This is a genomic window from Paenibacillus sp. D51F, assembly GCF_053345695.1.
In genome coordinates this window covers 1-57114 of sequence record NZ_JBKFAO010000017.1, presented here as the reverse complement: position 1 = coordinate 57114, position 57114 = coordinate 1, and the positions used below count along the sequence as shown (strand labels likewise).

The window sequence follows — 57114 nt, the reverse complement described above, 5'->3', positions numbered from 1 at the left end:
CCGACCGAGTTCGCTCCCTTGGCGAAGATTACCCGCCAGGAGGCCGCGGCCCTGCTGACCCGGCTGGAGAGCAAGCTGGCAAGCGTTGCCGGAAAGCCGCCGGGATCCGCCGCTCCAACCGGCGCGTTCGCAGATGACGAGGCGATCGCCTCGTGGGCGAAGGCGGACGTATACCGCTCCGTCGGTCTCGGCCTGATGCAGGGCGTCGGCCAGAACCGCTTCAACCCGATGGGCAATCTGACGGTGGAGCAGTCGATTCAGATTTTCCAGAGAACGTTCGAGCGATTCGCGGGAGAGTAGGCCCGCTGCCCGGGCTTCAGGCTCCAGATTCAGCATGAAAGCGCTAAGGGACACCTCGCAGGGTGTCCTTTTCGGTCTTTCCGGTCGTAAGCACGATTGAAGCCTCGCTTCTATCCGGCTTCGGCCATCTCCCGGAGGGAACCTCGGCTCTCTACATCCCGAGGGCGCTCGGACTTAACGATGCTGTACGCGGCAGGATACGCTGTCCTCGTGGCTCTTTTCGCCGCCATCCTGACCGATAGCAGCAAGACGATCGGATTTCAGCATCATTTTATTTCGTCTTGAATCGATTCTGTATTGGCCGGCTTGGGCACTTGCTTCTCGCTCTTTTCGACCATGTACGATTATTCCATCTTCAAGCAAATAGGCGATATAGGCGCTCCCCGCATCGACAGCGGCGATCTGCCGGCCATGCTGCTCGTGCCCTCGGAATTCACTCGGCAAACAGCCGCCCCCGGCTCTCTTCGTATAAAACTCTTTAGTCTAAATTACCCCTTGATCCTACTGGGAATATATTCAACCATATTTTACGAGGGAAAGATTTAATCCGCTCCAAACCTAAACATTAAATCCCTACTACGATTGAGGAGTGATGGTGGTTGAAGACGAACGAACATACAAATGAACCTGTGAGAGGTCGCTATTTGTAACCCTTACACCTCTCATTAGGCCATGGGAGGCAACCGGAAATGATGTCGCTAAAAAACATGGTACGGGGAACGGAAAACGATTCCTCGGCCAAACAACTGATTTCATGCTGGGAGCATGATGCCAACACGCTGACGTTTTGGAGAGCAAGCAGCAATTTTGTCTACTTGTCTGAAAGAAACGGCGTTCGGCAATTTCTACGGTATATCCATGAAGAGGACAACAGTCTCGAGAATATTCGGGCAGAGCTTGATTTCATCCTGTATCTGATATCGTCCGGCTATCCGGCTGCCGCTCCTGTCCTATCCCGATACGGCAACTGGATCGAAACGATCCGGACGGCAGATGGATCGTACTTCGGCGTTGTATTTGAACAAGCCAAGGGAAACCATATTCCGCTAGATCTCATGACGGATCGGCATGCCGAAGAGTGGGGAAGGTCGCTTGCTTCGCTGCATCTTTTATCCGAGTCTTATTCGGCCGTGTCGAAATCCCGACAAAGCTGGATGGACGCCCTAAACTTCATCGCCTCCGTATTGCAGCGGCATCCCTCGGAGGAAATGGCCCGGCACGAGCTAGAACGCATCCGTGAACAGCTCTCCAAGCTTCCGACTGAAGAGAGACATATGGGCTTGATTCATTATGACTTCGAAACGGACAATATTTTTTATGACGAAGAGGAATCCCGCTTTTCCGTCATCGATTTTGACGATGCCATGATCCACTGGTACGGGATGGATGCAGCATCGGCCCTGAGCGATCTGGCGGAGCAAGAGGATGCCGGCGCCCAGCGGAAAATCGAGCATTTTCTAATCGGGTATCGGTCCATTAAACCGTTGGATGAACGCTGTGTGCAGACGTTCCCTCTTTTTCAAAGGTTTGCAGACCTGTATGCGTTCGCACGTCTCCTCCGCAGCGTGGAGAATATGGATATCCATCGCTCGCCCGAGTGGGCTCTTCAGCTTCGGATCAAGCTCTTGAAGGCGTGCGATCGGCTGCGGTACCGCTTGAGGCCGACAGTAGAACTGCGACCCATCGATCCAAATAACTGGTACGCTTGCACCCAGCTTGAAGTCACGGACGAGCAGAAGGACGTATTTCCTGTACCTGCGGTCTATTGGCTCGCTGAGTCCGCCTATTGCGGGTTCACTCCTCTCGCGATGTACACGGATGAACAACTCGCGGGATTCGCGGTGTACGCTATCGATCCCTCTGACGGAAGCTGCTGGATCATGGCTTTTATGCTGGATCGCAAGTTCCAAGGAAGAGGGCTTGGACGCTCCGGAATGAAAGAGCTCATGCGATATATCGAGGAGAAGCAATTGGGCGGCACGATCAAGCTCGGTCATCGGCCCGACAACATGCGGGCATCCGGCCTTTATGCTTCTCTCGGCTTTGCAGAGGTGAGCCGGGATGAGCGCGAAGTGGTGCGGGAATGGAGATTCCAGCCATGATCATTCCGTGCAGGGGAAGCAGCAAACTCTCTCTGGAAAACAGTAACCATTTTCAAATTCCCGACGTCTGATGGATGAGGTGATCCTAGGATGAATCGGAACGTCAACTACGCCGCAGCTTCGCTCCTGACGCTAGTGCTCGCCGCAGGCTGCGGTGCCGATCAAGAAGCGCCGCGCAGCCGCCAGCCCGCTTCGGAATCCACGGTGCAGCTTGCGGCCTCGCCGCCTGCAGGAGCAGCATCTCCCCGACCAACTGCACCAGGCCCTTCTCCAGATGCGCCTGCCGCCTCCGAGTCGCTGTTCCCGGATGGAATCATGCCTGATTATGACGGTTCGGGCCGAAGCTTCATGGTGGACGGGCAGGAAACGCAGACCAAGCTGCTCAGCGATTCCCTCACTCCGATTGCCGTGTTCGTTCCGGTTGCGCTTGAGGAGTTCGAGGAAGGAAAGGGAAAGGCGTGGGGAACCTCGGATCATCGGAACCATCTGCTCTTTCGCTCTGGTTCCATGGCCTTAAAGACCTCCGAACAGGATCCGTTATGGATTAAGTACAAGGAATATAAGGGAACGGTCCGCGACCGGGAAACGTCCGTCGATTATTTTGCCTTCACGGCGCATGGCAAGCCTTATACCGCAGAGATTCGGACGGCGATAGAATATCGGGAGCGGATGCTCCCGATATTCACGAAGATGCTTGAGAACGCTCAATTTCTGGAAAAGAAAAAGCTGCCCAAGCCCGGTGTATACGTCACACGCCCCCAGCTGAGCGGCAAGGGAACCGAGCAGATGACAGATGCCGTCATGGATTTCCTGAACGGCTGGGCAACGGGAGACCGTAAGCTTTTCAGCTCCTCCCTATATTCTCCGCAGACGGCGGAAGCCTTCGATTTTCTTTTGTACGCCGATATTCAATACCGCTTCGACTTCCTATCCTACGAAGGGCAGCCCGCGGATACAAAGAGGATCGATTACGCCTTCACTTATCAGGCCATTCACTCCAACGGTTACCTGACGATGGGCAGCGGCCTCATCTCGCTGCTCAAGAATAAACAAGGCGAGTGGAAAGTGGCGACGATTGATTAACGAGGAACCGCAGACATCAAGAACCCGCGCCGGACGCGGGTTCTTGATGCTGGAGCCGGATTCCGGAGAGACCTTCTCCGCATTTTGGAATGATCCCGATTCATGCATTCGGAAGTTCTCCATTCACCGCAAGCGTTTAGTTGCTTTTTCGATAAAATGCCTCAACCAGCCTTCACTGCAGGGACCAAGTCCGGCCTGTATTACGGATCAACGGCTGAATATGGTGGCATGGAACAGGGCTGCAAGCCTCATTTACGGGAATTACGAGAAGATGTCGGCGCGCGAACGAAATACGGTATGGCGGACGTTTACTTCGCCTTATGTAAGGCAATTGCTTCAAGACAACTGGGAAGCTCATGCCCGGCACCGTCTCGCTCATTTTCGCGCCAGCTGCGGAAAGTTCGCCGGCGATCCTTGGTGGATGGAGCTCGCCGGCACCTCTTCCGCTGCCGCGGAAATCTCCTGGATATTTCTGTTCATAAATTCACTTGATGACAGGAAAAAAAAGTGATTAAATAAAATAGACTGACCAGTCTTTTTTGTGAGGGCAACAACAATCGTTTCTAATGGGAGGCTTTTGCATGGAACTGAAATCCCTCGATCCAAACATTCGGACAGCTGTCGACCAGTATAAAGCATTGGAAGAGAAGATCGCTCATCTAGGCATGATTTCGAGTCTGGTCGGATGGGATCAGAAGGTGACCGCTCCCAAGAAAGGGAGAGACTTGTTCGCCAAAGCAATCGGGACGTTCAGAACGGAACAGTTCAAATTATCCGTATCGGAAGAGATGGGCTCTCTGCTCCGCATCCTCTCTGCTCCTGAGGTAAAGGCTGAACTGGACGAAATCACGCAGGCGCAGATTCGGGATCGCACCGAGGAATATGAGCGCTTCAAGAAAATCCCCGAAGAAATGTACCGCGATTATGTCGTCCTCACCTCCAAAGCCAACGATGCCTGGGAAGAAGCCAGAGAGACGAGCGACTTCTCCCTCTTCCAGCCTTATTTGGAGAAGATCGTTGACTATAACCGCAAGATGGCTGAAATTTTCGGCTATGATCAGCATCCTTATGACGCGCTCCTGCATGAATTCGAGCCGGGTTTAAGCGTGGCGGTACTGGATCCGTTGTTCGCCAAGCTGAGAGAGAGCAGCGTGGGCTTGCTGGAGAGGATCAACAGCTCCGGCAATAAGCCTTCGACAGCCGTCTTCGAGCAAGCATTCGAGGTTGATCAGCAGAAAAAATTCAATCACTACTTCCTTCCGATCCTCGGCTTCGATATGAACGCGGGACGGCTGGACGAGACGGTTCATCCGTTCGCCCTGTCCATAAACACCGGGGATGTCCGAATTACGACCCGATATCTCAAGAATAATGTGCGTTCTGCGGTATTCGGGACGATTCACGAGGCAGGACATGGCATTTATGAGCAGAACATCGATCCACGCTTCAAAGAAACCGCTCTGTCCAGCGGAGCATCCTTCGGCATCCACGAGTCGCAGTCCCGCTTCCTGGAAAATATGATCGGCCGCAGCGAGTCGTTCTGGACGTATTTCTATCCCAAGCTCCAGGAGCACTTCCCGAAGCAGCTGGAAGACGTCAGCCAGCATGACTTCTACCGGGCGATCAACAGCGTGCAGCCTACGATGATCCGAGTGGAAGCGGATGAGCTGACGTACAACCTTCATATCATGATCCGGTATGAGATCGAGAAGGCGCTGATCAACGGAGACATCGAGGTGGCGGAGCTGCCGGCGATCTGGAACGAGAAGATGCAGGAATACCTCGGCATTACGCCTGCCAACGATACGGAAGGCGTCCTGCAGGATGTCCACTGGTCCTTTGGCGGCTTCGGCTACTTCCCTTCCTACTCCCTCGGGAACTTGTACGCAGCCCAGCTGCTGAATACGATTCTGCGCGAGAAGCCCGACTTCTATGCCGACATCGAAGCCGGCCGCTTCGAAGGCATCCAGGAATGGCTGAAGGATAAGATTCATCGTCACGGCAAGCTCTATACGCCGGAGCAGCTTATCCGCCAGGTCACAGGCGAAGATCTGAAGGCCGACTATCTGGTGGACTACCTGGAAGAGAAGTACAGCCGCATCTACGGTCTCTAGCTCAGGCGCAGCCGCACGGCAAGCAGCGGCATATTGCTTCGACAAGGAAAGATGAAAGATGGAGGATCTTGAGGGATTCCTCCATCTTTCTTTGTTATGTCTGCATTGAAAAACAGAGCTGCGGCGATTATTCCCGCAAGGCTCTGCATGCCTTGTTCGGTTGCAAGCTGAACCCTACTGCTTTTGCATCCCAGGTCTATTTCAAGTGCCTACTCCAAATAAACCAGCCTACAATACATAGTCCTAGGAGCTGTGAAAGTACAAATAAAGGAGCTGCCCCATCATGAATGTTACGTTATGGATTGTACAAGGATTATTGGCAGCAGGATTTATTTTCTCCGGTTGGATGAAGGCATCCCCGTATGAAAAAGCATAATCGTCCTGGCCTTGGGTCAAGGACGTTTCGAGAGGATCCGTTTTCTTTATCGGTATCGCCGAACTGCTTGGAGTGCTTGGATTGATTCTGCCTCAAGCGACGAATATCGCATCCTTCCTAACGCCCCTAGCCGCCAGCGGGCTTGGCGCTATTGTTCTATTCGGGGCCATATTCCAAGCGCAAGCGCAAAGAATTCAAAGAAATTGGCGTAAACCTGGTTTTCCTCGCGCTGCTTTTATTTGTAGCCCTAGGCCGCGGAGTCTGGGGATATTAGGGGAATGAATGGATGAGCTCTGAGTGGCAGCTGAGGAAATATCTCAGGAGGAACGAAAGGCTGAGAGGAAAGGCCCCTGCAGCCGCTGGCATCCTATCCTCAGATAGGAAGGACAGGGCACGAGGTGCCGTCCCTCAGCGAAGTAATGAACTGAATGAACATACGGACGGAGTGGGAGACGTACTTGTCCCTGGGCCAGATGACATCCAAATCCCAAGGAATGACCGGATCGTCCAGCCCGATGATGCGGATGCGCGGATCGGAGATCTTGCTGCAGATCGGATCGGGCAAGATTGTGATGCCGGCTCCCGCCCCGACCATTTCCGCCATCAGGTCCCACTGGGAGCTGGAGTGGACGATGCGCGGCTCATAGCCGGCAGCCTGGCACGCGCGCAGGACATGCTGGCGGACGGCGAAGCCATAGGCGAACAAGATGAACGCCTCCTGCTCCAAGTCGCCCATCGACACAGACGAGCGGTCCGCGAGCGGATGCGATTCGTGCACGGCGAGCGCGAGCCGCTGCCGGATGAACGGGATGGCGTGGAACGCCTCCTCGTCCACCGGACCGACGACGACGCCGATGTCCAGGTCGCCCCCCATCAGCATCGCTTCGATTTTCTTCGCCCCCTCTTCAGCCATCTGGAACGAGACGTCCGGATACAGCTGCTGGAACGGCGACACGACGCGCGGAAAAAAGACCGAGCCGATCACGGGAGGCAAGCCGATCGAGATGCTGCCGACCTTGAGCCGGGCGACATCGTCGATCGCGGTGCGCACATCCTGGACGGCGCGCAGCACCGACGGCACCCGCTTGATGGCGGCGGTGCCCGCGTCGGTAAGCCGAAGCTGCTTGCTCGAGCGGTCGAACAGCGGAACGCCCAGCTCATCCTCCATCGCTTTGACGATCTTGCTCAAGGTAGGCTGGGTCAAATGAAGCGCTTCCGCGGCTTTCGTTATATTCTGCTGCTTGGCGATCTCAAGCAAGTAGTGAAGATGTCTGATTTCCATCGGAATAGCCCCGATCCATAGGAAATTGGAATGATAAGGATTCGATCTCTGAATTTTACCTTCCCTCCCGCGAGTTGTAAACTGATGTTGCCATTCATGAAAGCGTTTTATCAAACCGGAGGCGGAGGGGACACGAGTATGTTTCTTGAGGTTACAGCAATCGTTCTTGCGCTTGGCTTGCTCATGTATTTCGCTTATCGGGGCTTCCCGGTCATCGTGTTCGCGCCAATCTTCACCTTGCTCGCCGTCCTGATCTCGGGCAAGGCGCTCATGCCCAGCTACACCGAGGTGTATATGGTCAACGCGGCGAACTACATCAAGACGTATTTCCCCATTTTCCTGCTTGGCGCGATATTCGGCAAGGTGATGGAGCTCAGCGGAGCCGCCTCGTCGATCGCCCAAGTAATCGTGAGGTCGCTCGGAGCCAAGCGGGCCATCCTGGCGGTTGTCCTCGCCTGCGCCGTACTGACGTACGGCGGCGTCTCGCTGTTTGTCGTCGCGTTCGCGGTCTATCCGTTCGCAGCCGCCATCTTCCGGGAAGGCAATATCCCCAAGCGGCTCATACCCGGAACGATCGCTCTTGGCGCCTTCACTTTCACGATGGACGCTCTTCCCGGCACCCCTCAGATCCAGAACATTATTCCCACTGCTTATTTCGGCACCGATTCCTACGCCGCTCCGATCACGGGAATTGTCGGCGGAGCCATTATCTTCGTTGCCGGCCTCTACTGGCTGGAGCGGCGGCGCCGGCAAGCGGAGCTCGCGGGCGAAGGCTACGGCGAGAACCACAAGAACGAGCCGGAGAGTGCCGGAGAAGCGAGCTATCCCAACATCTGGCTGTCCGTCCTGCCGCTCGCGCTCGTGCTCGTGTTCAACTTCCTGCTCAGCCGAGGCGCTCTGACCGTCAACACCTGGTACGGAGAAGAGCTCCTCAAATCGTTCAACATCGCGAACGTCAAGACCGTTTCGTCGATCTGGGCGCTGATCATCGCCCTGTCGATCGGCATCATCGCGGCGCTCTGCATCAACGTCCGCCAGGTCCAGGGCAAGCTTGCCGCCGGCCTGACCGCCGGAGCGATGGGCGCGCTGCTCGCCATCTTCAATACCGCCTCCGAGGTCGGCTTCGGCAATGTCGTGAAGACGCTTCCAGGATTCAAGGCGATCCAAGATTGGATCCACAGCATGAACGGCGCGCCGCTGCTGTCCGAGACCGTCTCCGTCAACCTGCTCGCAGGCATAACCGGCTCCGCATCCGGGGGGCTGTCCATCGCGCTCGAGGTCATGAGCAAAACGTACCTCTCCGCCGCCCAAGCCGCGGGCATCAGCCCGGAGCTCCTCCACCGGATCGCATCCATGGCGTCCGGCGGCATGGATACGCTCCCGCACAATGGCGCCGTCATCACGCTGCTGGCGATCACGGGCCTGACCCATCGCCAATCGTACAAGGACATTTTCGCCATTACGATCATCAAGACGCTGACGGTATTCGCTATCGCGGCCGTGCTGTCTATTTTCCTGTAATCCAAATAGGAGGGCAACCACGATGAAGTCATCGACATTGGAAGGAAGGGTCGCGCTCGTCACGGGCGCGGCCAGCGGGATCGGGTTGGAGATCGCCCGGACTCTGACCCGCGAAGGAGCTACCGTCGTCTTGACCGATGTCCGGGGAGACGCGGCGGCAGCGGCGGCCGCATCGCTTCGGCATGAAGAGGGGGGCGAGCCTGTCGGCATGGCCTGCGACGTGACGGATGAGAGCCAGTATGCGGCGGCCATCGGACGCGCGGAGTCTGATTACGGCCGGCTGGACATTCTCGTCAACAACGCCGGCCTGCAGCATGTCGCCCCCATCGAGGAGTTCCCTGTCGAGAAATTCGAGTTCATGCTCAAGGTCATGCTGACAGGAGCCTTCATCGGCATCAAGCACGCCTTCCCGATCATGAAGCGCCAGCAGTACGGCCGGATCATCAACATGGCCTCCATCAACGGCGTCATCGGTTTCGCGGGCAAGGCCGCCTACAACAGCGCCAAGCACGGCCTGATCGGCTTGACCAAGGTCTCGGCGCTGGAAGGCGCCGCCCACAACATCACCGTCAACGCCCTATGCCCAGGCTATGTGGATACGCCGCTCGTGCGGGGACAGATGGAGGACTTGGCTCGGACTCGGGGGGTGCCGCTGGAGAGCGTGCTGGAGGAGATCCTCTATCCGCTTATCCCGCAAAAGCGTCTGCTGTCCGTCGGTGAGATCGCGGAGTTCGCGGCGCTCATCGCCGGGGATAAAATGCGCGGCGTCACCGGCGCCTCGCTGCTGATCGACGGAGGCTACACCGCCCAGTAACAATCCCTTGACAGAGAGATGCTTGCAAGAAGGAGAGAAACCAGATGAGCAAGGTAGTGAATTCAATGGCGGAGGCCGTTCGCGACATCCGCGACGGCTCGACGCTGATCGTCGGCGGCTTCGGATTATGCGGCATTCCGGAAAATCTGATCGGGGCCCTCGTCTTGCAGGGAACGCGCGACCTCACCGTCGTCAGCAACAACTGCGGCGTGGATGACTGGGGCCTCGGGCTGCTGCTCGCCGCCAAGCAGATCAAGAAAATGATTTCTTCCTATGTCGGAGAAAACAAGACGTTCGAGCGCCAATACCTGAGCGGCGAGCTGGAGGTCGAGCTCGTCCCCCAAGGCACGCTGGCGGAGCGCATCCGCGCCGGAGGGGCGGGCATTCCCGGCTTCTACACCCGCACCGGCGTGGGCACCGTCGTCGCAGAGGGCAAGGAGCTCAAGGATTTCGACGGCAAGACTTATCTGCTTGAAAAAGCCATTCAGGGCGATTTCGCCCTCGTCAAAGCCTGGAAGGCGGATACGCTGGGCAACCTCGTGTTCCGCAAAACGTCCCGCAACTTCAATCCGATCGCGGCGACCGCGGGCCGGGTCGCCATTGCAGAAGCAGAAGAGATCGTCCCCGCCGGCTCGCTGGATCCGGACGAGATCCATACGCCCGGCATCTACGTGCAGCGGGTCGTCCAGGGGGCCGGCTATCAGAAACGGATCGAGCGGCTGACCGTTCGAAGCATCTAAGGAGGAGATCCGAATGAAAGACAATCGCAGCGTTATCGTCATGCGCGCGGTGCAAGAAATCCAAGCTGGAATGGTCGTCAACCTGGGCATCGGCTTGCCGACGATGGTTGCTAACTATATACCGGACACCATGAACGTGCTGCTGCATTCGGAGAACGGACTGCTGGGCATCGGCCCCTACCCGGAGGCGGGCAAGGAGGATCCGGATCTCATCAATGCAGGCAAGGAGACGATCACCGCGGCCGCGGGAGCATCGTACTTCGACAGCGCCGAGTCGTTCGCGATGATCCGCGGCGGACATGTCGGACTGGCCATCCTGGGCGGCATGGAGGTGTCGGAGAACGGAGACCTCGCGAACTGGATGATCCCGGACAAGATGGTCAAGGGCATGGGCGGCGCTATGGATCTGGTCAGCGGCGCGCAGCGGGTCGTCGTCATTATGGAGCATACGAACAAGCACGGCGAATCCAAGGTCAAAAGCGCCTGCACGCTGCCACTGACCGGCCAGCGGGTCGTTGACCGCCTCATCACGGAGCTGGCTGTATTCGACTTCACTCCGGACGGCATGGTGCTGCGCGAGCTGCAGCCGGGCGTGACGATCGAGGATGTGCGCGCGAGCACGGAGGCGGACTTCAAGTCCGCAATAGAGTTCGGACAGGGAGCGGCTTGCTGAATGAGCAGGACAAACGAAGCGGTGATCGTAAGCGCCGTACGCACGGCAATCGGCAGCTTCCAAGGCTCGCTGTCCGGCATGCCGGCTCCCGAGCTGGGCTCCATCGTCATCCGGGAGGCGCTCGGCCGCGCAGGCATCGACCCTCATCATGTCGACGAGGTGATCATGGGCAACGTCCTGCAGGCTGGACTGGGCCAGAATCCGGCGCGGCAAGCCTGGCTGAAAGCAGGCTTCACTTCTGCGACACCTGCCGTTACGGTCAACAAGGTCTGCGGCTCCGGCCTGAAGGCCGTCGTCATGGCTGCCCAGTCGGTGATGCTGGGCGATGCGGATATCGTCGTGGCGGGCGGCATGGAGAACATGAGCCTGGCTCCGTACGTGCTGCCCGGCGCCCGTGCCGGCCTGCGGTTCGGAGACGCTCCGCTGGTCGACTCCATGATCCGCGACGGCCTGTGGTGCGCCATGTGCGACGTGCACATGGGAGAGACGGCGGAAAACATCGCCGAACGCTATGGAATCAGCCGCGCCGAGCAGGATGAGTTCGCCGCATGGAGCCAGCAGAAGGCAGAGCAGGCTCTCTCGTCCGGCCGCTTTGCGGACGAGATCGTCCCGGTGCCAGCGGCACGCAGCAAAGGCGAGCCGCTGCCGTTCTCGACTGACGAGCATCCGCGCGCAGGCACGACCGCCGATTCGCTCGGCCGGCTGTGCCCGGCATTCCGCCGGGACGGTACCGTTACAGCCGGCAACGCCTCCGGCCTCAACGATGGCGCAGCGGCGCTCGTCGTCATGTCGGGCACCAGGGCAGATGAGCTCGGCCTGAAACCCCTCGCCCGCATCCGCGGCTACGCGAGCGCCGCTCTCGATCCTGCGTTCATGGGGCTGGGCCCGATTGACTCGACGCGCCGGCTGCTGGCCCCGACCGGGCTCACCATCGCGGACATCGACCTTTTCGAGCTCAACGAGGCGTTCGCCGTGCAGGCGCTCGCCGTCAGCCGCGAGCTCGGCGTGCCGCAGGAGCGGCTCAACGTCAACGGCGGCGCGGTCGCTCTCGGGCATCCGATCGGCGCCAGCGGCTCCCGCATTCTCGTGACGCTCCTGCACGAGCTCTCCCGCCGCGGCGGCGGGCTCGGTCTGGCGGCGCTTTGCATCGGCGGCGGACAAGGCCTCTCGATGATCGTGGAAACGGTGTGAACGTCTGGATCTCCGGAAGTGCCGGGGTTCGGCGCTTCCGTTCCTGGCTTTCCTGGCCTAGCCGACCAAGCATTGTCCCCAAGTTCCTAAATAAGGGGTTTGACGGGAGAAATCGTTCTGCCTGACGATCCCGAGTACAATGGCATGATTATCCAAAGCGTTTATTTTCTGTCCCTTGAACAAGTTACCTAGTCGTTGATAGCGAGCTATTTTCCCTAGACATGCAGGAGGACGCCACGGGTCTTTCGGTTGAGAGATATAGGAACGAGTGGCCGAGGGGAAGATACGTACTATCTTTTCTGTGTCGGAGGAGCTGGCGAAACCGAAGTGGAATCAATTCGGCCATAAACCAAGATATATCGATAATCCCTGGAATAAAGAAAAGCCGCTGCTCCTCCGCTCATCGTGCCGCATGTACGATAAGAGAGAACATGGAGAGATGTGCTGCAGTTGTCGAAACGGACGGAAAAGCAGCGGTTTGAAATTCGGGAATCCATCAAACAAGTCTAACCTGCGGGAACTTTCATGTGAAGGCTTTCTGGCTTTCTTAAATAATGTCGAGCTGAACCTTTCTAGTCGGCTTGGGGAACGCCTCATCCAACATCCCCAAGTCTTCCTCGGTAAGCTTAATACGTTCCGCCTCAGCATTCTCTTCGACATGCGCTGCTGTCGACGCCTTAGGAATGGCAATCACGTCACCGCTTCTAATACACCAAGCCAAGAGAATCTGAAGCGGCTTCACGCCATGTCGATCGGCAATCTCCTTAACCGCTGGATGCTCAACCAACCCTCTTCGCAAAGTGCCCGCCTGGGCGAGCGGACTGTAGGCCATCATCGGGATTTTTCGCTCTCTCAGCCAAGGAAGCAGGTCGTATTCTACGCCGCGGGAACCGAGATGATACAGCACCTGATCGACCATGCAATGCGTCCCTCGCGCCGCGTCGAACAGTTCCTTCATATCTTCCGTGTCCAGGTTCGAGACGCCCCATCGCAAAATTTTCCCCGCTTCGACCAACTGCTCCATCGCTTCTACCGTTTCGCTTAGAGGAATGCTTCCTCTCCAGTGAAGAAGATAAAGGTCGAGGCGGTCCGTCTTTAACCGCTTCAAGCTTTGTTCGCAGCTGCCGGCGATGCGATTCAGTCCCGCGTTGTGCGGATACACTTTGGATACCAGAAACACTTGATCTCGTATCCCTTCGATCGCTTCTCCAACCAAGGACTCCGATCTGCCGTCTCCATACATTTCAGCCGAATCGATCAGGTTCAATCCAAGCTCCACACCGCGTCTTAACGTGCGAAGCTCTTCATTTTTTTTGGACGGATCATCCCCCATATACCACGTACCTTGACCGATTCTGGGCAAAGACGTCCCATCAGGAAGGGTTGCCATGCGCCCACCCCCTTATTTTTTACAATATTTTTCCCGCTGCGTCCCGTCCTATTCTCCATAGAGAATATGTTGGGCGATGTTTTTGCATTGGTCTCTCACACGTTCTAAGTTGCCTGACGAAGGCGCAGGCGCCGATGGCGGCCCCGGGCTCCCCGTTCGCCGACCGGCCGGAGCGCTACAAGGACGCCTACCGGGTGATGCCGAAGCTGACGGCCAAGGTGCAGTACAGCGAGTGGAGATGGCGGGAAGGCCGCGCGCTGCGTCAGCCCTCCATTCAGGCGTTCGTGAACGCGTCGCCCGAACAATGCCTATTGCCTTGGGCATAAGCCGCCGGTCAGGCGTATTTCTTTTTCAGCTTATAGTATTGATAATAGCTGTAGAGGCACATGAGGCAGCAGATCGCAAAGATCCAGGCCGGCAGGAAGCGAAGCATCGCGAATGGGGTCTCGAATAGAAAGGCGCGCCAGAAGGAAGCTCCCTCCATCTCCCATAAGCCGTCCGTCAGATAGCTTGCTTTGATATTGAACATAGCGTTAAAAATGTGGCCGTTGAACACGGCACAGATGTAAATGAAGAAGAGACATGCCGTCGTCAGCGCATAATGGGTCAGGCGCTTATAAAAGGCAACCAGCGAGCCGGCATCGGAAAAGATCTCGTCGCGCCCGTCCGCAGGCTTTTGCCAATATTGCACGCTCCCCCATCGGCTGCCCTTGAGAAGGGTCCATCCGAAATCCGCGTAGGTCATCTTATAATCCTCGTACTTCCCCGCGCTCATACGATCCTGATAATCGAGACGGATAACCATCCTGCGGCCGGAAGGCTCAAAGGTGTACCCGCCGAGCGGGCCGATCCGCCGGCAGGCGTATCCTTCGGCCAGCCGATCGTTCAGCCACTTCTCCTCTTTCAGCAGGTTGATGAACCATCTACGTTTTTTCATGGCGATCCCTCGTTTCATAAAGTGATAGCAGATGCTCTACCCTTCTTCGCTCGATTTCCAGGATGCGTTCTCCGTCCTGCGTGATCCTGTATACTTTCCGGCGGCCCGTCTCGCCCGGCACCGGCTCGATCCAGCCGTGCTTGCTCAAGTTCTCCACGGCCCCGTACAGCGTTCCGGCCGCCAGAATGACAGTCCCTGCGCTCATCTGCTCGACCGTTTGCATGATCGCGTATCCATGAAGCGGCTCCTTGAGCGAAAGCAAGATATAATGCATCGTTTCCGACAGCGGCAGCAGCGGATGCTTCATGCAGCGCTCCCCCTTCCCATATACAGTCTAACTGTACAGTTGAACTTTATATTATTATATACAGTCGAACTATACATTTCAACTGTATAACAAAAAAGAGCAGGGCGAGTTGCGTCCCCCTGCTCTGTCGTCTATTTTGCGAGACACGTTTCGCGTAACGCGCTCCCGGCTATGGAGATTCCACTCCGCCCCTTTGTCATTTGCCCATATCGTTCTACCCCTATGGCTCTTCTTCCGATCATCTATGGGAGCGACTGGCCCGGTAGGCTGGTGACTCGATTTAATGTTGATTTCGCATGATGCTTTTATATTGTTGTTACTGCTAATACATAATGACCACCGGTTGACGGTGTAAGTTGTCCTGCTGATGACAGCCAAGCCGTCCAGACTAGGGTATGAAGAAAGGGAGAATCAAGATAAGTGCAAAAGATAGTTATATTCCAAAATTAAATGTGACCCTATACCGACGGGAGCGGTCTAACTTGTATATAAGAAAAAAGGAGTGTGGAATGTGGAGTTAACTCAACTTGCGGTTCAAGCGACAGCGGGCGACCGCAATGCTTTTATCAGCCTTGTCAAGCATTTGGAGAACTCTTTACACCATATGGCCAAATCCATCGTGGGTAAAGACGAAGATGTCGCAGATGCCCTACAGGAAACCATCCTGAAGGCTTATAAATCGATACATTCCCTTCGTGAGCCCAAATTCTTTAAGACCTGGATCCTCCGAATTCTGATCAATGAATGCAATACGATTCTGTCAGGCCGCTCCCGCACCGCAGTTTGCTCAGAGCTTCTGGCGTCTTCTTCAAACTCCGACGACTACGATAAAGTTGATTTGAGAGAAGCCGTGGACCGACTGGATGAGAAGCAGCGTATCGTTGTCATTCTTCATTATTTTGAAGACTTGCCGCTGCGGCAGGTGGCCAGTGTCCTCGACATCTCGGAGAGTGCCGTCAAGATGCGCCTTTCCAGAGCACGCGGTACACTTTTGAAAAATTTTAAAATCTTTCGCGAAGGGAAGATGAACTATGGATCCGTTTAAACTACAGATGGAATTGAAAAAACAGAAAGAGGTGAACAACACAGATATGGAGATGTCACCGCTTGTCCGCACACGTCTGGATGAGACTTACGCTTCGCTCACGGAGCTGCCTGCCCAGCGTACTAACAGACCCACACGTTCGTGGCTGCGCGCATCAACCTATGTCACTGCAGCAGCTGTCTTCCTCGGAGCAGCACTTTTCACTTCCGGCTTCGTGTCTCCGGTCATGGCGGGCTCGATCAAGAATATTCCTTTAATAGGAAGCATCTTCAGCTCTATTGAAGGCGACACCGGACTCCGCAATGCCGGTGACCTTGGGCTTGCCTCAACCGTGAACAGCAATGTTTCCTATAAAGACATTAAGCTTGAGGTGAAAGAGACGGTCTTTGACGGAAGCCGGGCCGCTTTTCTGGTCAGTGTGACGGCTCCAAATCTGAAGAATGGCCGCTATGATAACGGAAAAAAGGTAATGAAACTCAGCAATGCAATTGAGAATGTATATTTCAGTGTTGACGGAAAATCGCAAGGCGATCCGGGTTCGTTCCTGAAGGGCGGATCCTACATGGGTGCCGGGGAAGAACATCCGAACATGCTAATCTTTGAAGAAGTTCTCGATATATCCAGCACCAGCTCCATTTCCGACTCATTCATTGCCGATGTAACGGTCATCTTGGACGGAATTGACCATGAATTTAAACTGAATGTTCCCTTCCATAAAACCACGGAAGATATAGTAACTGTACATCCGAATGCTGTTGTCCCCAATGAAGAGCTTACTTTCTCCGTCATCGACCTGCAGTTGACCCCATTGACGACTCGTGTGAATTATTCAATTGCATTGAACAACATGATTACGTTGGAAATGAAAGATGAACTCAGATTACGTCATATCGGTGTAGCCGTATTCAACGATCAAGGCCGCCAATTGGCCACCCTGGGCGGGGATGGCGAGTATGAAGCGAACAGCCTGAACTTTGACAGCCGATATGCCTCAACACCCGGGGAGACCAAATATTTGATTCTGAAGCCTTTTGTAATCAAGGATGATTTTTCAGAGAGCGTACATGAGGATCAATATATCAAGGGATTGGAAACAAGAATTGAGCTGCCTGCTGCCAAATAAATAAGAAGACAGACTGCCCAGGTTATTCTTCGTAGTCTGTCTTTGTTTCTAATATCAATAATCTATGCCTAGTGAAGGGAGATTCCAAGCATATGTCTATCCAATTCACCATTGAATCCTGGTATGTCCTGCTGCCGATGTTTCTTGTATTTCTGATCGTTCTGTTGGCACTGGCTATAGTTAAGAAACGGAAGTTTACACCTCTGCAATACACCTTGCTGTTCACGTTCAGCATCTATCTAATCGTTGTTATCCATTTGGTATTCTTTCCGATTGATGTAAATATCGGATTATATGCGAACCAGACGCCTTGGTACAAAACGATTAATTACATCCCTATATTAACAGTCGATTTAAAGACCTTTATCCTGAATATCATTATGCTGATCCCACTGGGTATCTATCTGCCTTTGTTGAACCCTAAATACGGCAGCATAACAAAAATGGCGAAACTCGCTCTACTCCTCAGCCTCTCGTTTGAAATTCTGCAGTTGATCATCCGGATTACTCTTGGCAACGGCAGAAGTACGGATATTAACGACATTCTAGCCAATACTCTTGGGGGTACACTTGGTTTCCTTATCATTAACAAACTGATCAAGACGGATGCTATTCAACGTCTGGCGGCCAGGTTCAGTCTGTAGTGGTCTCCACTTCTGTCCATCCCCTCTCCCCACACTGAATTCGCCCTATTGTGATTCGGTTCCCCGCGCTATCTGCAACGGTCTTAATTTTTCATATTCAAGGCTTTTATCGTTGAGGCGATCCCTTCCTGGAAGGGCGTTGCCACGATTGGACCGATGAACCGTTCGTACTTGTCTCTGCTTAGCGTCAGCGGCTCTTCGGTTAAGTAAAGCATCTCCACCACTTCCTTCATAACGGGCAAGACGATTCCGAGCAGAGACAAACCCAGCTTCTTCAACGGAATGACCGGTTTGATGCTGCCGCTTGCCGTATGCGCGATCTTCACGATGTCTCGCCCGGCGATTAAGCCGGCACCCGGGATATGCCAATTCTGTTCGTAGGCGAAGTCTCTGCCGGCCAGCTCGACAATCATGGCCGCCGCATCCGGCAAATAGACATATTCGCGAGGAATATGCATATTGCCGATGAAAAACGACATCTTGCCGGCCGCAATCGCCTCCAGAGTCGAGCCCAAATAAGAGGCTTCGTTGGCTGTTGGTCCATAATAATCCGGCAATCGGGCGATCAAAACCTTGGCCTTGTTCCACCGCTTGCTGAACAACATCCGTTCATAGTCCAAGCGGACTTTTCCTTTTCGAGTATGCGGCTCTTTGGGATGCTCCTCGGTTACAGAGTCGGATTGTCTCCTGCCGTATGGGTATATACCGTCAATCGCGACGACCCGGACAGCCATGCGGTCCGCCGCCTCCATCACCGACTCGCCCAGCGGAATCAGCTTATTCGTCATCTCGTGGTACGGAACATTCGCGCAATGGAACCATACGTCTGTTCCGCCTGCCTGAGAAGCGATATCGTCGGGCCGCATAGCGTCCCCTACGGCAAGCGTCAGATGATCGGGGCTGCCTAGCCGACTCGCGAATTGCTCTAATTTCTGACGCGAACGCCCGAACGCAATCGTGTCGATCCCGCGCTTCACCAGTTCCTCCGTAATCGCGGCTCCCGTTCCGCCGGTTGCTCCAATGACCATTGCCTTCGTTATCGTCATCACATCTCGACCTCTTTCGTTTTTTGTGATTGATTGATCAATTACAACTCATCAAAAAAATTTCCGGTCTCTTTCCAATTCGCTTTGATTATTGCGTACTTATGCCGCTGTCGTTCAAATTGCCACAAGTGGAGCGTCTGAATTTCACTTCACGGCTTTGTGATTGATCAATCACTAACTTTATATCCACTATAACAAATGGTTAGTGATTGGTCAATAACACTTTTGGGAAAAACTTCCCCCTTCATCCCTTCATCAATTCGGGCATATGCAGCGCGACGGCCACATTGCACAGCACTCCCCGGGCGAGAAACAGCATCGTCCGCTCTTCGGGCTTCTCGAGACCGGCTTCACGGAACGCCGTCAGCACCATATCGCGGACTTCCTTAAAGCCGCCCCGCATCGTCTCCTGGATCGCTTCCTCCCGAATGGTCTGCGCCTGCATCTGCAAGAACATCTCGTTCCGGTGCATCGCCTGAATATTCTCGTATTCCTGAATAAGCGTAGCCTCCAGCAATTCCGGCGATGTCGTCTCCACCACCTCACGGAACGACTCGATCACCCTGGACCAGGAGACCTCCAACGCGCCCAGCAACAGCTTTTCCTTCGTCGAGAAAAATCGAAATACGTAGGGCTGCGAAATACTCGCCCGTTCTGCCACCTGTGCCGTCGTAGCTCGGTAATAGCCGACTTCCGCGAATACTTCGATCGCCGCAGAAATAATCTCCGTTTTACGATTAACGGACGTTGCATCGGATTTAGCCATCCCTCGATCCCCCTTTCGATAGTGATTGATCAATAATGAAGCCAGTATACATCGGCCGTCAGATCAATGCAACGACTTAAGGCCGTCCCTGTCATCTTGGGACGGCCTATTTCACTGTCTGCCTTAGAAGCACGTGAACGAGCGAACCTGATTCAAATCGAGGCCGAAGTACGCCCAGAAGAAACCGAACCATCTGAACCCGCAACAGAATTTACGCCCGACGAATACTTTTAAGGCGGGCCGGGTTTGCACACCGTGATTGATGCGGGCTTCCCGGCCTTCTTTGAGCATATACAGAGGATACGAGCGCATGCTCGGTTTGCTGTATATACGAAATCCAGTCGCTCCAGCTTCTTATCCCCCCACGATCCCCTGTGTTCGCAGGATTCCGGAACAAAAAAAGGGTGGGGGTCGGCAAAGGGTGGTATCCAAAAGAGGCATGGAAACAGCAAAAAGCAACGTCCCTGCAGTCGGAACGTTGCTTTCTCCATTATTGCTGGCTGGCCAAGTATTGGTCCAACTGTTCGAACGTACCGGCGAACCCTTGCTTGACCATTGGCTTCATAGCATCGAATGCTGCCATTTCCTCTTCCGATGCATTCACTGGACCGCCACTGAATGTTACTGTTGTCCTTCCATCCACTTCATCGAAGGTCAGGATGTTAATAATCTCAAGCGGCCAGTTCGGGTTAAATGGAGCCCGCACTGTATTCCCTTGTTCATCACTGAAAGATTGAATGAAAACAAGTTTTTCCGGCTCACTCACTTCTTGATACACGAATTTCCCCCACATGCTCATTCCATCGGGCGATTTCTGGCACCCGAGGAAAATTCCGCCCGGACGGGCATCCATCTTGCTGATTTCGAGAGTGAATCCCTTTGGACCCCACCATTTGCTAAAATGCTCCGCCTCCGTCCACACCTTAAACACGAGTTCGCGTGGAGCGTTAAATTCACGAGTCAACAACACTTCATGGTTTACCATTTCTATTCCTCCCTGCTACTTTGGTTCTGGAGTTTAGTTAGATACTCATCCAACTGATCAAATTGATTTTCCCACAAGCTGCGAAACGTGCTAAGCCAGGTATCCATCTCCTGAAGGGGCTGGGATCTAAGCTTGTAAAACCGACGATTGGCAACTGGATGCACATCAACGATCTTCGCTTCATTAAGTACTTTTAAGTGTTTTGATGCTTGTGGCTGCCGGATTTGCAGCTTATTCGTAATTTCCCCTACGGTAAGTGGGCCGTTGCGCAGTAGTTCCACAATCCGCATTCGTGTGGGCTCTGCTAAAGCACCGAGCGTCTCCGTTTCCATATTATCTTTCTCCGACCCAATGCTGTCTCTTCATTAGAGCGCTTGAGTGGCTTGAGCGAGTAACGAGGAAAGCACGGTGTAGTCTGGGGAAACTCCTTCTTTAATTTTGATCCATTTGCGTTCCGGCGGTCCTTCGAAGCCCTTCGGAAAGTCCATCCCAGCTGTGTTCATGATCATAAAGGCTATCGCATCCTTCGAAGGTGAAATCACTGCGGCATAGTGGCCGTTTTTCAGAAAATGGGGCTTTTTGTATTGAATTCGTTCTTCAACCGATGGAATGGTTTGGTGAACCATATCTCTCAGCCGCCTAGAAAGCTCAATTTGCCATGTTTCTCCCAAGTTCTCGATAAAGGCGGTAACCTCTTCGTTCATCACTCCCTGATCAACTCCTTTCGTTAAATTTTTCCATAAACGAAATATACCATATGAGGAATATTCCCGTAAAGGGATTTTATAATTTTTCCCGCAACAGTGTAGCAAACTTTCTGTAGATCATACTTACATACATTGTCCGCTTGGATTGCTCAGCTGCTGGCGTTGCTGGACTTCGGGAGGACTCTTGCTCCGAACGGCTCCCGGTCGTGACGGTTTGCGCGGTGGAATGGCTTTGGTTCTGCCACGTCCACTCCCTCGAACCTTCCCGTTCTTGATGCCGATGCCGCCAAACAGGAGGATACTGGGAACACCGAGGAAAGCCACGCGAATTGCTCCCATAGGCGGTCGTCCACTTGCTCCGCACGAAAGGACAAGCCGGGACTGTTTGTGGATGGACGCACGCGAAACCGACAAGCGTTCAACAACCACCTGACCCGACCACCTTGCTGTGGCTGGCTCCGAGGTCCCTGCAACTGCTTTCGTCGGGTTCTTGTTTGCAAGCTGTTGACAGAAAAGCCCAAAGAGGGCTGCGACAGGTCACTTGCTCACCACCTGTCACAGCCCCCAAACCCGCGTTCGACGCGGTCTCTCGGTTCTTACTCTTCCCCTGTCGCAATCGGATTCCCCTCATAGCTAATCCAATCGCTCCAGCTTCCCGCATACAGCTTCACATTGGTGAAGCCTGCCGCTTCCAGTGCGAGCACGTTCGGTGTAGCCGTCACGCCGGAGCCGCAATAAACAATCAGCTCGCGATCCTTCGGTATGCCGGCGAAAGCCTCGTCCAGAGCGGCGCCGGACTTCCAGCGGCCCTGCTCGTCCTGAACGCCCTTCCAGAACCGGTTGACGGCGCCGGGAATATGCCCGGCCTTGGCGTCAAGCGGCTCCTCGATGCCCGCGTACCGGATCGGGTCGCGGGAGTCGATCAGCAGCGGGGCGGCGGCTTCGCCCGCCCCTTCCGCTGCCTCGTTCGGCTCCTCTACCGAGCCGAACGCCGCTTCGAGGCCGTCTACGACGGAGGCCTCGACGCCGAGGCGGTCAACCGGGGCCAGATTCCCCGGTTGGACCGCCTCCACGGATGCGTGCCCGCCGGCCGCATCCGTCCCGGCAGGGCCGCCGCTGCCGCCGGCGGCCCAACACCCTGGCGCAGCCGCAGACGAGGCGGCGCGCACTTCCTCCAGGTCCGCGAGCCGATGCGGCTGCGGCCTGGCGGCAAAGCCGCCCGGGACGACGATGCGCGTCTCGGCCGTCACGGGAAAGCCTGCGGCTTGCCAGGCGCCGAAGCCTTCGTCCATGACATAGACCGCGTCATGGCCGAGCCAGCGCAGCAGCCACCACAGACGCGAGGCCATCGCCCCGCCCTGGTCGTCGTACGCGACGACGCGGGAGTCCGGGCCGATGCCCGCGCGGCGGAACACCGCCTGCAGCGCTTCCGGCTCCGGCAGCGGATGGCGCCCGCCATGCGCTCCGACCGGAGCCGACAAATCCTGCTCCAGGTCCAGATACACAGCGCCGGGAATATGGGCTTCCTCATAGGCAGAGCGCCCCGACAGCGGCTTGCCGAGCGCGAACCGGCAGTCCGCGATGACGAGATCAGGTTCATACATCCGGGCCAGCAGCCATTTCGGCGATACGATGGTTCCCATGGGAAAATCCTCCTCATAAGCGAATAGGCTTGGCTCCGATCCAAGCCTGCGCCGTGATCGGTTCCAGCGATTCTAGAAGCGTGTTGAAAAATAGGTGGCCTGCGGTCGGTATGGATCTCCAATCGCTGTTGTCGTTCTGATTTCATTTAAAAAGGGATTAGCAGTTGAAATCAGACGACAAAGGCGAACGCTGACGCTTTTCCGACTCCATTCCGACCCTCCGGTCACTTTTTCACCACGCTTCTAGAGCTTGTTCTGCAATTACCCAGGCTGTTCATCCGAGCAGGATGCCAATGTCAGCCTCTTCTATTCAGCTGCTCGGCGCTCATTCCAACCGCCGATGCAGTTTCCCCATCTATTGCGCTTACAACCCGGCCGGTTTACTCCGCAGCAGCCGAACCCTCCCGGCTCTTCCGCTCCCCGCCCCGCAGCGCCAGAAGCGCAAGCAGCAGCACGAGCAGCATGGCGGCCATCGCAGCCGTCATCTGCAGCAGAACATGCCAGTCATAGGCATCGAGAATCCAGCCCGCCAGCTTGGGGAACAGCGCCCCGCCAAGGCCGCCGCAAGCGACCATGAGGCTCGTCGTGCGATCCGTCATGCCCGGCAGCTTCTCGTTGACGTAGATCAGCGCGACCGCGAAGATCCCCGCCATGAACAGTCCGGCGAGCGCGACCAGCACCAGCATCCAGGACAAGCCCGACTCGGTTACGCCCGACATCAGAACGAGAGACACGAGCGATGCTCCGACGGATACGAGCAGATAAGTCCGGTAGCCTGCCGCCTTGGTCGCCGCTCCGATGAACAGACGTCCAGCCACCATCGTGCCCCAGAACAGGCTGAGAACGGCGGATGCTTCCGCTTCCTTCAGTCCAGCCTGCGAGGTCATGACCGAGGGCAGATAGTTCGCGAACACCATCTCCATGCCGACATAGAGGAAAAAGAACAGCATGCCTGCCGTCAACAGCGGCATCGAGCCTCGTGCATAGCGGGGACGGACAGGCCGGTCAGCCGGCTCCGGCGAGGAGCCGCCGATGCTGCCGGCCGGCTCGGCGAGAGCTTGCCTCGCCGCTGCCGCTCCATGGCCTGGATGCCCGCTCTCCGCGCTTGCATCGGCCCTAACAGCCGAGGCGCTGCCGGATCCGGCAGCAGGCTCGGCGGAAGAAGCCGGCCTTGCTCCGGCAAGCTCTCCGTCTTGAGCACCTGCAGCTCCGGCGGGCACGGCGCCCGCTTCTCCGGCGCCTTCGCCATCTGTCCTCTGCCTGACCATGACCGGTCCATCCAGGCCCGGCGCAGGCGCTTCGTCAGGCGAGCCTTCAAGGAGTGCAGGCCGGCGCGGTACATAGGCGACCGCCTCTTCCGCCTCCCCGAACGACAGCGTCATCCAGAGCAGGAGGCAGATGCCCGCCAGCGCGGTGAGCACCGGGAAGCTCATGGGCCAGATTCCGCCCTGGATGAGCATGGAAGCCACTCCGGGCATCACGAGCGCTCCGACGCCGAAGCAGACTTCGAGCCAGCCCATCGCGGAAGCTTTGCCTTTGACGAACACGTCCATGATCAACGCGCCTACGATAGCCTCCGTCACGCCGAATCCGAACCCGGCCACCGGCGCGACCAGCAGAATGATATCCCAAGGCGGCAGCGTGCTGTACACCGCTTCGGCAATTGTCAGCGCCCCCATGGCGAGCACCAGCGTGCTCCGGCGGCCGATCCGCGAGGATAGCGCCGGCGCCGCCAGAACGCCGATCAGAAACCCGATGAATTGGTTGGTGATCCATTGCCCTGCCGAGCTGTAGTCAAGCGCATACTCCTTCATGACCGGCTCCAGCAGCGCCCCGGCGACGACATGGGCTAGCCCTATGACGAAATAGGACAGGCAACCTAGCAAAATCAGTTTTCGCATCGCAGCTCCCTCAGGTGCAAGTTTTACATGATGAGTTCCTGTTGTCTCCCCATCATATCATGAGAGCAATCCGGAATGGTATAATGGCCATGACGAGTCAACCGTTATCACGGCCGAAGGAGTGAACCCTTATATGACGAATAAACCCGACGGCGGGCTGGGCTGGCAGGTCGTGCCCATGACGGAGCGGCATGCCGAGGAAGTATGCGGCTGGCGCTTCGAGCCCCCCTATGACGTCTACAATAATGATCCTTGGGAAGTGCTCAGGAAGCTGGAGATCGAGATCGGAGATCCCAAGCTCAGGCAGGAGCAGTATGCAGCCGTTGTCGATCCGGAGGACGGCGAGCTGATGGGCTACGCGCAGTTCTTTCCCATCCAGGGCGTCACCCGCCTCGGTCTGGCGATGCGGCCCGATCTGTGCGGGGACGGGCTCGGCCCGGCCTTCGTCTCGCTGCTTGTCCAAGAAGCCAAGCGGCGCAAGCCCGGGGACGAGATCGACCTCGAGGTGCTCATCTGGAATCGCCGTGCGAAGCGCGCCTACGAGAAAGCCGGATTCCGCCTGACCGACACCTACGAGCGCGGAACGCCGGAAGGACCGAAGATGTTCCACTGCATGGTGTACAAGGGCCGCTGACCGTCAGCGGCTGGGATGTAAATTAGCTCTATTCCTTCCAGCGGTTCGGGGACCTCAGCTCTATTCCTTCCAGCGTTCCGGTTGGACCTCGGCTCTATTCCTTCCTGCGGCCCGGTTGGACCTCAGCTCTATTCCTTCCTGCGGCCCGGTTGGACATCAGCTCTATTCCTTCCAGCGGTCCGGTTGGACCTCAGCTCTATTCCTTTCAGCGGCCCGGTTGGACCTCAGCTCAGCTCTACTTCCAACGGCCCGTACTCACTGCAGCCTCCATAGGCTCTCCCGTCAGCCCTGCTCGTCCTCCCGGACGTCCACAAGCAGGAACATGTTCGGTCCCGCCGGCACGGACACGGTACGCACTCGGCCGGCCCGGTGGAGATCCGTATACGGCCTTGAGATGGCGAAGCGCCGCCCGGACAGCAGCTCAACGCTGCTGTAGACGAAGTAGGGACGCCAGCTCCAGTCCGAGCCCCGATACCGCTCCTCCCGCATCCATCCGTCTACCGTGCGCTGATAGTCGGCGGAGAGCTGGATGCCGTCGGACCGGCACAGATAGGCGCGGATGCAGCCTGCATCGAGCTTTCGGAGCAGCGGTGCCAGGAAAGCCTCCTCGCCGCCTTCCCCTCCGCTGTCCTGGAGCAGACGCTCCGCCTCGCGGGCGAGCTCCTCGGCCTGCTTCCAGCGTCCGATTTCCTCTCCCGCCTGCTTCCGCTTGGTCTCCAGCAGCTCCGAATCAAGCAGATGCTTATACCGGTCCCTGCTGCCGAAGGAAGCCTCCGCTCCCGAGAACAGATAACCTTGCACGTAGCGCGCTCCGGCCGATATCGCCCGCTGCAGATCCTGCCGGGTCTCGACCCCTTCCATGAGCAGTGAGGCGCCGATTCCGTCGGCGATGGCCGAGAGCGATCTCAGCACCCCGTGGAAGCCTTCGTGATGTGCGCTCCTGGACACCATATTCATATCGACCTTGAGCATGTCCGGCTGGATATGCGCGATCCGGTCCAGATTGCTGAACCGGCTTCCGACGTCGTCGACGGCGATGCTGCAGCCCGCCCTGCGGAATTCCTGCACCGCTCCCACGAGACATTCGATTTCTCCGTCGAAATTCTCCTCCGTCACCTCGATGCAGATCAGGCCGGGATCGACTTGGCATTGCTCCAGCAGCTTCAACATATGAAGGACAGAGCTGTCCACGCTGCCGGAAGACCCGCCGGACAGCCATCCCGGCTGAAGATTGATGAACAGCTTCTCGGTCCGTCCCAGCCGGCCATGCTCCTGCACGGCCTGCTCCCGGATGCAGGCGTCGAGCTCCCTCTTGGCCTCCTCGGAAACGCCGGGATGGCTGAAATAAGCCCCCAGGCTGCGCGTGCCGGAGGCTCCGCAATCTCTTCCAAGGACTTCGTATCCAGTTACGATCCGGGTATCCAGGGCCAGGATCGGTTGATAGTAGGCTCTCGGGTTCTGCGGGCGGGACAGCTGGTCCGCCTCCGGCCGCTCGCTTGAATCCATCTTCATCGCTGGAGCCTCTCCTGTACCGGTCATTTATGTGAGATAATTTGACATTAATTGCTATTGTATCGGACTCTCCCTTGCGTGACAAGCTTTCGAAGAGCTCCCGGAGAGCCCTACAGCCAGCCCTTTTTCGCGCATCGCGATCAGCCGGCATGCGGTACGCATCCGGCTGGTCGTTTTTTTCTATCCGCAGTTTCTCCGGCGCACTCCTGCCCGCTCTCGGCTGACGCATCCTCGTTCTCGGCGGCGAGCTCAGATCAGCCGTACGATGCGGGCTTCCTTGCCGTCCACCAGCACCTCGATGACATGGAACTTCGGCTTATAGGCGACGACACCCTCGCCCACATGCAGGATCGGCTCCTCGCCGAGGCCGTAGAAGACATCGTCGGCCAGCGCCTCCATCACCTCATGCTTCTCCTGGTCGCCAAGCTCGCCCCAATCCTCCTGGCTCATATCGAAAAAGGAGTAACTATCGCGAATCGCGCTCACCGCAACCGTCAGATCTTCCAATATTTCCTTGTATTCCCTCGCATGCTTCACGCCCATGCCTTCCGCCATCCTTCCTGTAAATACGGATCTATTTTCCTATTGTACACGGATATGTGGAGCCTTAACGCCTGGTGACACAATAAAAGCCAAAATTTCTCTAATCGCAACCAGCCGAGAAGTCGATATATAGGACACAAAGGGCTCGGCTCCGCATCGCCTCGGCGCTTGGAGAGCCTGTCATCAACCATTTTTGGACGGGGTGTATTATGGAAAAATCCACATTCATCGGTATTGTACTGGGTTTTGCCGCCGTATTGGTCGGCATGGTGCTAAAGGGAGCTCCGCTCCACAATCTCGCTAACCCAGCGGCATTTATGATCATCATTGTCGGAACGGCCGCAGCGCTCTTCATCGGCTTCCCGATGTCGGAGATCGCCAAGTTCCCGACTCTCTTGAAGCTCGTCTTCTTCAGTCCCAAGCTGCTGTCCCGCCAAAATCTGATCGGCATGTTCGCGGACTGGGCTTCTGTAACCCGCCGCGAAGGACTGCTCGCTCTGGAGACGAAGGTCGAGGACATCGAGGACCCGTTCCTGAAGAACGGCATGCGCATGATCATCGACGGCAACGATCAGGACTTCGTGCGCGAGGTGCTGCTCGAGGACATCGCGGCGACGGAGGACCGGCACAAGGCCGGCGCCCTCATCTTCACCCAAGCCGGCACCTACGCCCCGACGCTCGGGGTTCTCGGAGCCGTAGTCGGCCTCATCGCGGCCCTCTCGGACATGAGCGACATGGAGAAGCTGGCCCATGCGATCGCCGGCGCGTTCATCGCGACGCTGCTCGGCATCTTCACCGGCTACGTGCTGTGGCATCCGATCGCCAACAAGCTTAAGCGGATCTCCAAGCGCGAAATCCAGCTCAAGCTGATGATGGTCGAAGGCCTTCTCTCCATCCAGTCCGGCGTCTCGACGATCGCCATCAACCAGAAGCTGTCGGTCTACCTGACGCCGAAGGAACGAATCCAAATGCAGGAATCGAAAGAAGGGAAGCTCATTGAGCAAGAAACATAAGCACGACGACCACGAAGAGCATGTGGACGAGTCTTGGCTCATCCCCTATGCCGACCTGCTCACCCTGCTGCTCGCCCTCTTCATCGTTCTCTACGCCTCCAGCTCGGTCGACGCCAAGAAGTTCGAGCAGATGAGCCGCGCCTTCAACATCGCCCTCAGCGGAGGCAACGGCGTCCTCGAGAGCTACAAGTCGATCGACGCCCAGGCGATGGTATCCGACAAGAAGGAAAAGGAGCAGGGACAGTCCTCCTCGGATTCGTCGCAGTCGACCCAGGACTCCCAGAGCCTGGACAAGGCGATGCAGGAGCTGATGCGCAAGGAGCAGGAAGATCTCGAGAAGCTCAAGCGCCAGGTGGACAAGTACATCAAGGACAACGGCCTCAGCACCCAGCTGGAGACGAAGCTCAACCAGTCCCGCCTGATGATCACGATCAGCGACCGTGCCTTGTTCCCTTCCGGCAGCGCGGCGGTGAAGCCCGAATCCCGCAAGCTCGGCACCTTCATCGGCGGCATGCTGCAGAAATATCCCAATTACGAGATCATGGTGTCGGGCCATACCGACAACCAGCCGATCAACAATTCCGAATTCAGCTCCAACTGGGATCTGAGCACGATGCGCGCCGTCCGCTTCATGGACGTCCTCCTGCTCAATCCGAGCCTCGATCCGAAGCGCTTCAGCGCCGTCGGCTACGGCGAGTACAAGCCTCTGGCCACCAACGACACCGATGTCGGCAGAGCCAAGAACCGGCGGGTCGAGGTGTCCATCATCCGCAACTACGCCGAACCTTCAGCCAAAAGCGAGGTATCGGAAGTCTTCAAGTAGGACTCATTCTCTCCGTCATGACCGCAAGCTCTTGCGTCCCATTTTGCCGCCGAGCTATCGCCGCTTCGGCACCCATCTCCACAAAAGCCCCGCTACCGCCGGTTGAACCGGCGAAAGCGGGGCTTCTTTAATAGGGCTCGCACGAGCAACGCTCGGCGGTGACGCCAGTGGCTCCTGGATATCCTCCATGGCGACATCGGCAGCTTGATCCCTGTCGCCGTTTCAGCTCCGGCTTCCTGCGGGGGAAGCCGGCTCATAGTCCAGATCGGAAAACAGCTGCTGCAGCTCCTCGCGGCTGAGATCGCGCCATTTGCCGGCCGGCAGGCTGCCGAGCTGGATGTTCATGATCCGCAGCCGCTGCAGCCGGCGGACCTTGTAGCCGAAGGCGCTGCACATGCGCCGGATCTGCCGGTTCTTGCCCTCGGTGAGGATGATCCGGAAAGTCCTCTCTCCGACCTTGGTCACCTTGCAGGGCAGCGTCATGCTGCCCAGGATGCGTACGCCCTCGCTCATTCCCTTCAGGAACATCGGCGTGACCGGCTGGTCGATGGTCACGACGTACTCCTTCTCATGGCGGCCTTCCGCGCGGAGGATCCGGTTGACGATATCTCCGTCGTTGGTGAGCAGGATCAGACCCTCGGAATCCTTGTCCAGGCGTCCGATCGGGAAGATCCGTTCCTTATGGCCGACGAAATCGACGATGTTGCCCTCGATGTGGGACTCCGTCGTGGACGTAATGCCCACCGGCTTGTTCAGAGCCAGATAAACATGGCCCCGGTGGACGGATACCAGCTCGCCCTTCACCCGGATCTCGTCGCCATCCTGGACTTGGGATCCCAGGACGGCAAGCGCGCCGTTGATCGTAACCTGTCCGCCTTCTACCAGCTTGTCCGCTTCCCTGCGGGAGCAGAACCCCGTTTCGCTGATCCATTTATTGATTCGCAATCGATCCACCTCGGCTCTTGCTGCCTGCCTAAGCGCCGCTTCGGCAGCAGCTTCAATGGTACCATTGTACCACACCCGCAGCCGCTCTCAAGAAGCCGCTCCGTCTTCACCGCTGCGCCTATCGGAAGACATGGGCAGCGTGATGGTGATGGATGTGCCTTGGCCCAGCTTGCTTTGGATTTCCATACGGCCTTTGTGGCTCTGGATGATCCGCTGGCTGACCATGATGCCGAGTCCCGTTCCGGTTTCTTTGCCCGTAAAGAAAGGATTCCCGATCTTGGGGATGATATCCTCCGCAATTCCGATCCCTTCATCCGTGATCCGGACAGAGACGGAATGCGGCTCTTCCCTGTGGATGTCGAAGTAAACGTTGCCGCCTTGCGGCATGGCTTCGATGGCGTTTTTGATGACATTGATGAACACCTGCTTGAGCTGGTTCTCCTCGCAGGAGATCAGGCAGCTATCGTTCGTGAAGCGGGTATGGAAGACGGCATTCTTGAGGTGTCCCTCGCTGTCCAGCAGCGAGATGACGTCGCCCAGCGTGTACCGGACGTCCTTGATCTCGAACTTGGCGGCCTGAGGCTTCGCCAGGATGAGGAATTCGCTCACGATCAGATTGATCCGGTCAAGCTCGGCCAGCATGATGTCGTTATGCTGCAGATTCAGCCTGCCGCTCTGCTGCTGCAGCTGCAGGAACCCTCGCAAAGTCGTCAGCGGATTGCGGATTTCATGGGCGACGCCGGCAGCGAGCTGGCCGACCGTCGTCAGCTTCTCCGACTGCCGCAGCAGCTCTTCCATCTTGGCCCTGGAGGTGACATCGCGGGCGACTGCCACCAGGCTCCACACCTCTCCCTGTGAATTGCGGACGGTGGACAACGTCACGCCCACCATCAGGTAATCCCCGTCCTTATGGCGCCACTTCTCTTCTCCGGGCGGCAGCGCCTCCCCCTGAAGCATGCGTGCGAGCTCCGGATTCTTATAGGCATGCTCGACGGGATGGACGAGATCCGTAATGCGGAGAGACGAAATGTCCGCAGGAGAATACCCGAAAGTATGGAGGAAGGATTCATTGACCCTCAGCAGATTCCCGTCCAAGCCGATGATGACGATGGGATCGGCCGTGTTGTTGAAGATCGATTCCAGCTCTTCCTTCATGAGCGCATTTTCATTGACGGCCGCCTTAAGCTTGTCCGTATACGATTTCAGGCTTCCCGACATATGGTTGATGCGGCTCGCCAGCTCCCCGATCTCATCGCTGCGCTTAACTTCGATATCCCGGTCGAACCTGCCGAACGCGACTTCGTTGACTTTGTGCAGAATCCCCTTGAGCGGCCGCAGGAGCAGTTGGATGATGACCCATGTTCCGATCAGCGTCGCGGCAAGGATGAGGAGCGAGCTGCCGATCTGATTGCGGCGGTGCATGGAGGAAAGGTTCTCGATCTTGGTACGGTCGACGACGACGGAAATGACGTAGTTGTTGTTTTGCGCTTCCTGGAAGGGATACCAGGAGCGGAGCACGGACTTGCCTCTGATGACCGCTTGTTCAGACTGCGCCTGGCCTGCTTCCGCCAGCTTCAGCAGCTCCATTCCCCGCGGATCCGAAGCGTACTGCTCGCTTCCGTACTTCAAGGCGCTGGCATCGGTTCCCTTTTGCCCGCCCATGCTCCAGATGCCGATCTCCAGCACCTCGGGCTGATAGGTCCTGACTTGATCGATCAGCGTGTCCGGAGAGTAGCCATGCGCATAGATCGTCAATGCAATGATGTAGGGATGCTCGGAATCGGTGTAATAGCCCCAGGATACAGGAACCTTGCCTCCGTCCGAGAAGGTATCCTTCATGAGATAGCGCTGCCCGCTGGCTGGAGGCCCGCCCGTCCATTCCACAGGAAGATCGTTCCTCCCGAGCGCCATTTGGCCAATCCTTCCGGCGTCGCTGGATGCGATGATCTGGTAGCCGCCAGACACCGGCTTCAGCAGCTCCAGCTTCTTGGCTCCCGTCAGCTTGGCCGCCTTCTTGAGGCTGGCCTGCGTTTCCTCTCCTCCTACCAGGGATGCCGCCTGCACGGCAACGTGGCGCAGAATCGTCGCCGCTCTCTCGCGCTTCTCCTCCCTTCCTTCAAGAAATTCTTCCACCAAAGCCGACGTATGCTTGCCCACCGTCTCCGAGAACATGGTCGTTTGCGAATTCAGTTCCCGGCGGATGAAATGATCGTTGATGAAGACATTCAAGACCAGCATCACGCTGACCAGCACGGAAATGATAAGGGAAAGCCTGGTTTTGACGGACAATGCCGGACACATCCTTATATGAGGATCAATATCCAGATGATACCACATTTATCCAAGCTGCGGCCTTTTCTGTTAAGGGCCCAATGGCATAAAAGGACTTTTGATCCACAGATCAACGCCCTCTTCTTCTCTATTCCGAATGTATTCACAGCTCTGTCCACAAAAACGATGACTTATCAACATTTTTTGCGAGTTGTGCACAGCGTTTCGGTGGATAGTTTGCGGGAAGATTCTAATAATTTATAGTTATCCACAAAATTGTGCACAACATGTTAACAAAAGAATGTTTGTTCGTAGCATAAAACGCTATTATTCGACATCCCCTCCCTGTCGAAAGTCACTTCCTAGCGAGAGGAACGAGCAGACATGCTTGCGGCGGGCTCTTATGCACAGATTCTGTGTACAAGCGGCTTGCATCCGCCCCGGGTATCAGGGACAATAAGTCCATAAACCCGCATCAGGAAGGAAAGATTGATTTGCTTCGTCAGGAAGAAGATGAGCGCTGGATGCGCGAGGCGATCGCCGAGGCCAGAAAAGCGGAAGCGATCGGAGAGGTGCCGATCGGCGCCATAATCGTGCATGAGGGAAAGATCATCGGCCGCGGCCACAACTTGAGGGAATCGCTGCCCGATTCGACTGCGCACGCGGAGATGCTGGCCATCCGTGAAGCGAGCCGGAGCCTTGCCGCATGGAGGCTGCTGGACTGCACGCTGTACGTCACGCTCGAGCCCTGCCCGATGTGCGCCGGAGCTCTGGTCCAATCCAGGGTCAAGCGGGTTGTGTACGGCACGCCCGATCCCAAGGCCGGCTGCGCCGGCACGCTGATGAATCTCTTGGACGAGCCGAGGTTCAATCACATAGCCGAGCTTACGTCCGGGGTGCTTCAAGAGGAGTGCGCTTCGCTGCTCACCGATTTTTTCAGACGGCTGCGCAAATCCCGTTCCACTCGGTGAGAACAAGTAAGGGCCTGCAGCTCCGGTTCTCAAGGGAGGCATCATCTGCTCTCTTGCTCACCGGGCCGCAGGCCCTTGTTTCCATATCCGTTCGAGCTTGAACTCCCGCTGCTGCTGCTGCAGCTCGACGATCAAGCGGTCCGCTTCCTCGCTGATGGCCAGAACTTCGGGATCCGTCAGGCTCCCCCGCTCCTCAGCTGCCTGATATAGCTTGCTGCGCAGCTCCTGCAGCCTCTCCAATCGTTCGTTCCTCATCATATTGTCGCTCAAGTTACGCTCCTCACCTGGATGCTTCTTCCGTCGGGCTGTTCTTTATTATACCCGTATGAGGAGGATTTGTTTGTAATAACTTGTCGACAAAATAACGATAAATGGTGGAAATATTCGACAAATCCGGTTTTGGATTAAGTCTTTTGCCTCATTTGAATAGGACTATCGATTCAAAAATAAGGGAATGAAGGCAAATCCGAGAATAACTGCGATTATCACCCAAGAAACAGGATGGCCCCAGTTGAGTGTAAACCCGATGCCCGTCCGCTTCTCGACGAAAATAGCGGAGTCCGACCGGTCCCAATAGAAAGCCCCCGCCTTCCACTTTGAATCCTCTCCCGGTCTCGATGCCTCCATCCTGCCCTTGCCGAGCTTCATCATGCTGATGACGAAAGCCGCCGACATGACAAGCGGCGCAATGCCCGCCGCCCCGATCAGGATTCCATCCATCCGGCTCCCGCCGTACAGCATGAAGGCCTGCAGGAACCCCATGAAAATCATCATGCCGAGGCCCAGCAGAAGCAGCAGCAAGGACATTCCCTTGCGATAGCGGCGCTGCTGCTCCTCCGAGCGCTCCGGGTCAGCCGGATCGATCTTCACCCGGGCTGCCCCCGTCGTGTAGTTGACGAAGATGAATACGGCCAGCATGAACAGCTGGACAATATTCATCTCGAATACAGTACCGTAGGATTTGTCCTGAATCCGATCCGGAATTCCTTGGGCATTATAATGAGTAATGATGCTGTCGGGTATTTTGCCGTACAGCAGCCAAGCGGCTCCAACACAGATAAGAATGACGAGCAGATGGGGAGCAAATGCATACAGCGGATAATCGAGCCGCTCCTTGCGGATCGACAGGCTTGCGGCGGTCCTTTTCTCCTCCTGCCAGCCTGCCTCGCGCTTCAGGCGCTCCGCCTTCTGGTGGAAAGCGACGAACAGTCCTCCCGAAATGCCGAGCAGCGCCAGCAGGGCGCCGACCGGCAGCGTTGCCAGCCATTGCGAAAGGCTCTCGGCAGGCATCGTCCCGCCGGCTTTCCATAGGATTCCCGCGGCAACCAGGATGCCGAATGCGAAGCCGTACACAATCACCTGACTCGTATAGGAACGGCGAAGCTTGCGGACGGCATCATCGTCGACGGCCGACTTCGGAACCGAGATTCCGAACAGGATATTCCGCGGAGCAAGAGAGGGCTGGAAAGCCGCAGCGGCCAGGATGAGCAGATAGACAGCCCCCATCGTCAAGCCGAATCCGTACATAGACATATTCATCGCTCATTTCCCCCTTCATGCGTATCTCTTGCTTGAGGCCGGATGCTCCGATAGGCGCTTCGGCATCTCTCCAGAAACTCTTCTTCCCGCATGCTTCGGCATAACGCCTCCGAGGCAAGCGATTCCAGCTGCCGCTCCATCCGCGTTCGGAAAGCATCCGTGACAGGCAAGGACCCAGCCGCCTGCACGACCGCTCCCTTTTGCCGGTGAATATGGACAAAACCCTCCTGCTTCAGCAGCTGATACGTCTTGTTGACCGTATGCAGGTTGATGCCGAGGTCGCCGGCGAGGCTGCGGACCGAGGGGAGATTCTCCCCGGACTCCAGCCGGCCTGATGCGATGCCTCGGACGATTTCGTCGTATAGCTGCGTATAGAGCGGAGTGTCGGACTCGTAATCGATGGAGACGATCATGGCGGCATCCTCCTCCTCGTTTAATGTATGTTTGTTATACATAAAGTATAACAGATAGAACTGTGTGAAGCAACCCGGCTTCCGCCCATTCTCCTGCCGGCTTCAAGTTCTGAATCTCGTCCCTTCTTCATATAGATAAAGACAGAGAACAGGTTTGGCGGGCTCGCTCGACGGGAAAGCTGATAGGAACGCAAGCGGGAGGATGGATGAAGAATGATGGAGAAGAAGCAGAAGGAGCAATTCGCCGCGGGCGCCAGGATGGTGTACTGCCTGGACACGCATCGCCTGCTGGCCGCCGATGACCGGCTCTATGTATTCACCACGGCATTCCGGACCTGGAGAGGCGTCAACTATCCGATCGCGGTCCGCAGGGAATCGCTGCGCCCGTCCTACCTGATGGCCGTGTCGGATTGACGCCCAGGTTGCAGGGATGTTCCCAACCATGGTATAGTAAATCCGATGCGCGCCCGTAGCTCAGCAGGATAGAGCGACAGTTTCCTAAACTGCAGGTCGTACGTTCGAATCGTATCGGGCGCGCCATTTCCTTCAAAACCGCGTAACATCAACATTTCCAAGCGTTGAATGGTTTCGGATGGCTTGGCGCAAGGCACACAGTCTATAACGTCAATTCGAGCGAACTTTCCGCCATATGCGGCAGGCAATATACATAATAAAGGCGATCTCCTACGAGTCATTGTAGGAGGTTTTTTTATGTCCATTGATCACCGTAAAGATTGATCATCAATACGAGGTCAACGTAATCCAGCAGCCAGTAAGCGAGATACCGGTTATTGCAAAAAGAATGCATTTCGAACTTGCGCTGCTTTCACGAATGGTTATCCTTGCATCGTCTTGATATAAAAGACTTAGAAAAAATCTCGGAAATTTTCTTTTACATGAAGATGGCGGATTGCTAATTAGACTATAATTGGGTTAGTTTTATTAAGCACGTAAAAAAGTTTCTGACTCAGTGAACATAATTTATAAACTGAACGTCAAAGAATAAGCAGGGATAAAAGAAAATTGGAGGTTCTATGAATAAAAGAGAGCGAATCAAATCAATTTTCTTATATGTCGTTTTCATTTTTTACATCGTTTTCTTAATTAAACTATTATTATTATCAAGAATTTCACTTTCGGAGATCTTTAATGATCAAAGGACTTTAAATAGGTCAATCAATCTTATTCCTTTTTATAGTATAAAGGAATATATACTTGGCGGTTCTGCGACTATAAAAAAATTCGCTTTTAGCAATGTGGTTGGTAATATTGTTATCCTTATTCCTCTTGGCACTTATTTGTCACTATTCAAAAAGGACACAAGAGTTATAACCAATCTGTTGGTTATATTCTTTGTGAGTTTATCTGTTGAAATCATTCAGTGGCTTTTAGGCATCGGAGCAGCTGACATTGATGACATCATTTTAAATTGTTTGGGTGGATGGATTGGTATTTTAGGGTATAAGTTTTTAGCGTTTATATTACGAAATGAGAAAAATGTACGTACTGCAATCACAATATTATCAGCTATAGGGTTGCCTGTAATATTATATATATTATTCATGGTGAATTTGAGGCTCTGAATTCCATTTAGCCTTTTTTTGGAACTTTACTCCTTCTCATGCGTTAGAAGTGGAAAGCTGAATGAAGGAAAGGGCGATGATCAATGGGCTTATTTGACGGGCTGATGGGGAATGCATCCGAGCTTGCTCCTGCCGAGGTGCAGAAGGAATTCCAGCACATGCTGGGCCGGAACGAACGCGTGGAGAAAGCCTACAAGCTGATACGAGACATGTTCCTGTTCACCGACCGCAGGCTGATCCTCATCGACAAGCAGGGACTGACCGGCAAGAAGACGGAGTACCATTCGTACCCGTACAAAAGTATCTCGCATTTCGCCGTCGAGACGGCCGGCCACTTCGATCTGGACGCCGAGCTCAAGTTCTGGGTATCCGGCAGTCCGACGCCCATTTCGAAGACATTCAACAAGTCTCTCAATATTTACGAGCTTCAGGCCGTTTTGACCGAATACGTGTGCAAATAAGCGCAAGCCCTTCGTCCTTAGGATGAAGGGCTTCCATCTTTACAGCTTCTTTGCATCCATGCTATTATTTTTTTGCAACGTTTTCGAGACGTGGCTCAGCTTGGTAGAGCGCTTGCTTCGGGAGCAAGAGGTCGCAGGTTCAAATCCTGTCGTCTCGACCATCACAACCTTTACAACCGGTGCCTGAGGCAGCGGTTTTTTTGTTGTTCCCTCCCCTCTTTTTACCAAGTGGTGTCGAATCGTCGCCATGCAGCGTTTATAATAGGGAAAAACCTTACTGATCGGAGGCGTCACATGGGACTGTTCGATTTTCTGAAAGGCCAATTCATCGAAGTGATCGAGTGGCTGGATGACACCGGCTCCATGGTCTACCGTTTCCCCGTCTACGACAATGCCATCAAAATGGGAGCCAAGCTCGTCGTGCGCGAGTCGCAGGCGGCCGTCTTCGTCAACGAAGGCCAGATCGCCGATGTTTTCGGCCCCGGCACCTATACGCTGAGCACGCAGAACATGCCGGTGCTGACTGCCCTCAAGTCGTGGAAATACGGCTTCAACTCGCCGTTCAAGGCCGACGTCTACTTCGTCAGCACGCGCAACTTCACGCAGCTCAAGTGGGGGACGTCCAACCCGGTCATCATGAGGGATGCGGAGTTCGGCATGGTGCGGCTGCGCGGCTTCGGCAACTACGCCCTGAAGGTCCATGATCCGGCGGTGTTTCTCCGGGAAATCTTCGGCACCCAAGCGACGTTCTCTGCGGAAAATGTCGGGGGCTACCTGAAATCCGTCATCGTGTCCGGAATCAGCGACCTGCTGGGCGAATCGCGGATTCCCGTCATCGATCTCGCCGCTTCATACGACGAGCTCGGCAGCGCCGCGGCCGCCAAGCTGCAGCCCCAATTCGCCTCCATGGGGCTGGGCCTCACCGCCCTCACGATCGAGAACCTGTCGCTGCCCGAAGATGTGGAGCGCGCAATCGACCGCAGATCGTCCATGGGTATCGTGGGCAATCTGGACACCTATATGAAATACCAATCCGCCGAAGCGATCCGGGAAGCGGCCAACAACCCGGACGGAGGCGCCGGCGCGGGCATCGGTCTCGGAGCCGGGATGGCGCTGGGCCAGGCGATGGGCCGGATGCTGTCGCAGCAAGGCGAGGAGAGCTCGGGCAGCGATTCTGCTGCGGGCGGAAGCCCGGCAGGAAATGGCGCCCCGGCAGGCGGCTCCACCGCAGGAGGCCCGCCGGCGAGCGATGCGCCGCAGGAATCCGGCACCGCTCCGGGAAGCAAGAAGTTCTGTTCCGAATGCGGCCAGCCGCTCGCACCCGGCGCTAAGTTCTGCTCCAACTGCGGAACCAAGGTGTAGATTCCGATGGCCGAAGAAGCAAAGGTTCCGGAGGTCATTGCTTTTCCTTGCGCCGGATGCGGGGGGCCCATGCTGTTCGATGCGGACAGCCAGCAGCTCAAATGCCAGTACTGCGGTCGATTGCAGGAAATCAAGGAAGACCGCACCCCGCCCAGCGAGCATGACCTCGAGGACGGCAGGGACGATGCCGATACGGATTGGGGCATCTCCCAGATCGCGGTCAAATGCGGCAATTGCGGCGGCGAAAGCCTCATTCCTGCCCAGCAGACGGCGACAGTATGCGTATTTTGCGGCTCGCCCAAGGTGCTGCCCCAGCCGGAGTCGGCCAGCATCCGCCCGGAATCGCTCATTCCGTTTCATGTCGACAGCGAGGCTGCGGAGGCTTCCTTCCGTGCCTGGAAGAAAAAGCGCTGGTTCCTGCCCAACGCCTTCAAACGGGAGCGCACGGCCGCCCGTCTGTCAGGAATCTATATTCCCTACTGGACGTATGATTCGGACACGGACTCCTCCTACTCCGCCCAGCGGGGCGATTATCATTACCGGACTGTGACCCGCACCCGGACCGTAGACGGCAAAACCGAGACGTATACCGAGCAGGAGCGCTACACGGTCTGGCATTACGTGAGCGGCAGCTACAGCCATTTTTTCGACGATGTGCTCATTCCCGCTTCCGGCCAGTACGACGCCAAGCTGCTGGACCGTCTCGGCGACTTCCGCCTGGACGGACTGCTCGGCTACAAGCCGGACTATCTCAGCGGTTATGTCGCCGAACGTTACTCGATCGGCCGCTCCCGGGGCTGGGAGCTGGCGAAGGATAGAATCGCCTCCTCGGTGGAAGGAGCTGTCCGCTCGCAGATCGGCGGCGACGAGATCAGCAATCTGAGCATTAGCACCCGGTACGCCGACCAGACCTACAAGCATCTCCTGCTGCCGGTATGGAACGCGACTTACACGTACAAATCCAAGCTGTACCGCTTCATGGTCAACGGACAGACCGGGCTAGTATCCGGCCACGCTCCGCGCAGTCCTTGGAAAATCGCCTTGTTTACGCTGGCTTGCCTGGCTGTCATCGCCGCAATCGTGCTGCTTGTCATGAGTCGCCAAGGATAGCGCGAAGCAGCCGGGACGCTTGATGGATAGACAAAGAGGCTTGGGGATGTGCATCCCCAAGCCTCTTTTTGGATTTATCTTATCGGCTCAGCAAGCGGTAGAGCGCCGCCGCGCTTTCCGCGCGGGTCAGCTGATCCGCCGGAGCGAAGGAGCCGTTGTCCCGTCCGCCGAGCAGTCCAAGCCCTGCGGCTGCAAGGACATCCTTCGCTGCCCAGCCGCTGATGGCGGACTGGTCCTTGAAGGAAGGAGCGGACGAATCCGACGGCAATGCCGGCACCATGCCTGCTTTGATTCCGTACGCATAAGCGTGCATCAGCATGACCGCCATTTCCTCGCGGGTGACGGATGCTCCCGGAGCGAAGGCATCATGGCCCCTGCCGCCGATGATTCCGGCCTCATAGGCGCTGCTGACGGAATCCGCATACCAGGCGTTCTCGCCTACATCCGCAAAAGGCTTGGCGCTGCCCGGCTTCAGCTCCAGAATCCGGGCGAGCATCGCGGCGAATTCTGCGCGGGTGACGGCCTTGTTCGGAGCGAACTGCTGCTCCGAGACGCCGTTCACGAACTCGCGGGCAGCCAGGAACTGGACGGCCGCTGCCGACCAATGTCCGGCAGGGAGATCGGCGAACGCGCGGCTGGCATTCAGCAGCGCATAAGCGAAGCTGCCGTCGGCCGGAACGGTCCAACTGCCGTCGGCGTCGTTCCACGTTCCGCGGACGTAGGCCCCGGTTCCGGTTCCGTCGATCCGGTATACGTTAGCCGTCTTCCCGTCCGCCGCGGAAGCCGCTTTGAAGCTCAGCTTCATGCCCTTCGCGGATACCGCCTGCTCGGAATCTCCGTTCTGAACGAGCAGTCTCGCCTGAATGGCAGAGCCGGTCGCCGCGAGGCTGCCGAATCGGCCTTGCTTCTTGAGTCCGGCCAGAAGAGCGTCCGCCTCGGTGCCGGAGATTTCATCCAGGCGGAGGACAAGGCTGCCCTTGCCTTCCGCAGCCGCTGCGGCCAACAGTTCCTGCGGCAGCACGATCGTGGTTGTGCCCTTATGGACCCGCAGCACGGAGCCTGCGGCCAGACCGGCGGCTTCTCTAGGAATCAGCACCGTCTGGACGGCCTCACCCAGCGTCACGTTCACTTCGCCGCCTGTATCCGGCTTGAGGTTGGCAGCCGAAATCGAGAAGGTGTGTCCGGCCGGCGATGGTGACGGAGAAGCGCTTGGAGCGGCCGTCGGGGACGGCGTCCAAGGCGCGCTGCTCGGACTTGGCGTTGCAGCCGGCGATTCGCTCGGCGTTGCGCTCGGCGACCCGCTCGGCGTCGCACTCGGCGATTCGCTCGGCGTTGCGCTAGGCGACTCGCTCGGCGTCGCACTCGGCGACCCGCTCGGCGTTGCGCTTGGCGACTCGCTCGGCTTCGCGCTCGGCGTCGGGCTTGGCGTCGCGCTTGGCGACTCGCTCGGCTTCGCGCTTGGCGTCGCTTCGTCCGAAGAGCGGTCAATGACGACATTGATCGTCCTGGTTGCTTGGCTCGCCCGTCCTTTATCCGTATAGAACGGCAGGTTCAGCGTCTCCTGTGTCGGCTCGATATGGAGCACGAACCGGTTCTCGCCCGGCACCAGAGGAATATTCTGCAGATACACATTGCCTTCGGCATCCATGGCGCTGTCGGCGATCGGCTGGTTGTTGATCGTGAAGGCCACGCCGTAAGGAACGTTGGCGCTAAGCGTCCAATGGTCCTCATCCGTGGAGTATCGGATGTCTTCCCCGTAAGAAATGCGCGGCTGGAGAACCATCAACGGCATGTCCACCCAGCGGAGGACGTAGTCGTCGATCACCATGCGGTTGCCGCCTTGATTGGAAATTTTAAGCTGCATGTTCGTATCGGTGGAGCTGTAGGCCCAGTTGCCCGGATCCTGAGTATCCCCGGCAAGGTGGTTATGGCTGGTGAGAGCTTCCTTGCCCCAATCGCCGCGGGCGTATTTGTACTGGATCGACTTGCCGGCCATCATCTTGAATGAATATTCCACCACGCTGCGATTCGTCGCGCCGCTCGGCACGTTCAGCTTGGTCGATGTCACGTTCCAACCGTTGAAATCGCCGGCAATGGTGATGTCATCCGTGCTGGGCGTATAATCCGGCAGATGGAGACGGAGCGTCACATCCACCATGACCAGCTTCGGCGTCACGCTCTGCTCTTCCGAGAAGCTGCGGTTGTACGCCATGTCGTAGGCCGCGACCTTGTAGCGGTAGGCCGTGTCGTTGCTCACCGTAAAGTCGGTATAGCTGCGCTTGCCGCCCGTGACCGAAGCGATCCGCTTGAACGAGCCGTCCGCTCCGGAAGCACGATAAATTTCGAAGCCATAGACGGAGTCGTCCCCGCTCGTCCAGTTCAGCACCGCCCGGCTGGACTCCACCGTAATGGCGTCCAGCGCCGGAGTGGCCGGCGCATCCGTGTCCTCATTCGGGAACACCGTGACATGGGTCGGCTCCGGGGATTCCGTCCAGTTCTCTCCGTTATCAGCGGAGAAGGCGGCATAATAGTGATACACGCCCGCTTGCAGCGGCTCGAAGGAAGCCGTGTACACCTTGTCCCCGCCAGCTCCGTCCGCCTTGAACTTCAGCGGCTTGGAAGCGGCCTCGGCCTTGGCCGAGCCGTCCGGGAAATACATCAGCTTGCCGATGAGACCGGCCGGCTGCTGTCCGTCTCCCCGGTCCGTCAGGCCGGGAGCCTTCACGGATACGGTCAGCTCGCCCGTCGTCCGGCCTACGCCGAGATAGACGTCCGCAGCGACGGTCGATACGGCCGACACTTCCGTGATGGGATAGGCCGGAGTCGCCGATACGGTCGGGCCCGGCAATCCTTCGGAAGCGCCTTGGAAGGCCGCGACGCTGTAATAGTACTTGGTTCCGTTGGTTACGGCCGTGTCGGTGAATGCCGCTTCCGTGCTCGTGCCGGCCAGCTCCAGCTTGCCGCCGTCGATCAGGGAACGGTAGACGCGGTAGCCCTCGGCGCCGTCAACGGCGCTCCAGGACAGCTCGACGCTGCCGTTGCCCGCATTGGCCAGCAGGCCGCCGACTTCCGCGACAGGCGACAGCGCGCCTTCGGAAATCATCATGACCCCGGAGAGAGCCGGCAGCGTGTATTCCAGCTTGCCTCCGGTTACGACGGCGCTGATGCCGCTGCCCAGGCCGTCGACAAGCTTCAGGCCGTCCGGCAGGTATCCCGTCACGTCGGCGGTGATTTTCTGCTCTGCATTGCCGCGGTTGATGGAGACGAGCGCGGCCTTCGTGTCGTTCTTGCGGGCGTAAGCGATGGCGTCGCCGGTGGCGTAGACCGCCTTCAGATCGCCTGTGCGCAGCACCGCCTCCGCTTCGCGGAGCTTGGCCGCCTTTTGATAGGAGTCCAGCAATCCGGCGTAGGAGCCGGTTGCCGAGTAGCTTTTGCCGGCAGGACCTTCGCTGCTCTCCACGACCCGCTCCCATGGGAACGTGCGGCGGGAATCCGGATCCTTCGTGCCCGTCACTCCCACCTCGTCGCCGTAATAGATCGTCGGCGCGCCGGGATAGCCCATCTGGAACAGAGCGACCAGCGCCTGCTGCTTGAGCGCCTTGTCATCCGCATCCTTGGCGATGACCAGATGCTCCTCCTCGTAGTTCGGGAACATCAGCTTCGTGATGGAACGCGTCGTGTCATGGGAATCCACCAGGTTGAGCATGGCCTGCCATGCCTGCTCCGGGTAATCCTCGCGGATGGATTCAAGCGTATCGTTGAAGGTTTTGGCGTCGCCGCCGATGAGGAACGCCTGCAGCGCTCCGCGGAAGCGGTAGTTCATGACGGAGTCGAATTGGTCTCCGAGCAGGTAATGGGTCGCTACGCCCCACTCCTCGCCCAAAATGATCGGATCCTCGATATCGTTGCCGCCGGCGTCCTTGAGGCCCGCCGTCGACTTGACGGCTTCGCGGAACTTCTGCCAGGTTCCGGTCGAGACATCGGGAGCGACGTCCAGCCGCCAGCCGCCGGAGCCCATCCAAGGCCAGCGCTGCGAGACGACGTCCTGCATGGCCGCTTCGGCATCCTCGGCGGATTTGCCGCTCAGATCATGGCCGATGACCGCTTCGCGGTAGCCGATATTGTTCCACTCATGCTGCTCCTCGGAGGAGCCGATCGCGTCCGCGTCGCCCGGCTGCGGCGTCTTGGCATCCATCGCCGGCAGGGAATCGTAGCCCCACCAGGCATCGTATTTGTAATGCGTGCTCGTGCTGTCCTTATCCGCCACCTTCACATTCTCCACCGTGAACCAGTCGATGAAGCCGAAGTCGGCCGGGTATTCGTAGTTCTTGCCCGTCGCGGAGTTCACCTTGCCCGTAAAGAAAGCACGGGCCTGCTGCTCGGCAGCCGCCTTGTCGAGGCTCTCTCCTTTATCTTTCGCCGCGTTTTGCAAGTCGTAGACCTTCGCCCAATACTCGTAAGCGCCGATCTCCGGATATTTGCTGTAGCGGTCGAAATAAATGCTGTCGTCGCCGACGTGGTTGAACACGCCGTCCGTAATGAGATGCATGCCCCTGGCCTTGACGGCCTTGGAGAAGTCGATGAACACTTTGTCCGACGCCTTGCGCGTCTCCTCGTAGTTGAGGCCGGAGGCCGGATCGCCAGGCGTGTTGTACACCGGCTCGCCGAACATCGGGTCCAGATGCTTGTAGTCGGTGGCATCGTATTTGTGGTTGGACGCCGCCCAAGCGACGGGATTGAGGTAGATCGCGGTCACTCCGAGAGACTGCAGGTAATCCAGCTTCATCCCGATGCCCTGGATATCCCCGCCGTAGAATTCGTTGGTCCAGGTGCCGTCCGAAGTCGCGTTCGGGTAATACGGCTTGTTTTCCGGCTTCACGCGGTCCGGATTTTCCGGCACGTCGCTCCACTGGCCCGCGACTTGTCCGGGAGCGGGGTCGTTCGCTAGGCCGCCGTCAAAGTATTGCAGAGGCAGCGATTTGATCGGAGCGTCCTTGACGGCCCGCTCCTCGTTCCGATCCCCGCGGTAGCCGTCCACCAGCTTGGCGCGGTTGTTGTCCGGATTCCCGTCGAAGAAGCGGTCCGGGAAGATCTGGTACACGACGGCGTTCTTCATCCAGTCCGGAGTCTTGAAGTCCGCTTTGTATACCGTCAGGTCGAACGGCACCGCGCCGTCCTCCATCGCGACGCCCGTTCCGCCGCGGCTGGCCGTGCCGTTCTTGTCGTCGCCGAGCTCCAGCTTGGCCGAGCCGTCGATGAGGATGAATTTATAGCCCCAGATTCCAATGCCGGTGAAGACGGATCTCGGAATGACGGCTTCCCAGTAGTCCTTGCCGTCCACAGTCGTCACCTTGCGCATTTCATGCGTCGATGCGAGACCTTCCGCATTCGTCAGCTCCACCCGCGCCATCTCCACGTCATCCTGGGCAGCCGCCACGCGGAGAGTGAGATCCGTACCGTTCTCGGCGATGGCGCCGAACGGCTTCTTGAAGGTGAGCGAGCGGCTGTCGAACTGGATCGCGTCCTTGTTGATCTTGCCGTTCGAGCCGCCGCCGGCAAGGAATGTGTCGGCCTTCAGCTTTTGATCTCCTTTGTAGTCGATGCTGAAGATGGCGTACAGATCGTCGCCTCCGACAATGTTCAGATTTTCGCCGTTTTTACCTGTCGCTCCGTAGTTCTCATCCCAGTTCGGGCCAAAGGCAACCTTGGCCTCATACCGGCCTTCAGGCAGCTGCACTTGGAGCTTGTATACGCTGCCGTCCAGGTTGTAGTCGAGGAACCGGTATGTCGCTCCGGCCGGATCCCAATCCGCGGGATCGCCGAGCTTCTTCTGCATGGTTCCGACCAGACGCGGCCATTTGTTCTCGCCCAGCGACGGAACGTATTGAGCCAGTCCATGCACCCCGGGCACCGAGATACGGGCTTGTCCGATCTCGTCGTTGACGAAGAAGGTGACCGATTCGGCTTGGTCCAGCTTCAGCTTGAAGTTTTCCCCGTTGTCGCCGAAGCCGTCCCAAGTACCGTTCTTGGTCAGCTTGAACTCATAATTGCCGGCATCGAGCGCCGCCGTATAGGCGTACAAGCCGCCGGTCAGATGCTTGAATTTCCAATTGGCGTCGGCATTGTTCCAGCCGTTCACGGTGCCGGCGACATACCAGCTGGACGTGCCGCCCGGCTGATCCTGATAGACGCTCGATGATGCTGTAGGAACAGGCGTCTCGGTGTTAGCGCTTACAATCGGAGCCTGTCCAATGCCGGCCAACAGCTGCATGACAAGCAGGCAGGCCATGACGGCGCCTATGCTGCGGTTGCGGATGATCCGCTGCCATTTCATCTTGTTTCCCCCCAGATTAGAATAGGGCCTATATAAGGCCAATGAAAATAAGTGCAAACGTTTGCGCATGATTCTATTATTTAGCATATCATTCCCTTTTTTCTTCTGTCAACGAAAAAGTAATCGCTTCCATTTTCATTGCAAGCCGATTGCTCTTTCGATATTTTACGCATGCAAAAAACCGCCTCGGGCCGAGGCGGTTCCATGGAAGGACAGAAGCCGATTCAAGCATGGCTTCAGACCTATTCTTATTTGCTGCCGGCTGAACCTTCCAATGCTGCTTCAAGCTGCTCGACCGGAATCGCATCGGTCGGAATGGCGCCCGTGAAGGCAGCCTTCTCGCCGACCTTGCTGTATGACGTCGTCGAATGCATGACGAGCTTGAGCGGACCGGATTCGCCTCCGGCATACTCGATGTTGGCGTCGACGCTCTCGTAGGCCATTTTGCCGTCCTTGACCGCCCCGAGCACCTTGACCTCGCTGAGCTTCAGCTGTTCCTTCAGCTTCTTGGACAGCTCCGATTGCGGATCTTGCAGCTGCTTCCTGCTGGTCTCCGCTTCCGCCTTGTCCATGCCGAGCGCCTTCAGGTACTGCTCGTTGCCGAGCAGCACGTCAAGCACGGCAGGAATCGCCTTCTGCGCCGCTGTCGCCTTGACATCCTCGGCATTCGAGGAGTCGATCAGGAATTGGGAGACGGAGTCCGGCTCCAGGCCTTCAGGAAGACCTTGCACGTCTTTCGCTTTCAAGCTTTTGAAGTAGGTCTTCTCTTCAAAAGGCTTGATGAAAGCCGCTCCGGCTTCCAGTATAAGCTTCTGCTGCACCGCAGGATCCAGCGCCGCGGCTTGCTCGCCCTGCTCCTCGGCCAGCTTGTCCGTATCGATGACGACATACTTGTCCGCCAGCTGCGCGGTCGCAGGCAGGGCCGGAATCGACGGAACCTTCACATACAGTTTGTTGCCGGTCATGATGATCGGCAGCGTCAGATTCATTTGGGGATTGCCGGGAAGCGCCAGCTGGACATTGGCGTCCGTGCGCATCGGATCCTTTTGGTAGACGCCGTCCATCGTTATGTTCATTCCCTTCAGCAGGCTGGCGGCTTCGCCGGATGTTGCGCCGGCAGCGCGGCTGGAAGGGAGCTGAAGATCGTCAAATTTAACGGTCGAGTGGAAAGCATAAGATGAAGCCGCTGCGATGCTTGCAAGGGCGGATTCTAGCTCTGCCTTCGGAGATGGGGATTTGCTGCATCCGGCGGCCGCTACAAGCGCCGCAGCGGACAGGACTGCCAGCGTTTGCTTCCAGGGCCGGTTTTTCGCTTTCAATGTATTTCCTCCTTTGAATCATGCGTGAAATCTACTCTTTGTATTCTACCATTGTCGATGGGAATTGAATAAGGGGGAGAACAAGTAATCAAAAAAATTATTCGATTCGAATAATAATCTGCATATGGAAAAAACCGCTCCCGCAGTACGGGAACGGCCTCGATCCCACCCTCTGTTCCTTCCGGCTCAACCGCCTTCGGGATTGTGATGGTCGACATGATTGCGGTTTTTGACCGTCTTGCTGCCCGACATCGGCTGCTGCGGCTGTCCATGGTCCCGGTCGCGGGATGCCTTGCGGTCTTCATCCGGATTCGGAACCGGAATGCTGTCCGGCTTGCTCATCGGCTTCTCCTCCTTTTGCTGTCTAAGGTCAGGTCAATTGATGATCCAGATCGGTCTCGTCCTCATGGTTCAGGTTGTCCTGATGCCTGCGGTCCTCCGACTGGCGCTGCAGCTGGTTGGCATTATGCGCGTTCACCGGCTCCAGTTCAAGATCCTTGGCCACATTCTGCAGGTTTTTATCCGGTCCTTTTTGCTTCGTCAAGCTCCATCACCCTTTGCATTAGACTTTGGTCAAGCGATGCAGCGCCTGGGCGCATTCATGCAGATGCCGGATATAGTCGGCTACCTGCTCCTGAACGAGCTCCTTGCGTTCGTCGATCGTCTGCTTGTCCTGGTCGACATCGATCAGCGTCACCTTCACTTCCCGGCTGTCGACATACGTGACCTTGAAATCATACGAGTACATCTGGTGCCCGGCGCCGAAGATCGTGACGCGCAGCGAGCGCGGATCCTCTTCATCGGCATGGACTTCACAGCGGTCGGTCTCATTCATCGTTGTCGGGAGCGTTTCGTTCCAGGCCTCGACCAAGCGGGACTGGTCCAGCAGAAGCATATCGGGATTGCTCATTGGCCTTCCACCTCCATCCCGTAGGTTGCATCGAAATCAGGTTTTCTATGCCTCGACGCAGCCTGATGCGGCGCATGACGAAGATGCCTCGCAAGATGCTCCCTGGCGGCTGAACGACGAGCTGCTCCGGTCGCCGCAAAAACAAAAAAAGCCCGGACATTCCTGTCCCGGCTTGAGCTTTAGTTGAAATGAAATGGCGGAGAGAGTGGGATTCGAACCCACGTGGGCTTGCACCCTAACGGTTTTCAAGACCGCCCCGTTATGACCGCTTCGGTATCTCTCCATCGTTCAATACCTGAGCATTGTACCATAGCCGTTTCCCTCTAGGCAACCGATCCAAGGGAAAAAAAGCGCCATCCCTCGAAGGAGTGGCGCTTCAAAGCATAAGAATCAACCGCGAGGACCGATAACCTCGATGCCGCCCATGTAAGGACGAAGCACCTCAGGCACGAGAATCGTTCCGTCGGCTTGCTGATAGTTCTCCAGGACTGCGGCGACCGTACGGCCTACCGCAAGACCGGAACCGTTCAGCGTATGCACGAATTCCGGCTTGCTCTTGGCGTCGCGCTTGAAGCGGATTCCGGCACGGCGGGCCTGGAAGTCCTCGCAGTTGGAGCAGGAAGAGATTTCGCGGTACGTATCGGCGCTTGGAAGCCATACCTCGAGATCATAAGTCTTCGCGGCCGAGAAGCCCATGTCGCCGGTGCAAAGCTGCAGCACGCGGTAGGGAAGGCCCAGCAGCTGCAGCACGCGCTCGGCGTTCTGCGTCATGGACTCCAGCTCGTCATAGGACTCCTCGGGCTTGGCCAGCTTCACGAGCTCCACCTTGTTGAACTGATGCTGGCGAATCAGGCCGCGCGTGTCCCGTCCTGCCGCTCCGGCTTCGGAACGGAAGCAGGCGCTGAAAGCGACGAAACGCTTCGGAAGGTCATCCGCGGCAAGAATTTCTTCCCGGTGCAGGTTCGTTACCGAAACCTCCGCCGTCGGGATCAGATAGTACTCGCTGTCCTTGATCTTGAACAGATCTTCTTCGAACTTCGGCAGCTGGCCGGTTCCGACCAGGCTGTCGCGGTTCACGATCTGCGGAGGCAGCACCTCGGAGTAGCCGTGCTGGTCGCTGTGCAGATCCATCATGAAGTTGAGGAGAGCACGCTCCAGACGTGCGCCGAGACCGGTGTAGAAGACGAACCGGGAGCCGGTTACCTTGGCCGCGCGCTCGAAGTCGAGAAGGCCGAGTCCTTCGGCCAGATCCCAATGGGCCTTCGGCTCGAACTCATAGGTGCGGGGCTCGCCATGACGACGGATCTCGACGTTGTCTTCCTCGCCGCCGCCGACCGGCACGCTTTCATTCGGCATGTTCGGAATCGCGAGCAGAAGAGCTTCAAGCTCCTCGTCAAGCACGCGCAGCTCTTCGTCGAGCTCCTTGATCCGGTCGCCGACCTCGCGCATCTCCACGATGAGGGCTTCGGCGTCGCCGCCGCTTTTCTTCAGCTTGGCTACTTCCTGAGACACCGTGTTGCGGCGGTTCTTCAGCGTTTCGCCTTCCTGCAGAATTCCGCGGCGCTTCGCGTCCAGCTCCGGGAAGGAAGAGATCAGATCCAGCGGTTTCTTGCGGTCGGTCAGCGCTTTGGCTACCCGGTCATATTCATTTCTAAGCAGTCGAACGTCAAGCACGGTCGGGGCACCCCTCTCTGATTCTTGAAAAAAACAGACATCAGGGCGGACGTTGTAACGTCCACCCTGACGGATTGATTATCGCTTCACCTGCGCCGCTTCTTGAACCATGCTCGCAAAATAGGCGTGCAGGCTGTAATCATCGGTAAGCTCCGGATGGAACGATGCCGCCAGCATCGTTCCTTCGCGTGCAGCGACAATCTCGCCGTTATGCGTCGAGAGAACCTCGACGCCGCTGCCTACCTCGCCGATCAATGGAGCGCGGATGAACACGGCACGCACCGGATTGTCGATGCCTTGGATGGCGAGCTCCGTCTCGAAGCTTTCGCGCTGGCGGCCGAATGCGTTCCGTACGACAGTCATGTCCATCAAGCCGAGATGAGGCTCCTCGCCCCCTTCGATCGTCTTGGCCAAGACGATAAGCCCCGCGCAGGTTCCGAACAGCGGCTTGCCCGCCTCATGGAACTCCCGCAGCGCTTCGATGAAGCCGTACTTGCGCATCAGCTTGCCGATGGTCGTGCTCTCGCCGCCAGGGATGACAAGCCCGTCCAGCTGCTCCAGATCCTCGACTCGCTTGACCGCGACCGCTTCCGCGCCGGCAGCCTGGAGACTGCGGATATGCTCTGCTACGGCGCCCTGCAGCGCCAGTACACCGATCTTCTGGGTCATTTCGCTAAGGCCTTCTTTCTTTCTGCCGCTGCAGCCGCTTACCAGCCGCGGTCGGACATGCGCTCATGCGGCGCCAGCTTGGAGATCTCGATGCCCTTCATCGCGCCGCCGAGGTTTTTGGATACTTCGGCGATCAGCTTGTAGTCCGTATAGTGAGTCGTCGCTTCCACGATGGCGCGGGCGAATTTCTCCGGGTTGTCGGACTTGAAGATGCCGGAGCCGACGAATACGCCGTCAGCGCCCAGATGCATCATCAGAGCTGCGTCGGATGGCGTAGCCACGCCGCCTGCAGCGAAGTTGACGACCGGCAGCTTGCCCGTCTCGTGCACGTCGAGCAGCAGCTCGTAGTTGACGCCAAGGTTTTTGGCTTCCGCATACAGCTCGTCCTTGGACAGGCCTTTGATCTTGCGGATCTGGCCCGTGATCAAGCGCATGTGGCGAACGGCTTCAACGATGTTGCCCGTTCCCGGCTCGCCCTTGGTACGCATCATCGATGCGCCTTCCTGGATGCGGCGCAGAGCCTCGCCCAGATCCTTGGCTCCGCATACGAACGGAACCGTGAATTCGCGCTTGTCGATATGGAACACTTCGTCGGCCGGCGTGAGCACTTCGCTCTCGTCGATATAGTCGGCGCCGAGCGCTTCCAGCACGCGTGCTTCCACATAGTGGCCGATGCGGGCTTTGGCCATGACCGGGATGGAAACGACCTTCATCACCTCTTCGAGGACGGTCGGGTCCGCCATGCGGGCAACGCCGCCTGCCGCGCGGATATCCGAAGGCACGCGCTCAAGAGCCATGACTGCCGTAGCGCCAGCCGCTTCGGCGATCTTGGCCTGCTCCGCGTTCATGACGTCCATGATGACGCCGCCTTTTTGCATTTCCGCCATACCTCGTTTAACTCGCGATGTTCCTGTTTCCAACATGGTCTGAAAGCCTCCTATAGTCTGTTCGCCCAAGACAGGGCGATGACAACTTTTCCGAGTTGATTATCCCAAATTCTATCATGTACGCCAAGCGGCGACAACTCATGCATGAAACTTGCTGCAGGAAAGCCATAGGAGCAAGTGCCCGCTCACGAGGCTCTTCTGGCAGACACCTGACACCTTTGAGGTTGTCCTTGCAGACAGCTCGACCAGCTTAACCGATCGCGGGCAGCCTGGTCGTTGCTGGCCTGCTGCTATTTACCCGTCCGGTTAGAACAAATCCACGATGCCCTTGAACAGCCCGGAGAAAAATCCTCCGATGCCGCGCAGCATCAGCTTGAACCAGCCGGCCTTCTCCACGCCTTCGGCTGCGATCAGATTGATTTCTTTCGTAACCGCAGTGCCGGTGTCGGCATCCGTATACTTATACGTAACCGTTCCGATCTTCTGTCCCTGTGCGACCGGAGCGACAAGCTCGCCCGCCTTGGGGATCGACGTGGCAATGATCTTCGGCTCGACTGCCGCGCCTTTCTTCACCATGAGCGTGAAGTCGGATTCCGTCACCAGGCCGACGGTTTTTTCTTTGCCTTTTGTTATTGTAGCCTCCGCGGCGGATTCTACTACGGTTTTCGGCTGAACGATCGTTTTGCGCTCCAGGTTGCTGAACGCCCAGTCGTACAGCTTGCGCGTCTCGAGGAAACGGGCGCCTTTGGTCTTGGTATGGTACACGACGCTGATCAGGCGGGTGTCGCCGCGCTTGACCGTTCCCGTGAAGCAATACCCGGCTGCGCTGAGGTAACCTGTCTTCATGCCGTCCACGCCGTCATAGACATACTGCTTGAAGTTGGTGTTGCCCTTGTTGCCTTCAAGCATCCAGTCGTTGTTGATCATCGGCTTGGCGTCCCGTTCGCGGAATTTCACGGAAGGAATCTTGGAGTAGTCGAGGAACTCCGGGGTTTCCTTCAAAATGATCATGGCGAGCTTGGCCATATCCTTGGCCGCGATGACGGTCGTGTCGAGAAGCCCTGTCGCGCTCGTGAATTGAGCCGTCTTGAGGCCGAGCTCCTGAGCCTTGGCATTCATCTCGGTGACGAAGCCGGCCTCGGATCCTCCCAGGAAGGAAGCCAGCGCGACAGTCGCATCATTGGCAGACGCGACCGACATAGCGGTGTACAGTTCCTTGACCGTATGGGTATCTCCTTCCGCCAGATAGATCTGGGATCCGTCCTTCGGCGTGCTTGCCGCTTCATTGCTGACCGATATTTCCTGATCCCACTTCAGCTTGCCGCTTTTGACGGCGCTGAGAACCATATATTCCGTCATCATCTTGGTCATGCTTGCCGGAGGCAGGGGCTTGTCTATGTTATAGGAATAGAGCACTTGACCCGTGTCGGCATCGATCAGGATGGCGGCGTCGGCAGCCAGGCCAAGCGGATTTTCCTTGCTGACTGCCGGGGCGTTGCTGCTGCTCGTATTGGGCGCCGCGGATGCCGCGGGAGTAATAGCCGGAGCGATATAAGAGCCTGTAATGAGAGTAGCCGCCACGATGGCGGAGACAACCGGCTTCACGAGAGCCGGGGCGAATCTTGCTTTCAACTTTGTTCTCTCCTTCACCATGGATTAATCAGGTTTCATTGTACCATACCGTTAACGAGGCGGGGGATGTTTTTGCTTTATCCGACATGCAAAAAGAGCAGTCCGCGCGCGGCGCGGACTGCTTCTTAGAAAAATCTAATCCTTGGTCTTAGAGCGAATAGTTCGGGGCTTCCTTCGTGATCTGCACGTCATGCGGATGGCTCTCCCGAAGTCCCGCGCCCGTGATGCGAATGAACGAGGTATCGTTCTTGAGCTCTTCTATGTTCGCCGTTCCGCAATAGCCCATTCCTGCGCGAAGACCGCCGATCAGCTGATGGACCGTATCGGCCAGCGGCCCTTTGTAAGGCAAGCGGCCTTCGATGCCTTCCGGTACGAGCTTGTTCTCGTTCTCCTGGAAGTAGCGGTCCTTGCTGCCTTCCTTCATCGCTCCTAGCGAGCCCATGCCGCGATAAACCTTGAAGCGGCGGCCCTGGTAGATCTCCGATTCGCCCGGGCTTTCTTCCGTACCGGCAAACAGGCTGCCGATCATGATCGCGCTGGCGCCGGCTGCGATCGCTTTGGTGATGTCGCCGGAGTACTTGATGCCGCCGTCGGCGATGACCGGCACGTTGTATTCGCGTGCTGCCGTCGCGCAGTCATAAATCGCCGTTACCTGCGGCACGCCGATGCCGGCGATGACGCGCGTCGTACAGATGGAACCAGGACCGATGCCGACTTTGACTACCGAGGCTCCAGCTTCGATCAGGTCTCTCGTCGCTTCAGCCGTCGCGACGTTGCCCGCGATGATCGTCAGCTCTGGATAAATGCTCCGCAAATTGCGGACGGCTTCGATAATATTAATATGATGCCCGTGCGCGGAGTCCACGACCAGGACGTCGATGCCTGCTTCTACAAGTGCCGCAGCGCGCTCTTCCGTGTCCTTGGAGATGCCGACGGCAGCTCCGCATAACAGCCTGCCTTGCTTGTCCTTGGCAGCGCTCGGGAATTGAATCGCTTTTTCGATGTCTTTGATCGTGATGAGGCCTTTAAGCGTATTCGTCTCGTCTACGAGCGGCAGCTTCTCGATCTTATGCTTCTGAAGCAGAACTTCCGCTTCTTGCAGCGTCGTTCCCACAGGAGCCGTTACCAGCTCTTCGTGAGTCATCACTTCTTTGATCTTCATGGAGTAATCATGCACGAAACGAAGGTCGCGGTTGGTCAAAATGCCGACCAGCTTGCCTTCTTCGTTGACAATCGGTACGCCGGAAATGCGGTATTTGCCCATCAACTCTTCCGCGTCGTACACATGATGCTCGGGAGTCAGGGAGAACGGGTTCGTAATGACGCCGCTCTCGGAGCGCTTGACGCGGTCGACCTCTTCCGCCTGCTGGGCGATCGTCATGTTCTTGTGAATGATGCCGATGCCGCCTTCTCTCGCCAGCGCGATCGCCAAGGCAGCCTCCGTTACGGTATCCATGCCCGCGCTGATCAGCGGGATGTTCAGCTTGACGTTCTCGCTCAGCTGGGTACCGACCTGGACTGCGCGCGGCAGCACCTCCGAGCGGCGGGGTACAAGCAGCACATCGTCGAACGTGAGGCCTTCTTTAGCGAATTTCGATTCCCACACGAATGATTTCCTCCTATTTGTTATGGCTTGCCGAAATATATTATTGACCATCTTAGCAGAGGGGTATAGGGCTGTCAACCTAGCGGAATCTTGCTTTCATAGTCATTTTCAGAGGTGCTTCCACCTCTTTCCATACCTTGTGTCTCTTGGAGTAAGTCTGCAGCGGCAGGTGCTGTCCATGCTTGCCCTTCAACCTTGACGGATGCTGATATCCTTGCTTGCTGTACTTCAACCTTGACGGATGCTGATCATCCTTGCTTGCTGTACTTCAACCTTGACGGATGCTGATCATCCTTGCTTGCTGTACTTCAACCTTGACGGATGCTGATCATCCTTGCTTGCCGTAAATGCCATTCCCTCTTCTCTTCGCCTAACGTTGCCAATTAAGATGACGAAGTTAAAGGATAGATGCAGCGCGGACTCCAGAGCAGATATTGATCGACTCCTGCTTCGCGGGCGGCCCGAATCTGCTCCCGGATTTCCTTCTCTCCATAGGCAAGGTGAGGATGCAGCCATGTCGCCGTAAAGCTTTGCAGCCAAGGCCTGATCTGAGCGGGCTTGATTCCGCTCTGGATCAGATAGCGGTTGCGGGCGGCGGCGTCGCTCATCGCTTTCCGGATGACAGCGGACGGATCCAGATCGGGCTGTGGAATACCATACATACCCGCCGAGTAATGGGAAGGATAGACCATCGGCGAGATGGCATCCACGCTCGAAGCTACCGAACGCCATGTCTGACCGATCCCCATATCATCCGATGAGGATGTAACCAGGCCGAATACATCCGCCGATATCGGCTTTCCATGCAGCTTGTCCCGCGCGCGGCCGAGGAATTGCCCGATCGCTTCCGGCTTCGTTGTCCCGTGCGAGCCGTAATCAATGACCGCATCTGCCCGCTTTCCATTGGCGGGAAAGCGGACGTAATCGAATTGAATCTCATCAAATCCCAGCTCGGCGGCTTCCTGGGCGATCGCGATATTATAATTCCAGACCTCGCTTCGATAAGGGTTGATCCAGGCCTTACCCTTTGAATCCTTCCATACCTTGCCGCTCCGCTCATGCAAAGCCCATTCCGGTACACGGCTGGCCAGCCAGGCATCCTTGAAAACGACGAGCCTGCCGATGACGTAAAGCCCTTCGGCGTGAAGCTCCTCGATCAATTGCCTGGGCTGAGCCATAAGGGGCCTGCGATCGGCTCCAATTCGATGGGCCAGCCGCAATTTGGAAGGATACGTCAGCAAGCCGTAATCATCTTTGACATCGATGACCATGGCATTGATTTCTGTCCGCTTCGCCAGATCGCGAAGCTTTCCCATCGCCTTCGGGCTTCCTGCTGCGTATCCGGATACATAGATGCCTCTGACTGGTTCGGCAACAGGCCCTTTGACTGAATCCGCCCGCTCTCCGAGTCCGGTCGGCTCTTTCGTGCCGGCTGCCACGGCTGTACTACTGACTGCGAAAGGTTCCTTAAGCATCACTAAAGGATTTTCAGCAACCGCATGGGCATGGTCAGCCTGCTTTTCGAGATCATCCGAATGCTTCTTCTCGATACCAGTGCTCCAGCCTTGGTTGGAAGCCGTCAGCATATGCGCTCCGGGTGCGATTCCATTGCCTTGGGGGATGGCAAGCCCCAATATCATGATCCCGGCTGTGGCCAGCGCGACTCGAATGCTTCGATTCCCCTTCATCCGCTTCACCTCCAATGTCCGATTTGGTGTTGATTAGTATGAGCGGATTGAAGGGAAATAATCGGGAAAAGACGGTTATCCGAAAAGTGCATCTATCCAAAATACATGCGCCTGTTCTGAATATACAAAAAAAAAGCCTGACCGGCGATTGCTCGCGGATCAGGCTTCTCTCTGTGCTTGGCGACGTCCTACTCTCCCAGGACCCTGCGGTCCAAGTACCATCGGCGCTGGAAGGCTTAACGGTCGTGTTCGGGATGGGTACGCGTGGTTCCCTTCCGCCATCGCCACCAAACGATGAAGAAATCTTGCTTGAAAGAGGTTTGCTCTTTCAAAACTGACAACGAGTGAGGGACAAGCCGGTTGGAATCTTGCGATTCCGATTTGAAACCCGAGGGTTTCTCGTGAGGCATCTGGCGATGCCTCGGTTTTGAATGCTTCCGTTGCAGGAAGCGATTCTCCATAGAAAGGAGGTGATCCAGCCGCACCTTCCGATACGGCTACCTTGTTACGACTTCACCCCAATCA

54 protein-coding genes, 3 tRNA genes and 2 rRNA genes (1 of these 59 only partly in view) are annotated in these 57114 nt (G+C 56.9%); 26 read left to right on the top strand and 33 right to left on the bottom strand.

What is annotated here, in order from left to right:
• Positions 1-300 carry the 3' end of an S-layer homology domain-containing protein gene (locus tag ACLBWT_RS21340; RefSeq protein WP_447665133.1) on the top strand. 1602 nt of this gene lie to the left of the window's left edge, so 300 of the gene's 1902 nt are visible here — the last part of the coding sequence; the start codon falls outside the window, past its left edge; the stop codon is at positions 298-300.
• A gap of 174 nt (positions 301-474) precedes the next feature.
• Here the strand turns inward: ACLBWT_RS21340 and ACLBWT_RS21335 are convergent, their stop codons facing one another.
• Entirely contained in the window at positions 475-744 is a 270-nt protein-coding gene (locus ACLBWT_RS21335) for a hypothetical protein (RefSeq protein WP_447665132.1), read from the bottom strand.
• A 245-nt stretch (positions 745-989) separates the two neighbouring features.
• On the opposite strand from ACLBWT_RS21335, the gene ACLBWT_RS21330 reads away from it, so the two are divergent.
• The 5 genes from ACLBWT_RS21330 (at position 990) to ACLBWT_RS21310 (ending at position 6257) form a co-directional block, all read left to right on the top strand.
• The gene (locus tag ACLBWT_RS21330) at positions 990-2402 is read left to right on the top strand and encodes a GNAT family N-acetyltransferase (RefSeq protein WP_447665131.1); all 1413 of its coding nucleotides are present in this window, start codon (positions 990-992) and stop codon (positions 2400-2402) included.
• 90 nt (positions 2403-2492) lie between these two features.
• Entirely contained in the window at positions 2493-3485 is a 993-nt protein-coding gene (locus ACLBWT_RS21325) for a hypothetical protein (RefSeq protein WP_447665130.1), read from the top strand.
• Positions 3478-3996 (top strand): MmyB family transcriptional regulator, encoded by a 519-nt coding sequence (locus ACLBWT_RS21320; protein WP_447665129.1) that lies wholly within the window; start codon positions 3478-3480, stop codon positions 3994-3996. Before ACLBWT_RS21325 ends, ACLBWT_RS21320 begins: the two co-directional genes overlap by 8 nt.
• Positions 3997-4066: 70 nt before the next feature.
• Positions 4067-5599 carry a carboxypeptidase M32 gene (locus ACLBWT_RS21315; RefSeq protein WP_447665128.1) on the top strand — a complete coding sequence of 511 codons (1533 nt, stop codon included), beginning with the start codon at positions 4067-4069 and terminating at the stop codon, positions 5597-5599.
• A gap of 424 nt (positions 5600-6023) precedes the next feature.
• Positions 6024-6257 carry a DoxX family protein gene (locus ACLBWT_RS21310; RefSeq protein ID WP_447665141.1) on the top strand — a complete coding sequence of 78 codons (234 nt, stop codon included), beginning with the start codon at positions 6024-6026 and terminating at the stop codon, positions 6255-6257.
• Between the two features lie 91 nt (positions 6258-6348).
• On the opposite strand, the gene ACLBWT_RS21305 is transcribed toward ACLBWT_RS21310, so the two are convergent.
• The gene (locus ACLBWT_RS21305) at positions 6349-7257 is read right to left on the bottom strand and encodes a LysR family transcriptional regulator (protein ID WP_447665127.1); all 909 of its coding nucleotides are present in this window, start codon (positions 7255-7257) and stop codon (positions 6349-6351) included.
• 138 nt (positions 7258-7395) lie between these two features.
• Here ACLBWT_RS21305 and ACLBWT_RS21300 point away from each other — a divergent pair, with 138 nt between their 5' ends.
• The 5 genes from ACLBWT_RS21300 to ACLBWT_RS21280 are packed head-to-tail and all read left to right on the top strand — an operon-like array spanning position 7396 to position 12196.
• A complete protein-coding gene (locus ACLBWT_RS21300) occupies positions 7396-8778 on the top strand; it encodes a GntP family permease (protein ID WP_447665126.1) in 1383 nt (460 codons plus the stop codon).
• Between the two features lie 22 nt (positions 8779-8800).
• Positions 8801-9592, top strand: coding sequence for a 3-hydroxybutyrate dehydrogenase (locus ACLBWT_RS21295; RefSeq protein WP_447665125.1), 792 nt, complete (start codon positions 8801-8803; stop codon positions 9590-9592).
• Between the two features lie 44 nt (positions 9593-9636).
• Positions 9637-10332 (top strand): CoA transferase subunit A, encoded by a 696-nt coding sequence (locus ACLBWT_RS21290; protein WP_447665124.1) that lies wholly within the window; start codon positions 9637-9639, stop codon positions 10330-10332.
• A gap of 13 nt (positions 10333-10345) precedes the next feature.
• Positions 10346-11005 carry a 3-oxoacid CoA-transferase subunit B gene (locus tag ACLBWT_RS21285; protein ID WP_447665123.1) on the top strand — a complete coding sequence of 220 codons (660 nt, stop codon included), beginning with the start codon at positions 10346-10348 and terminating at the stop codon, positions 11003-11005.
• The gene (locus ACLBWT_RS21280) at positions 11006-12196 is read left to right on the top strand and encodes an acetyl-CoA C-acetyltransferase (RefSeq protein ID WP_447665122.1); all 1191 of its coding nucleotides are present in this window, start codon (positions 11006-11008) and stop codon (positions 12194-12196) included.
• A 547-nt stretch (positions 12197-12743) separates the two neighbouring features.
• Here ACLBWT_RS21280 and ACLBWT_RS21275 read toward each other — a convergent pair.
• A complete protein-coding gene (locus ACLBWT_RS21275; protein WP_447665121.1) occupies positions 12744-13586 on the bottom strand; it encodes an aldo/keto reductase in 843 nt (280 codons plus the stop codon).
• Positions 13587-13720: 134 nt separating this feature from the next.
• Between ACLBWT_RS21275 and ACLBWT_RS21270 the strand changes: the two genes are divergently transcribed.
• Positions 13721-13912: a hypothetical protein gene (locus ACLBWT_RS21270; RefSeq protein WP_447665120.1), complete on the top strand. Its 192-nt coding sequence runs from the start codon at positions 13721-13723 to the stop codon at positions 13910-13912.
• 8 nt (positions 13913-13920) lie between these two features.
• Here the strand turns inward: ACLBWT_RS21270 and ACLBWT_RS21265 are convergent, their stop codons facing one another.
• Both ACLBWT_RS21265 and ACLBWT_RS21260 read right to left on the bottom strand, forming a co-directional pair.
• On the bottom strand, positions 13921-14523 hold the full coding sequence (locus ACLBWT_RS21265) for a DUF2812 domain-containing protein (RefSeq protein WP_447665119.1): 603 nt from the start codon (positions 14521-14523) through the stop codon (positions 13921-13923).
• Entirely contained in the window at positions 14510-14830 is a 321-nt protein-coding gene (locus ACLBWT_RS21260) for a PadR family transcriptional regulator (RefSeq protein ID WP_447665118.1), read from the bottom strand. The genes ACLBWT_RS21265 and ACLBWT_RS21260 overlap by 14 nt, the downstream gene beginning before the upstream one ends.
• Before the next feature lie 511 nt (positions 14831-15341).
• Here ACLBWT_RS21260 and ACLBWT_RS21255 point away from each other — a divergent pair.
• The 3 genes from ACLBWT_RS21255 to ACLBWT_RS21245 all read left to right on the top strand — a co-directional run bounded on the left by ACLBWT_RS21255 (position 15342) and on the right by ACLBWT_RS21245 (position 17642).
• On the top strand, positions 15342-15875 hold the full coding sequence (locus ACLBWT_RS21255; protein ID WP_447665117.1) for a sigma-70 family RNA polymerase sigma factor: 534 nt from the start codon (positions 15342-15344) through the stop codon (positions 15873-15875).
• The gene (locus ACLBWT_RS21250) at positions 15862-16998 is read left to right on the top strand and encodes a DUF4179 domain-containing protein (protein ID WP_447665116.1); all 1137 of its coding nucleotides are present in this window, start codon (positions 15862-15864) and stop codon (positions 16996-16998) included. The genes ACLBWT_RS21255 and ACLBWT_RS21250 overlap by 14 nt, the downstream gene beginning before the upstream one ends.
• Positions 16999-17090: 92 nt before the next feature.
• Complete coding sequence (locus ACLBWT_RS21245) at positions 17091-17642, top strand: VanZ family protein (protein ID WP_447665115.1); 552 nt, start codon at positions 17091-17093, stop codon at positions 17640-17642.
• Between the two features lie 83 nt (positions 17643-17725).
• On the opposite strand, the gene ACLBWT_RS21240 is transcribed toward ACLBWT_RS21245, so the two are convergent.
• The 7 genes from ACLBWT_RS21240 to ACLBWT_RS21210 all read right to left on the bottom strand — a co-directional run bounded on the left by ACLBWT_RS21240 (position 17726) and on the right by ACLBWT_RS21210 (position 24690).
• Positions 17726-18688, bottom strand: a complete 963-nt coding sequence (locus ACLBWT_RS21240; protein WP_447665114.1) for an NAD(P)H-binding protein — start codon at positions 18686-18688, stop codon at positions 17726-17728.
• A 244-nt stretch (positions 18689-18932) separates the two neighbouring features.
• On the bottom strand, positions 18933-19454 hold the full coding sequence (locus tag ACLBWT_RS21235) for a TetR/AcrR family transcriptional regulator (protein WP_447665113.1): 522 nt from the start codon (positions 19452-19454) through the stop codon (positions 18933-18935).
• Positions 19455-19944: 490 nt separating this feature from the next.
• The gene (locus ACLBWT_RS21230) at positions 19945-20439 is read right to left on the bottom strand and encodes an SRPBCC family protein (protein WP_447665112.1); all 495 of its coding nucleotides are present in this window, start codon (positions 20437-20439) and stop codon (positions 19945-19947) included.
• Between the two features lie 2 nt (positions 20440-20441).
• The gene (locus ACLBWT_RS21225; protein WP_447665111.1) at positions 20442-20771 is read right to left on the bottom strand and encodes an ArsR/SmtB family transcription factor; all 330 of its coding nucleotides are present in this window, start codon (positions 20769-20771) and stop codon (positions 20442-20444) included.
• Positions 20772-20804: 33 nt separating this feature from the next.
• Positions 20805-21143, bottom strand: a complete 339-nt coding sequence (locus tag ACLBWT_RS21220) for a DUF1801 domain-containing protein (RefSeq protein ID WP_447665140.1) — start codon at positions 21141-21143, stop codon at positions 20805-20807.
• A gap of 599 nt (positions 21144-21742) precedes the next feature.
• Positions 21743-22789: a sulfurtransferase gene (locus ACLBWT_RS21215; protein ID WP_447665110.1), complete on the bottom strand. Its 1047-nt coding sequence runs from the start codon at positions 22787-22789 to the stop codon at positions 21743-21745.
• Between the two features lie 380 nt (positions 22790-23169).
• Positions 23170-24690 (bottom strand): MFS transporter, encoded by a 1521-nt coding sequence (locus ACLBWT_RS21210; protein ID WP_447665109.1) that lies wholly within the window; start codon positions 24688-24690, stop codon positions 23170-23172.
• 133 nt (positions 24691-24823) lie between these two features.
• Here ACLBWT_RS21210 and ACLBWT_RS21205 point away from each other — a divergent pair, with 133 nt between their 5' ends.
• Positions 24824-25324, top strand: coding sequence for a GNAT family N-acetyltransferase (locus ACLBWT_RS21205; RefSeq protein ID WP_076359603.1), 501 nt, complete (start codon positions 24824-24826; stop codon positions 25322-25324).
• Positions 25325-25606: 282 nt separating this feature from the next.
• Here ACLBWT_RS21205 and ACLBWT_RS21200 read toward each other — a convergent pair whose 3' ends face one another.
• Both ACLBWT_RS21200 and ACLBWT_RS21195 read right to left on the bottom strand, forming a co-directional pair.
• Positions 25607-26836: an EAL domain-containing protein gene (locus tag ACLBWT_RS21200; protein ID WP_447665108.1), complete on the bottom strand. Its 1230-nt coding sequence runs from the start codon at positions 26834-26836 to the stop codon at positions 25607-25609.
• A 249-nt stretch (positions 26837-27085) separates the two neighbouring features.
• Entirely contained in the window at positions 27086-27379 is a 294-nt protein-coding gene (locus ACLBWT_RS21195; RefSeq protein ID WP_447665107.1) for a hypothetical protein, read from the bottom strand.
• A 209-nt stretch (positions 27380-27588) separates the two neighbouring features.
• On the opposite strand from ACLBWT_RS21195, the gene motA reads away from it, so the two are divergent.
• Together motA and motB are read left to right on the top strand one after the other, a co-directional pair.
• Complete coding sequence (gene motA / locus ACLBWT_RS21190; protein WP_048745204.1) at positions 27589-28392, top strand: flagellar motor stator protein MotA; 804 nt, start codon at positions 27589-27591, stop codon at positions 28390-28392.
• Positions 28376-29215: a flagellar motor protein MotB gene (gene motB / locus ACLBWT_RS21185; RefSeq protein ID WP_447665106.1), complete on the top strand. Its 840-nt coding sequence runs from the start codon at positions 28376-28378 to the stop codon at positions 29213-29215. The genes motA and motB overlap by 17 nt, the downstream gene beginning before the upstream one ends.
• Positions 29216-29437: 222 nt before the next feature.
• On the opposite strand, the gene rluF is transcribed toward motB, so the two are convergent.
• Together rluF and ACLBWT_RS21175 are read right to left on the bottom strand one after the other, a co-directional pair.
• The gene (gene rluF, locus ACLBWT_RS21180) at positions 29438-30160 is read right to left on the bottom strand and encodes a 23S rRNA pseudouridine(2604) synthase RluF (protein ID WP_447665139.1); all 723 of its coding nucleotides are present in this window, start codon (positions 30158-30160) and stop codon (positions 29438-29440) included.
• Between the two features lie 87 nt (positions 30161-30247).
• A complete protein-coding gene (locus ACLBWT_RS21175; protein ID WP_447665105.1) occupies positions 30248-32449 on the bottom strand; it encodes an ATP-binding protein in 2202 nt (733 codons plus the stop codon).
• Positions 32450-32925: 476 nt separating this feature from the next.
• Between ACLBWT_RS21175 and tadA the strand changes: the two genes are divergently transcribed.
• Positions 32926-33402 carry a tRNA adenosine(34) deaminase TadA gene (gene tadA, locus ACLBWT_RS21170; RefSeq protein WP_447665104.1) on the top strand — a complete coding sequence of 159 codons (477 nt, stop codon included), beginning with the start codon at positions 32926-32928 and terminating at the stop codon, positions 33400-33402.
• Between the two features lie 57 nt (positions 33403-33459).
• On the opposite strand, the gene ACLBWT_RS21165 is transcribed toward tadA, so the two are convergent.
• The 3 genes from ACLBWT_RS21165 to ACLBWT_RS21155 all read right to left on the bottom strand — a co-directional run bounded on the left by ACLBWT_RS21165 (position 33460) and on the right by ACLBWT_RS21155 (position 35354).
• Positions 33460-33672 (bottom strand): Spo0E family sporulation regulatory protein-aspartic acid phosphatase, encoded by a 213-nt coding sequence (locus ACLBWT_RS21165; protein ID WP_447665103.1) that lies wholly within the window; start codon positions 33670-33672, stop codon positions 33460-33462.
• Between the two features lie 162 nt (positions 33673-33834).
• Complete coding sequence (locus ACLBWT_RS21160) at positions 33835-34941, bottom strand: DUF1648 domain-containing protein (protein WP_447665102.1); 1107 nt, start codon at positions 34939-34941, stop codon at positions 33835-33837.
• Positions 34938-35354, bottom strand: a complete 417-nt coding sequence (locus tag ACLBWT_RS21155) for a GntR family transcriptional regulator (RefSeq protein ID WP_447665101.1) — start codon at positions 35352-35354, stop codon at positions 34938-34940. Before ACLBWT_RS21155 ends, ACLBWT_RS21160 begins: the two co-directional genes overlap by 4 nt.
• A gap of 213 nt (positions 35355-35567) precedes the next feature.
• Here ACLBWT_RS21155 and ACLBWT_RS21150 point away from each other — a divergent pair, with 213 nt between their 5' ends.
• The 7 genes from ACLBWT_RS21150 (at position 35568) to ACLBWT_RS21120 (ending at position 39870) form a co-directional block, all read left to right on the top strand.
• Positions 35568-35768 carry a hypothetical protein gene (locus ACLBWT_RS21150; RefSeq protein ID WP_447665100.1) on the top strand — a complete coding sequence of 67 codons (201 nt, stop codon included), beginning with the start codon at positions 35568-35570 and terminating at the stop codon, positions 35766-35768.
• Between the two features lie 49 nt (positions 35769-35817).
• Positions 35818-35894 (top strand) — tRNA-Arg (locus ACLBWT_RS21145).
• Between the two features lie 494 nt (positions 35895-36388).
• Positions 36389-36937 carry a VanZ family protein gene (locus ACLBWT_RS21140; protein WP_447665099.1) on the top strand — a complete coding sequence of 183 codons (549 nt, stop codon included), beginning with the start codon at positions 36389-36391 and terminating at the stop codon, positions 36935-36937.
• 83 nt (positions 36938-37020) lie between these two features.
• The gene (locus tag ACLBWT_RS21135) at positions 37021-37398 is read left to right on the top strand and encodes a PH domain-containing protein (protein ID WP_447665098.1); all 378 of its coding nucleotides are present in this window, start codon (positions 37021-37023) and stop codon (positions 37396-37398) included.
• An 84-nt stretch (positions 37399-37482) separates the two neighbouring features.
• A tRNA-Pro gene (locus ACLBWT_RS21130) sits at positions 37483-37559 on the top strand.
• Positions 37560-37692: 133 nt separating this feature from the next.
• Positions 37693-38760: an SPFH domain-containing protein gene (locus tag ACLBWT_RS21125; RefSeq protein WP_447665097.1), complete on the top strand. Its 1068-nt coding sequence runs from the start codon at positions 37693-37695 to the stop codon at positions 38758-38760.
• 6 nt (positions 38761-38766) lie between these two features.
• Complete coding sequence (locus tag ACLBWT_RS21120) at positions 38767-39870, top strand: hypothetical protein (RefSeq protein ID WP_447665096.1); 1104 nt, start codon at positions 38767-38769, stop codon at positions 39868-39870.
• A 79-nt stretch (positions 39871-39949) separates the two neighbouring features.
• Here the strand turns inward: ACLBWT_RS21120 and ACLBWT_RS21115 are convergent, their stop codons facing one another.
• The 14 genes from ACLBWT_RS21115 to ACLBWT_RS21050 all read right to left on the bottom strand — a co-directional run.
• Positions 39950-46204: an alpha-amylase family glycosyl hydrolase gene (locus ACLBWT_RS21115; RefSeq protein ID WP_447665095.1), complete on the bottom strand. Its 6255-nt coding sequence runs from the start codon at positions 46202-46204 to the stop codon at positions 39950-39952.
• Between the two features lie 248 nt (positions 46205-46452).
• Positions 46453-47523 carry a hypothetical protein gene (locus ACLBWT_RS21110; RefSeq protein WP_447665094.1) on the bottom strand — a complete coding sequence of 357 codons (1071 nt, stop codon included), beginning with the start codon at positions 47521-47523 and terminating at the stop codon, positions 46453-46455.
• Between the two features lie 186 nt (positions 47524-47709).
• On the bottom strand, positions 47710-47865 hold the full coding sequence (locus ACLBWT_RS21105) for a small acid-soluble spore protein P (protein WP_076359616.1): 156 nt from the start codon (positions 47863-47865) through the stop codon (positions 47710-47712).
• A gap of 28 nt (positions 47866-47893) precedes the next feature.
• Positions 47894-48067 (bottom strand): hypothetical protein, encoded by a 174-nt coding sequence (locus ACLBWT_RS21100; RefSeq protein WP_447665093.1) that lies wholly within the window; start codon positions 48065-48067, stop codon positions 47894-47896.
• An 18-nt stretch (positions 48068-48085) separates the two neighbouring features.
• Positions 48086-48433, bottom strand: coding sequence for a hypothetical protein (locus ACLBWT_RS21095; RefSeq protein ID WP_076359617.1), 348 nt, complete (start codon positions 48431-48433; stop codon positions 48086-48088).
• Between the two features lie 194 nt (positions 48434-48627).
• Positions 48628-48716 (bottom strand) — tRNA-Ser (locus ACLBWT_RS21090).
• 107 nt (positions 48717-48823) lie between these two features.
• Complete coding sequence (serS, locus tag ACLBWT_RS21085) at positions 48824-50107, bottom strand: serine--tRNA ligase (protein ID WP_447665092.1); 1284 nt, start codon at positions 50105-50107, stop codon at positions 48824-48826.
• Positions 50108-50185: 78 nt separating this feature from the next.
• Positions 50186-50776 carry a pyridoxal 5'-phosphate synthase glutaminase subunit PdxT gene (pdxT, locus tag ACLBWT_RS21080; RefSeq protein WP_447665091.1) on the bottom strand — a complete coding sequence of 197 codons (591 nt, stop codon included), beginning with the start codon at positions 50774-50776 and terminating at the stop codon, positions 50186-50188.
• 38 nt (positions 50777-50814) lie between these two features.
• Positions 50815-51699 carry a pyridoxal 5'-phosphate synthase lyase subunit PdxS gene (gene pdxS / locus ACLBWT_RS21075; RefSeq protein WP_200801164.1) on the bottom strand — a complete coding sequence of 295 codons (885 nt, stop codon included), beginning with the start codon at positions 51697-51699 and terminating at the stop codon, positions 50815-50817.
• A 270-nt stretch (positions 51700-51969) separates the two neighbouring features.
• Positions 51970-53295 (bottom strand): D-alanyl-D-alanine carboxypeptidase family protein, encoded by a 1326-nt coding sequence (locus ACLBWT_RS21070; RefSeq protein WP_447665090.1) that lies wholly within the window; start codon positions 53293-53295, stop codon positions 51970-51972.
• 148 nt (positions 53296-53443) lie between these two features.
• Positions 53444-54901 (bottom strand): IMP dehydrogenase, encoded by a 1458-nt coding sequence (gene guaB / locus ACLBWT_RS21065; protein ID WP_447665089.1) that lies wholly within the window; start codon positions 54899-54901, stop codon positions 53444-53446.
• A gap of 383 nt (positions 54902-55284) precedes the next feature.
• Positions 55285-56589 (bottom strand): putative glycoside hydrolase, encoded by a 1305-nt coding sequence (locus tag ACLBWT_RS21060; RefSeq protein ID WP_447665088.1) that lies wholly within the window; start codon positions 56587-56589, stop codon positions 55285-55287.
• 175 nt (positions 56590-56764) lie between these two features.
• Positions 56765-56881: ribosomal RNA gene (rrf, locus tag ACLBWT_RS21055) — 5S ribosomal RNA — on the bottom strand.
• Positions 56882-57052: 171 nt separating this feature from the next.
• Positions 57053-57114, bottom strand: a 16S ribosomal RNA gene (locus tag ACLBWT_RS21050); the annotation flags it as partial.

Bases quoted from the DNA above. Each gene is read 5' to 3' on its own strand.
- ACLBWT_RS21160 (WP_447665102.1), bottom strand. From the start codon at position 34,941: ATGAATATGTCTATGTACGGATTCGGCTTGACGATGGGGGCTGTCTAT.
- ACLBWT_RS21125 (WP_447665097.1), top strand. From the start codon at position 37,693: ATGGGACTGTTCGATTTTCTGAAAGGCCAATTCATCGAAGTGATCGAG.
- ACLBWT_RS21295 (WP_447665125.1), top strand. From the start codon at position 8,801: ATGAAGTCATCGACATTGGAAGGAAGGGTCGCGCTCGTCACGGGCGCG.
- ACLBWT_RS21265 (WP_447665119.1), bottom strand. From the start codon at position 14,523: ATGAAAAAACGTAGATGGTTCATCAACCTGCTGAAAGAGGAGAAGTGG.
- ACLBWT_RS21330 (WP_447665131.1), top strand. From the start codon at position 990: ATGATGTCGCTAAAAAACATGGTACGGGGAACGGAAAACGATTCCTCG.
- ACLBWT_RS21205 (WP_076359603.1), top strand. From the start codon at position 24,824: ATGACGAATAAACCCGACGGCGGGCTGGGCTGGCAGGTCGTGCCCATG.
- ACLBWT_RS21120 (WP_447665096.1), top strand. From the start codon at position 38,767: ATGGCCGAAGAAGCAAAGGTTCCGGAGGTCATTGCTTTTCCTTGCGCC.
- ACLBWT_RS21285 (WP_447665123.1), top strand. From the start codon at position 10,346: ATGAAAGACAATCGCAGCGTTATCGTCATGCGCGCGGTGCAAGAAATC.
- ACLBWT_RS21195 (WP_447665107.1), bottom strand. From the start codon at position 27,379: ATGGGCGTGAAGCATGCGAGGGAATACAAGGAAATATTGGAAGATCTG.
- ACLBWT_RS21240 (WP_447665114.1), bottom strand. From the start codon at position 18,688: ATGACGATAACGAAGGCAATGGTCATTGGAGCAACCGGCGGAACGGGA.
- ACLBWT_RS21315 (WP_447665128.1), top strand. From the start codon at position 4,067: ATGGAACTGAAATCCCTCGATCCAAACATTCGGACAGCTGTCGACCAG.
- ACLBWT_RS21150 (WP_447665100.1), top strand. From the start codon at position 35,568: ATGATGGAGAAGAAGCAGAAGGAGCAATTCGCCGCGGGCGCCAGGATG.
- pdxT (WP_447665091.1), bottom strand. From the start codon at position 50,776: ATGACCCAGAAGATCGGTGTACTGGCGCTGCAGGGCGCCGTAGCAGAG.
- ACLBWT_RS21325 (WP_447665130.1), top strand. From the start codon at position 2,493: ATGAATCGGAACGTCAACTACGCCGCAGCTTCGCTCCTGACGCTAGTG.
- ACLBWT_RS21235 (WP_447665113.1), bottom strand. From the start codon at position 19,454: ATGGCTAAATCCGATGCAACGTCCGTTAATCGTAAAACGGAGATTATT.
- motA (WP_048745204.1), top strand. From the start codon at position 27,589: ATGGAAAAATCCACATTCATCGGTATTGTACTGGGTTTTGCCGCCGTA.
- ACLBWT_RS21280 (WP_447665122.1), top strand. From the start codon at position 11,006: ATGAGCAGGACAAACGAAGCGGTGATCGTAAGCGCCGTACGCACGGCA.
- ACLBWT_RS21135 (WP_447665098.1), top strand. From the start codon at position 37,021: ATGGGCTTATTTGACGGGCTGATGGGGAATGCATCCGAGCTTGCTCCT.
- ACLBWT_RS21095 (WP_076359617.1), bottom strand. From the start codon at position 48,433: ATGAGCAATCCCGATATGCTTCTGCTGGACCAGTCCCGCTTGGTCGAG.
- ACLBWT_RS21230 (WP_447665112.1), bottom strand. From the start codon at position 20,439: ATGGTAAACCATGAAGTGTTGTTGACTCGTGAATTTAACGCTCCACGC.
- ACLBWT_RS21200 (WP_447665108.1), bottom strand. From the start codon at position 26,836: ATGAAGATGGATTCAAGCGAGCGGCCGGAGGCGGACCAGCTGTCCCGC.
- ACLBWT_RS21210 (WP_447665109.1), bottom strand. From the start codon at position 24,690: ATGCGAAAACTGATTTTGCTAGGTTGCCTGTCCTATTTCGTCATAGGG.
- ACLBWT_RS21300 (WP_447665126.1), top strand. From the start codon at position 7,396: ATGTTTCTTGAGGTTACAGCAATCGTTCTTGCGCTTGGCTTGCTCATG.
- ACLBWT_RS21305 (WP_447665127.1), bottom strand. From the start codon at position 7,257: ATGGAAATCAGACATCTTCACTACTTGCTTGAGATCGCCAAGCAGCAG.
- ACLBWT_RS21140 (WP_447665099.1), top strand. From the start codon at position 36,389: ATGAATAAAAGAGAGCGAATCAAATCAATTTTCTTATATGTCGTTTTC.
- ACLBWT_RS21225 (WP_447665111.1), bottom strand. From the start codon at position 20,771: ATGGAAACGGAGACGCTCGGTGCTTTAGCAGAGCCCACACGAATGCGG.
- ACLBWT_RS21215 (WP_447665110.1), bottom strand. From the start codon at position 22,789: ATGGGAACCATCGTATCGCCGAAATGGCTGCTGGCCCGGATGTATGAA.
- ACLBWT_RS21290 (WP_447665124.1), top strand. From the start codon at position 9,637: ATGAGCAAGGTAGTGAATTCAATGGCGGAGGCCGTTCGCGACATCCGC.
- ACLBWT_RS21275 (WP_447665121.1), bottom strand. From the start codon at position 13,586: ATGGCAACCCTTCCTGATGGGACGTCTTTGCCCAGAATCGGTCAAGGT.
- pdxS (WP_200801164.1), bottom strand. From the start codon at position 51,699: ATGTTGGAAACAGGAACATCGCGAGTTAAACGAGGTATGGCGGAAATG.
- ACLBWT_RS21260 (WP_447665118.1), bottom strand. From the start codon at position 14,830: ATGAAGCATCCGCTGCTGCCGCTGTCGGAAACGATGCATTATATCTTG.
- ACLBWT_RS21060 (WP_447665088.1), bottom strand. From the start codon at position 56,589: ATGAAGGGGAATCGAAGCATTCGAGTCGCGCTGGCCACAGCCGGGATC.
- ACLBWT_RS21115 (WP_447665095.1), bottom strand. From the start codon at position 46,204: ATGAAATGGCAGCGGATCATCCGCAACCGCAGCATAGGCGCCGTCATG.
- ACLBWT_RS21250 (WP_447665116.1), top strand. From the start codon at position 15,862: ATGGATCCGTTTAAACTACAGATGGAATTGAAAAAACAGAAAGAGGTG.
- ACLBWT_RS21270 (WP_447665120.1), top strand. From the start codon at position 13,721: ATGGCGGCCCCGGGCTCCCCGTTCGCCGACCGGCCGGAGCGCTACAAG.
- ACLBWT_RS21220 (WP_447665140.1), bottom strand. From the start codon at position 21,143: ATGAACGAAGAGGTTACCGCCTTTATCGAGAACTTGGGAGAAACATGG.
- ACLBWT_RS21245 (WP_447665115.1), top strand. From the start codon at position 17,091: ATGTCTATCCAATTCACCATTGAATCCTGGTATGTCCTGCTGCCGATG.
- ACLBWT_RS21155 (WP_447665101.1), bottom strand. From the start codon at position 35,354: ATGATCGTCTCCATCGATTACGAGTCCGACACTCCGCTCTATACGCAG.
- ACLBWT_RS21105 (WP_076359616.1), bottom strand. From the start codon at position 47,865: ATGAGCAAGCCGGACAGCATTCCGGTTCCGAATCCGGATGAAGACCGC.